The sequence below is a fragment of the Chryseobacterium pyrolae genome (genome assembly GCF_025153485.1).
Taxonomy (GTDB): Bacteria; Bacteroidota; Bacteroidia; order Flavobacteriales; family Weeksellaceae; genus Chryseobacterium; species Chryseobacterium antibioticum.
This window is the reverse complement of the sequence record NZ_JANZQH010000004.1, coordinates 288,003-345,673: the sequence shown is the minus strand read 5'-3', so window position 1 is coordinate 345,673 and position 57,671 is coordinate 288,003. Positions and strand designations below refer to the sequence as shown.

Here is a 57,671-nt window from a genome sequence, read left to right as displayed (position 1 = left end):
TTTAAATCCTTCTACATTAATACCAATTCCTATAAGGTTAAAACCCTGATTATTATTGATTGACACTACACTTACGTCGCCATGAATTTTGATTCCATATCTTAAATTATACATTTTATTATTTGAAATCTCAATGTTTTCTGCTGCACAAAAAGGAGAAAGCCCTAGCACTGCAATACCATGACTTAATTCTGTTGCTGCATCCAGAATATTGTTATGAATACTTATATTCTTAAATTTCGTTTGATTATATTTTGCTTCTTCCCTTGAAGCAGCCATAATCATTCCGTCCTGATCAGCAATCAACTGATGGATAATGTTATTACATATAATTCCATTTTCTCTGGTTCCATCAAATCTAATAGCTCCCCATGTCAAGTTTTTAAATATATTATTAGAAACAATAAAATTATTCACATTATCATAAAAATCTATTGCATAGAGTCTGTGTACTCCAGTATGGTTTCTTCCACAATATTCAAAGAAGTTATTGTTTATGAGTACGGATCCTTTTTCTCCCAGCTCAAAAGCAAAAATAGCAACTACCCCATGATCCGGATTATGATTTTCTGCATTTTTGAACGCATTATTTTCCAAAATTACCTTTGCGAAAGGACATTGTGCAACAACTAAATGTTCCATCACATAGATTTGCTCTTGAACATTACTTTCGAAAAGATTATTATTAACATTTATATTTCCATAACAGGAGAAAATACGTACAGCTCGATTATATAAATCAAAAAAATGACAATTTATAATTTCTATATTACTTGATTTGGTAAAAAAGACACCTCCATTGTATTCTTTTTGAGCAGCATCATCTGCGGCACTATAAGTAATTAAATTACTCTTATTCTGATCGAATCTAAGTCCTTCTATGATAACGTTATCACAATTAGTAAAGCTAAAATAAAATCCTTCAAGGCGATCTTGCTCCTTTTTATCTGATTTTATTAATGTATGCTGCTTATCTCCCAAAAGTTTGAAACAGGATATACCCGTAAAACTTAATTGTTCATTAACAATGTATTCTTTTGCATCAAATCTTAAAATCGCCCCTAAATATGCCGCAGTATTAACAGCAGCTAAAATAATTTCCTCATCATTAGCATATCTTTCATTACATCTATACCATTCAATATTAATGGTATTTTCATGTAAAATAGCTTTATAATACAAGCCGTTTTCCTGAATAAGCACTACGCCATCTTCTGGTAAATTAGTTCCAGTGATCTTCTGATAATAAACCTCTTCTCCGGTATGAGGAAAAAATTTATTGAATCCATAATCTGCAGGATTACATGTTGATGGAAATTTCTGGCTGTTGCAATTTGTCATAATAAATGTGTTGTGTTGATTATTTTAAATAAGATCATTAAAAAATGATACTGAAGCAAAACTAAGCGCTGCTAACGACAAAACTTGTCGTATCATTTTGTTATTTACACAATGATGTCATTTATTTGGAAAATGACTTCTTACTATTTAATGACATTTAAAATAATCAAACGGCTCCAGACAATCTAAGCATTGATAAGAGGCTTTACACAAGGTAGATCCGAATCTGCTGATCTGTTTTGAATTCATAGAGCCACAACGCGGACATTTTTTCGGTTTCCCGATGTGATGTTCGTCTGCTCCTTTTTCAGGAGGTGTGATTCCGTAAATACGAAGTTTTTCTCTCGCTTCATCTGTTAACCAGTCTGTTGTCCATATGGGAAACATTTTGGTTACTACTTTGGCATCCCAGCCGTGTTCCTTCATCAATTTTATGATGTCTTCCTCAATGGTAAACATGGCAGGACAGGCAGAATAAGTTGGTGTAATCGTTACTTCACAAGTATTCTCGCCAGTCACTTTTGCCTCTCTTACAATACCTAATTCCACAACATTGATCACCGGAATTTCGGGATCGGGAACTAATTCTAATATTTCTAAGGGATTTTTCATTTTTAAAATGTAACAATTTATCAATCTAACAGTCCAGCAATTAATTGTTACATTGTTAAACTGCTAGATTGTTACATTTAGAATTACCACGTGCATCCCGGATATGCTCTCTGCATATACTGAAGTTCGCAAAGAATAAATCCGAAATATTCTGTATGATATCCTGTTCTTGATTTTGGCTGCATAAATGGATTTACCGGATATTCCAGTCCATATTCTGCAAAATCTTTTTCCGTGATGGCTACAAAGTCTTTGTACAGTTCGTCCACATTTGGAGCGATGTTTAATGCAATCAGATCATCCTCTCCTTCCACTTTGGCAAATAATCCTTTTGAATATTCCCAGATGTTATCAAGTGCTTTCACCAAACGTTCACGGCTTTCTTCTGTTCCCTGAGCGAAAATTTTCATCCAGGAAGAAGCGTGCGTATAGTGATACCTTACTTCTTTTAACGATTTCTGAGCCAAGGCAGAAAGTTCTTCGTCTGCTGAATTTGATAATGCTTCGTACATCAATTTCTGATATACGGAGAATACATATACTTTAAGAATTGTTTGTGCATAATCTTCATTGGGAAGTTCAACCCAATGTGCGTTTACATATTCGTGCTCGTATCTTAAGAAGGCTAAATCATCTTCACTTTTACCGTTATCCGCCACTTTTGATGCATACACATAAAAGTTATTGGCCTGACCAAGTTCATCCAGTGCGATGTTTGTTAATGCAATATCTTCCTCTAAATATGGACCTTCGCCACACCATGCAGACAACCTTTGTCCCATGATGAAGCTATCATCAGCAAACTTTAATAAATAATTATATAATGGGTTCATTGTTTTATTTTTTTTGTAAAACGTAAAATGTCGGTTGTACTTTGTACTTTTTACAGCCTACCTTTTACAGAAAATTACATATTTTTTACATCATTAGGAATATCGTAGAACGTCGGGTGACGGTATAATTTGTCATCTGCCGGATCAAAGAAAGCTTCTTTGTCTACTCCTTCTGAAGTCACAATATATTTACTTGGAACTACCCAAACAGAAGTTCCTTCTTTTCTTCTTGTGTAAACGTCTCTTGCATTCTGCAAAGCCATTTCTGCGGTTGGCGCCTGTACTATTCCTGCGTGTTTGTGAGATAATCCCGGTTTAGTCTGAATAAACACTTCCCACATATCTAAATTTGCCATAATTAAAATTAATTTAACAATGTATCAATCTAACAATTTACCAATGATGAGATTCTTCGTTTTGCTCAAAATGATAAATTGATTGTTACATTTTTATATTGGTATATTCTTACATTGAAATTTTTTCCTGTTTCTCTGCAAAAGCTATCGCTGCTTCTTTTACCCAAAGGTTTTCCTGCTGCGCTTTTACTTTGGTCTGTAATCTTTTCTTATTACAAGGTCCGTTTCCTTTTAAGATTTCCATGAATTCATCCCATGGAAGTTCTCCGAAATCGTAATGCTGTCTTTCCTCATTCCATTTAAGATCTTTATCCGGCATGGTTAATCCTAAAAATTCAGCCTGAGAAACGGTCACATCGATAAATCTCTGACGAAGACTGTCATTACTCTCTCTTTTTACTCTGTAATTCATAGAGATTTTAGAGTTGGGTGAGCTATCGTCATTCGGGCCAAACATCATTAAAGCAGGCCACCAGAAACGATTTAACGAAGCCTGAGCCATTTCTTTCTGTTGTTTTGTTCCACGGCAAAGCGCCATCAGAATTTCGTAGCCCTGTCTTTGGTGGAAAGATTCTTCTTTACAGATTTTCACCATCGCTCTTGAATAAGGACCGTAAGAATTCCCCATCAACATGACCTGATTCATAATCGCTGCACCATCAACCAACCAACCGATGGCACCAATATCTGCCCAACTCAATGTCGGATAGTTGAAAATACTTGAGTATTTCGCTTTTCCTTCCAACATATCATCATAGGTCGCGTCTCTGTCCGCTCTGATGGTTCCGTTTCCTAAAGTTTCGGTTGCAGAATACAGATATAAACCGTGACCTGCTTCATCCTGAACTTTAGCTAAAAGAGCCATTTTTCTTCTCAATGAGGGTGCTCTGGAAATCCAATTGGCTTCCGGCAACATTCCGACAATTTCAGAATGGGCGTGCTGTGAAATCTGGCGAACCAACAGTTTTCTGTAATCATCGGGCATTACATCCTTTGGTTCTACTTTATTTTCGTCGTGTACGTACTGTACAAATTTTTCTAAATCCATTTCTCTTGTTTTTTTGTATTAAAGTAAAATGTCGGGTGTACAATGTATTTTGATATACTTTTTACATTGTACATTTTACATTTTACAAAAAAATTAAACATCATAATTAAGCATCACCACATTCGTAGTCGGGTGACATTGACATGTCAGAACATAACCTCTGGCTACTTCGTCCTCGGTAAGCGCGAAATTTTTCTCCATGAAAACTTCTCCTTCCAAAACCTGCGCTTTACACGTACAACAAACTCCTCCTTTGCAAGCAAAAGGTACCGGAAGATTGTCTTTCAATGCTTTATCTAAGATACTCTCTTTTTTAGAATTAAGGTGGAACGAATATTCATCATCGTCAATAATGACCGTTACCATACTTTCCAAATTGGCAATGGCCTTAAATTCATCACTCATCTCCTCAGAATTTTCTTCGTCAGGAGCTGTAAAATATTCAAATAGAACCTGAATAGCAGGTACTTTTTTATCTTTCTTTAAATAATCAGAAATACCTTTAATCATTTCTGCAGGTCCGCAGATGAAATAAGTGGATTCTTTTACATCAATATCTGTATATCTTTCAAATAACTGCTCCAGTTTCTCAGCAGAAATTCTTCCTTCAAATACAGGATCTTCATGTTTTTCACGGCTCACTAAATAAATCACTTTCAATCTCCCTTTGAAATGCTCTACCAACTTATCAATCTCAGTTCTTTTCATCACATGATTCATGCTTCTGTTGCTGTAGAAAAGATAAGCGCAGCTGTTTGGCTCCTGATAAAGACTTTCCTTAATGTTTGATAAAACAGGGCTGATCCCACTTCCTGCCGCTAAACCTACGTAGGTTTTCACATTGGTAGGATGATAAGACGTATTGAATCCCCCCATTGGAGGCATTACTTCCAGCACCTCATCCATATGAAGATGCTCATTGAAGTATCCGGAAACTTTACCACCTTCTAAAAGCTTTACCAGTACTTCCAGTGTATTGCTTTTTTCGCTTGGAGCGTTGCAGATAGAATAAGAACGTCTTTCTTCATTCCCGTTGATCATCATACGGAAATTAAGATACTGCCCCTGCTTGAACCTGAATTTATCCTTCAGTTCCTCAGGAACTTCTACTGCTACGTTCACCGCATCAGGAGTGTCTTTCTGAACTCTTACCGTTTTAAGTTTATAAAATGAATTCATTATTTTTTAAGTATTCTATTAATTTTTCCGCCTTCGCACTTCGGCAGGCTGTCCTGGGCATGAATTTTCACTTTCGTGGTAATTCCTACCCTCTTTTTTATTTCGTTTTCTATGTTTTTTCCAAAGTTGCCGACAAAATTAAAATAATCATCGGTATCTGTATCTATTTTTTGATCTTTCACCAATTCGTCATCAATTTCTACATCAATATCCAGCGCTACACACATCTGCTCTTTTTCAATGGGAGTCAGGTAATAGTTGGGAACCACTCCTTTTACATGAGAAAATGCTTCTTCGATCTGGCTTGGATACACGTTCACTCCTCTTACGATCAGCATATCATCTGCTCTTCCTTTGATCGGTCTCATCTTCACCATGCTTCGTTTGGCGTTGTCATCATAATAGAGACTTGTGATATCATTGGTCCAGTAACGTAAAAGCGGCATTGCTTTTTTCGTTAAAGTGGTAATCACCAAAACACCTTCTTCCCCGAAAAGAACCGGCTTTTTAGTAATCGGATCCAATATTTCGGGATAAAAATGATCTTCCCAGATATAAGATCCCCCTTTTTCTTCAAAATCCTCCATGGAAACTCCCGGGCCAATAATCTCGCTTAATCCGTAGATATTCGTTGCATGGAGACCCAGTCTTTCTTCAATGTGACTTCTGATAATTTCCGTCCATGGTTCTGAACCTAAAACGGCATATTTCAAACTGATTTCTTCAGCAGTAACACCTCTTTTGGCAAATTCATCGGCGATCGTCAATGCATAAGATGGAGAACAGCAGATCACTTCAGGCTTAAAATCAATAATCAGGTCTACCTGTCTGGCGGTCATTCCTCCTGAAATAGGAAGAACGCTCATCCCTAATTTTTCTGCTCCATAATGAAGTCCCAATCCGCCTGTAAATATCCCATATCCATAGGCATTGTGTAACTGCATTCCCGGTCTTGCTCCCGCTGCATATAATGATCTGGCCACTACTTCACTGAAAAGATCAACATCTTCTTTCGTGTAGCCCACCACGGTAGGCTTTCCCGTTGTTCCGCTTGAACAATGGATTCTCTGCAGTTCATCCTTCGGAACGGTAAACAATCCGAACGGATAATTATCCCTTAAATCCTGTTTGTAAGTAATCGGAAGTTTCGTGATATCTTCAATCGACCTAATATCCTGTGGAGATATTCCTGATTCATTAAATTTTCCTCTATAAAAATCTGATCTCTCTTCAAGATAGCCGACCAAATCTGTCAACCGGTCGGACTGAAGTAGCCTCAACTGGTCAAGCTTTACATATTCAACTGAAAAATCCATATCCTTACTAACTAACATTTGTTAGGTGTAAATTTAAAAAGAATTTCAATCCTGACCAAATATTTATGACTTTTGTCACATTTTGAATGATTCTAAATAACTAAATAGGGATACGATGAGTTATTTTACCTGTAAAAAGTACCAAATATTAGGGTTACATGAGAAGGTTTCTTTATTTGAAACATTAAGGTTTTTTAAAGAGTTAAGAGTAATTAAGGAAATATCAAAGATATTTTTCTGCCGAAAGATTATTTTTTCATGATTAAAATCGTAATGCTAAAATGTTTATCTCGCAGATTAAATAGATTGAGCAGATTCTTCCATGATGGTGTAGAAAATCAAAGATTTTGAAGAAACTTATGTGAACTTCTAAGCATTAAGATCTTTAACTTAACATGTAAACTTTGTGTACAAGAACTTTTGTTCCTTTTGTGGTAAAAAATTATTGCTTTTGATTTCCTAGTAGGCCATACAGAAGCTTAGCCCTTATTTCATCAGTAATTTCGGTGGTAGATTCCGTATTTCTTTTGAACCAGAAATAGGAATTATTAAGGGTATGAAGGATGAATCTTGTGGTAAAAGTTGGTGATTGCAATTCCCAGTTTTCTGCTTTGTAGATCTCGGAGATGAGTTGTTCTACTTCATTCTGATAATTTTTCCTCAGTTCTATGAATTCGGGAAGTCTTTCTTCAAGATGTCTCCATTCATTAGAATAGATGTGGGTAACGTCCCGGTTTTGAAGAACGACGGATAAATGTTTATCGAGGAATAAATTCAGTTTATCCCTTGGGGCAATGTCGGTGTTTTTTACTTCCTGAAGTTCATCAAAAAATTCCCGGGCAATTCCAAAGCAGATCCATTCCAGGATTTCTTCCTTAGAGCGGATATGAGCATACAGCGACGCAGCTTTGATATTAAGCTTTGTGGCCAGATCTCTTACTGAGCTGCCCATATAGCCTTTCTCCTTGAAAAGCTCTACTGCTACGTCTAAAATTTTCCTTTGTTTTTCTTTAAGCTCCATCTGGTAAAATGCAAAAGTAATTATTCTGAGGTTAATACGTCTATTTAACACTATGATTTTAAACACAGAAGCGAGAGTTTTGTTTAACCACCCTGTCAAATCTTCGATTTGCCACCCCTCCACTGGAGGAGAATTTCCCGTTAAGTTGACGTAAAGAAGCGATGAAAGACCTCAATCTTCCCTTCTTTCGATTCTGTATTTTTTCTTACACTGACGGTTTTTCCATTATTTCAAAGCAAATATCAAACAATCGGAAATTTTGTCAAGTTAATTTACCGTTAAAAATAGATATTTCGGAAATTTTGTCTTCTTTTTTTGTAAATTTAATAATTGAACAATTTTTGCGGTAAGGTAATCGATTAAATGATTAAATAATGATGGCATTAAGAAACTGGGCCTTACAATTTAGTTTCTTGATGTCTTTTTAAAAACTGAACCAAAAACAAATTATTACAAAAAACATAAAAAATATGAACTTAAACCAATATACTGTAAAATCACAAGAAGCCATTCAGGCAGCTCAGCAGACTGCTATGGAATTTGGTAATCAGAGTATCGAACCACAACATATACTTGAAGGTATTTTTCAGGTAGATGAAAATATTTCGCCTTTCTTATTAAAAAAATCTGAAGCAGATGCCAATTTGGTAAGAGAGCGCAACCGTGAAAATATTGAAAAACTCCCAAAAGTTGAAGGAGGCAATATTTACTTATCACAATCAGCTAACAAAGTTTTACTGGACGCACCCAACGTCGCCAAAAAAATGGGAGATGAATATGTAACAATCGAGCATTTATGGCTGTCGTTACTGGAAACCAGTTCTGAGGCATCTAAAATGCTTAAAGATATGGGGGTCACCAAAAGTCTTTTGGAAGGGGCTATTAAAGAATTAAGAAAAGGAAGCAAGGCTACTTCTGCCAGTTCGGAAGAGACCTATCAATCCTTAAATAAATATGCTAAAAACTTCAATGAATTAGCAGCGGAAGGAAAACTGGACCCGGTAATCGGGCGAGATGAGGAGATCAGAAGAGTGCTTCAGATCCTTTCCAGAAGAACTAAAAACAATCCGATCCTTATCGGGGAGCCCGGTGTTGGTAAAACAGCAATCGCTGAGGGAATTGCCCACCGTATTATTTCGGGAGACATTCCTGAAAACCTGATGGACAAAACTTTGTACTCATTGGATATGGGTGCTTTAATTGCCGGGGCAAAATATAAAGGTGAGTTTGAGGAGCGCCTGAAATCTGTTGTGAATGAAGTGATCAAATCAGAAGGACAGATCATCCTATTCATCGATGAGATCCATACTCTGGTAGGAGCCGGAGGCGGTGAAGGAGCAATGGATGCAGCGAATATTCTTAAACCTGCTTTAGCAAGAGGTGAATTAAGAGCGATTGGTGCTACTACTTTGAATGAATACCAAAAGTATTTTGAAAAAGACAAAGCATTGGAAAGACGTTTCCAGAAGGTAATGGTGGAAGAACCGGATACGGAGTCTGCGATTTCAATTCTTCGTGGTATTAAGGATAAATATGAAGCTCACCACAAAGTAAGAATCAAAGATGAGGCGATCATTGCTGCGGTAGAAATGTCTCAACGATATATTTCAGATCGATTTTTACCGGATAAAGCGATTGACCTTATCGATGAAGCTTCGGCTAAGCTGAGAATGGAGATCAATTCAAAACCTGAGGAACTTGATGTTCTGGACAGAAGACTGATGCAGCTGGAAATTGAATTGGCTGCTATTTCGAGAGAAGGCAACCAGACTAAGATTGATCACTTGAAAGAAGATATTTCAAAAATTTCTGAGGAAAGAAATGAGATCAATGCTAAATGGTTAAAAGAAAAACAAAAATCTGAGGATTTAACGCAGATTAAAAAAGATATTGAATCTTTGAAACTGGAAGCAGAAAAAGCTTCAAGAGCAGGAGATTATGCGAAAGTAGCAGAAATTCAGTACGGGAAAATAAAGGAGAAAGAAGATGCTTTGCAAAAACTGGAACTGGAGATGCAAAATCATCAGAATGAATTGATTAAGGAGGAAGTTACTTCTGAAAATATTTCTGAAGTGATTGCCAAATGGACGGGAATTCCTGTTACGAAGCTTATTCAGTCTGAAAGAGAAAAGTTACTGAATCTTGAGGGAGAACTTCACCATCGTGTCGTAGGACAGGATGAAGCAATCGGAGCCGTGGCAGATGCTATCAGAAGAAACAGGGCCGGATTAAGTGATGATAAAAAACCCATCGGATCTTTCTTATTCCTGGGAACCACCGGTGTCGGTAAAACTGAGCTGGCAAAAGCTCTAGCAGAATACTTATTCGATGATGAGAATAATATGACGAGGATCGATATGAGTGAGTATCAGGAAAGACACAGCGTTTCAAGATTGGTAGGAGCTCCTCCGGGATATGTAGGATATGATGAAGGCGGGCAACTTACGGAAGCGGTACGAAGAAGACCGTATTCTGTAATTCTTCTTGACGAAATTGAAAAAGCACATCCTGATGTTTTCAACACTTTGCTACAAGTTTTGGATGACGGACGTCTGACAGATAATAAGGGACGTGTGGTGAATTTTAAAAATTCGATCATCATTATGACTTCCAATTTAGGTTCACACCTTATTCAGGAGAATTTTGAAAATATTACAGAGGAAAATCAAGACGAAATCGTCAGCAAAACCAAGGATGAGGTTTTTGATCTTCTGAAACAGACCTTGCGTCCTGAATTCCTGAACAGAATTGATGAGGTAGTGCTGTTCCAACCTCTAAACAAAAAAGAGATCGGAAAAATTGTTCAGTATCAGTTGAGAGGGTATAATGATATGCTAGGCAAACGTAATATCATTATGACCGCTACTCAGGATGCTGTAGATTATCTGATGAATAAAGGATATGACCCTTCTTTCGGAGCAAGACCTCTGAAAAGAGTAATCCAGCAGGAAGTTTTAAATAAATTATCAAGAGAGATTCTTGCGGGAACCGTTAATGACGGAGACAGAATCACTTTGGATTATTTCGAAGAAACCGGTTTGGTTTTCAGACCAACCGATCAATAAGTAGTTTTTTTCATATATATTATTTTTGTAAGTAAGTGATGCAGCCCAATCTGCATCACTTATTTTTTTTACATCAAATTTTATCTATATACAGTGATATATTTGTATATTTAGAGAACCAAACAAATTAATAACTAAATAAAATCAGTATGAAAAAGCTAAAAAGAAGCTCATTAAAAACCATTTTAGGAGGGAAAATTGACTGCCGCTGCAATATATTAACTTACCCTGATGGCTCCACCAGCGGAACTTGTGCCACAGAATATTGTTCAGAGATAAACATCAATTGCGGACAGCTTGAATGTCGCCCTTAACCCTATTCACTAAACCATAAAATCATAGCATGAAAAAGTTAAAAAGAAATGATTTAAAGAAAATCAACGGTGGAATTAATCCACTTTCAGAAATTGACTGCTCTGTTGATATGTCCTGCCCTACCGGGCTTTGCTGCTCAACAGGATATATCTGCAGGGATTGGAAAAGGTATCCTTGCATCTAACCTATCAACCGGAGAAAAGTTTTCTCCGGTTTTTTTTTGCTTTTACCCTCATGAAGTTCATAGGATTGCTTCCGATATTTAGTCTTTAAAAAAAAATTAAATTAATACCTGGTTAAATCCAAAACAGTAAAGTGTAGGTTTCTACTTTAACTAATCCCAGTGATAGAACCCAATTGAGGCTATTATAAAATACAACGATCACAAAACATAGAGTTCTCAAGTTACTTGGGAACTTTACTTTTTCTCAAGATTTTATGCAATCCGTAAAAACACGGAAAATTAAGGGGAAAAAACACATGCCAATTCACATAAAAAAACACGAAATTTGCGCTACTAACTAACATTTTTTTATAAAACTAAGATTATGAAACCAAAACCAACTTTAGAAGCCGGGAGCCTTGAAGCTGTTTCAAGTACAAATACGATTGACTCAGGGCTTGTTCAGAAGTTAATAGCCAATTACAGAGACAACCAGATGCAGGCAGTCAATAAAGAATTGGGAATTACTGACTCACACGCGATCTGGTTTGATCTTCCTAAACTGAAAAAATTCATTGCATGTATTGAGGATGAAGCTGCAAAAGTAAACCCTGACGTTTCTGAACAAGACCTGGGTATCAGATTCTATTATGCAGCCTATCCGAAAGCTGAAGACTGGAGTATTATGGACAATCACCCCGTAGAAAGAGAATATGCAGAGAGACACACCCTGGTTATGATCCCTACTTTAAAGAAAGAAGATGAAACAGGTGAAATGCTGCACTATGACTTCTGTCCTTTCACTTCAGAATCCTCACTGGCCATGGCAGGAAAAAGAGTCGGAGAAACTCCTCCCGAAACCATTGCAGAAAATCACGGATCGTTATCACCTCCAGACAATACAATAGGTGAAATATTTCCTTAACACAATCACTAATTTATTTTTTATCACACAATTCGCATGACTGATTTTCAGAAGATACTTCAGGAATCCATGATCTGGACAGAAGGACTCGCCGCCGTTCTATCGGTTGTTTACTATAATCGTTATAATAAGGAAGGGTATTGGAGGTATTTCTCCATTTATCTTATTATTATGTTTGTATCTGAAGTTATTGGGAAATGGGGAGGCTTAATCATAGACTATAATAAACAGAACTTTTATAACTATTTTGTCATCCCTATTGAATTCCTTTTCTTTTACTGGCTATATGCGGCAAAGTCACTGGGCAAACCAAAGCTGTTCTACATCATGTCCGTGTTGTATCTTTTGTCATTTTTATGCACTGAATTTTTCTTCACTACGAAAAAGATCATTCTATCCTTTAATTATACAGTTGGATGCTTGCTCTTAATGATACTAGTGATCATGGAATATTATAAACAAATCAATTCTTCTGAAATCCTGAACTTTAGCAGAAACAAGATGTTTTATATCAACCTTGGAGTGACATTATTTTATATAGGAACGCTGCCATTTTGGACATTCTTTAATTTTATTAAGGAATATAGAGAAATACATTATATTTATTTTTCTTATTTTCTTATGTCAGGAATCATAATGTATCTATTATTTTCAATTTCATTCATATGGGGAAAACAGAGCTCATCTTAGTATTAATTTTATTTAATATATTCTTTGTTCTATTTGTATCCGCAATAATAGTTTACATCAGAAAATACAAGCAGCGCAAAAAAGAATATCTGAATGAAATTGAAATAAAAAATGAAATTCATAAACGGGAGCTTCTGGCTACCCAGCTTGAAATTCAGCAGGCAACGATGCAGCAGATTGGACGCGAACTTCATGATAATATTGGTCAGAAACTGACATTGGTAAGCCTCTATACCCAACAGCTTCTCTATGAAAACCGAGTTCCCGAGGTAAGTGAAAGAATTGATCAGGTTTCCCAAATCATTAACCAGTCGCTGCAGGACCTCAGAAGCCTTTCAAAAACACTGACAGACGATAATATAACCCAAAAGGAAATTGTAACTTTGATTCAGGAAGAGGTAGACAACACCAATACTTTCAAAAGATGCAAAGTCACTTTTAACCACAATTTTAATCAGCTTGATTTGGGATTTGCCCATAAAAACGTATTGCTCAGGATCACGCAGGAATTTATACAGAACAGCATTAAACATGCGCACTGCAAAAATATTTTCATCAATCTCAGTACTTCAGAAGACGTATTATGGGAACTTGATCTCAGGGATGACGGCATCGGATTCGACAGTACTCAAATAAAATCCACCGGCATTGGCCTGACTAATATGAAAAACAGAGCGGCCATTATAGGAGCTGATTTCACTTTTGAAAGCCAGAAAAATAACGGAACTACCCTCAATATTATTTTAAAAAAACAGCCATGAAAAAAACAATAGTAATCGTAGACGACCACGTTCTTATTGCTAAAGCACTAGAAGGAATCATTGGTAATTTTAATGAATTTGAAGTAATCTACGTATGTGAAAACGGCAAAGACCTGATCGATAAGTTTGAAAATAACAGTCAAATTCCTGATATCGTTTTGTTAGACATCAGCATGCCAATAATGGACGGCTTTGAAACAGCTGCATGGCTTACACAAAACCATCCAGGCATTCAGGTGATGGCGCTCAGTATGCAGGGTGATGACAACAGCGTCATTAAAATGATCAAAAACGGAGCGAAAGGCTATTTACTGAAAAACACCCACCCAAAAGACCTGGAAATTGCATTGACGAAATTAAATTCGGAAGGTTTCTTTTATCCGGAATGGGCCTCCAAAATCATCTTCTCCAATCTGAACAAAGACAAGGAAATGGAAAGCGCCGTAAGAATTTCAGACCGCGAAAGAGAATTTCTTAAATATACCGTCACTGAACTGAGCTATAAGGAAATTGCAGACAGAATGTGCTGCAGTCCGAGAACTGTAGAAAGCTACCGGGATCAGTTGTGTGATAAATTGGACCTGAAAACCCGTGTAGGACTGGCTGTTTTTGCTATTAAAAACGGTTTTGCAGGCTAGCCAAAAAAGAGAAATTAAACTTAAAAATATCAACCGATTTAAACAGTTTGTTTAATTATTTTCAACCAATACAAATTAAAAAAGTAAATAATTAAACACAGATTAGTGATATGATTAAAATTCAACAAAAACAACAAAAACATAAACAATACTCAAAAAGAAAGCGTATTAAATGATAAATATTTAAATATTTGCATAAATATTTTGTTTTTTAATTTTTTATAATATAAATTTGGAGACCAAACCATTAACGATATATTATGAAAAAACTATTTTTAGGAGCTCTTATACTGAGCTTTATGTCTGCCTGTAACAATGATAGTCTTTCCAATCAGGAAGATGCATCACAGGACCCAGGTACAACTCCCGGCATGCTGGCATCAAAAAGATCCTGTCCTTCTGACCTTATTAGAGAAAAGGCCCTTAAAAATGATCCTGCATTAAGAGCCAGATTTGAAGCTAACGAATTACAGTCTGACAACTTTTTAAGAGACCTATCGATGGGTAAGGTTCTTGCAGACGGAACCGTTGAAATTCCGGTGGTCTTTAATGTGATCTACAACACCACTTCCCAAAATATTTCTGACGCAAGAATTGCAGAACAAATCGCAGTATTGAATGCTGACTACGGTGCTACGAATTCTGATATTAATAAAATACCTGCAGCATTTCAACCTTCTGCAGCCGGTAATGTAAAAATCAGTTTCAAACTGGTAGCAACCAACCGTAAGCAAAGCACAAAAACAGGCTGGAGATCTGATCTGGAAGAAATGAAAAAATCAACTACCGGAGGTATTAATGCTACTGACCCAACCAAAAACATGAATATCTGGGTAGTTAATTCTATCCTTGATGAGAATAGTCAACCAGGAACATTAGGATACGCCTACTATCCTGAATCTGCCGGATTATGGTATGACGGTCTTGTAATAGGCTATCAGTATATAGGAAAAACAGGTGCTTCTGCTCCATTTAATTTAGGAAGAACAGTTACACATGAAGTAGGTCACTATTTAAATCTGCCTCACCTTTGGGGATCATCTGATACAGGATGTCAAACAGATTATTCTAATGACACCCCTACTTCTCCTGGTCCTAATTACGGAACACCATCATATCCTCTAAACAGAGTTTGTGGAGGAGTAAGCCGTTCTCAAATGTTTATGAACTACATGGATTATGTAGACGATAAAGCCATGTTTATGTTCTCTGCCAATCAAAAAACCAGAATGCAGGCCGTAGTGGCTGCTGCTGGCCCAAGAGCAGGACTAAGATAATACACATCAAATTAATTTTACATAAAAGAGCCTGAATTTTTTATTCAGGCTTTTTGTTTTATAATGATATGATACTGTTTTACAAGTAGAGTCTATAAAGATAATCTTGGTTCAAATAATAGAAAACCTATAAATAAATTACAGATAAAAAATACGGCATTAGAATAAAAAAACGATTAATTATTCCCAGATGACCAGATAGGACAATATATGAACGAAGTATTTTTAGTCATCTTGCTTTACAGAATCAAATTACAACAATAAATATTTTACTAACAATCCAACAATAACTAGAAAAATTTAATTTGAAATTTCAATAAATCAAAATTACATTAAAATAAAAAGGAAAATTAAGTATTATTTTCCACAATTTTTAAATTAACTAAAAACCAACATTTAATCAAAAATAATACGAAACACATAACGATTGAACGGTAACATTGAAATATTTACACTAAAAAATCAAAAATACCTTGCATAATAATTTTTAATAATATAAATTCACCATCGGAAATTATATAAATAGAAGCTTATGAAAAAATTATTATTTGGAGCCATTGTACTAGGTTTCATGTCAGCTTGTAACAGCGACAACATGACCAATCAAAATGAAAATCCAACAAACGGAGATATTTCTTCAGCCGACATGTCAAAGAGAGGCTGCGCATCTGAAGAAGTAAGACAGGAAGCATTAAAAAACAACGCGGAACTCAGACAAAGATTTGTTAAACTGGAAGCGAATACCGAAAAATTTGCCAATGATTTAAAAATGGGAAAAGTTCTGGCAGATGGCACTGTAGAAATCCCGGTTGTTGTTAACGTATTATATAAAACAGCTGCAGAAAATATTTCTGACGCAAGAATTGCAGAACAAATCGAAGTACTGAATGCAGACTTTACAGGAACGAACACGGATGCAAATAAGATCCCCGCTGAATTCCAAACGGTAAGCGCAGGTGATACAAAAGTAAAATTCAAAGTAATAAATACCATTAGAAAAGCTACAAGCAAGACAAGCTGGGCTACCAATGATGATATGAAAAAGGCTTCCAAAGGCGGAATTGATGCTACCACTCCAGCAAATTATTTAAATATCTGGATTGTAGGTAAAATGACAAGTCAGGGAAGAACTATTCTCGGATACGCTACATTTCCTGAATCTGCAGGATTGTGGAATGACGGTGTAGCAATTGCCGCTCCCTATTTTGGAAAAACAGGAGCAGCCTCACCTTATAACCTAGGAAGAACGGCAACACATGAGATAGGACATTATTTAAATCTTAGACACATCTGGGGAGATGCAAGCTGTGGTAATGATCAGGTTACAGACACTCCTACACAAACTACTGCCAATTATGGAAAACCAACGTATCCATTATATAACACATGTAGTGGTGTTCAAAGATCTGTTATGTTCATGAATTATATGGATTATGTGGACGATGCAGCCATGTTCATGTTCTCAGCAGGACAGAAAGCAAGAGTTCAATCAGTAGTTGCTTCTACAGGAGCAAGATCCGGATTAAGACTTTACTAAAATTTAAATTGATTTCAATAAAAAGCCTGAATTTTCATTCAGGCTTTTTGCTTTTATAATGCTCTTGTATTATTATCAGGTGTATAATCCATAAAAATATCTCCATCCAAAGTCACCGATTTGACTTTCTTTTTGATAGGAACCGTAAGATCCGTCTGTTTCTGATTTTTCTCCCAAATCCCCGGAGAGAAGTGAAGCTTCTCAACAGATCCGTCTGCATAATTTAAAACCGCATCAAACGGAATGGCGAATCCGCCAACATTATCTACATTCACCGTAAGAAGATCATTAAGCTGTGAAGCACCGGTAATTTTTAAATCAATATAATTATTGGTATAAAACCAGTTTTGAAAGAACCAGTTCAGGTTTTTCCCTGAACCTGTATTCATTGAATTAAAATAATCCCACGGCACCGGATGCTTTCCATTCCAGTTATCCATATAGTGCAGAAGTGCTTTTTTAAACAATTCATCTCCTAAATAGTCTTTCAATGCCAGATAAGACAGGGATGCTTTCACATAAGAATTGTTCCCATACCCTGCACCACTCACCTGCGTACTCATTGTAATAACAGGTTGATCCTGCTCAGCGGAAGGGTCATTAATCCATTTTTTTACCCGGAAGTTCTTATAGAATTCTTTTGCAGCCGCTTCACCGTTTTCATCAATCCCGATCAGATATTCAAGGGTAGTTGCCCAGCCTTCATCCATAAAAGCATAACGGGTTTCGTTGATTCCCATATAAAAAGGGAAATAGGTATGAGCTATTTCATGATCTGCGGTAAGCCTTGCATCCCGAAGATCATCAGGAATACTGGTATCATTGATCATCATTGGATATTCCATATCCGCATATCCCTGAATGGCGGTCATTACATTATAAGGGTATTCCACACCCGGCCACTTTTTAGAGAACCAATCCAGATTATAACGCATCCAGTCTACATATTGCTCAAAATCTTTTGCACCCGCCTTATAAGCCGCCTGAACACTTGCTCTTTTTGTTTTCAGCTGAACACTTGCTCCATCCCAAACATAATGGCTGCTTAACGCAAAACAGAAATCTGTGATATGACTGGCTTTGAATTTCCAGATATTCCATTTATTCTGCTTCGTTACTTTTCCGGATCTCATTTCCTGCTCAGACGCAATATGCATGACTTTATCGCTTTTGAGAGATGCTTTGTATCTTTTTAAATATTCCGGTTGAAGTACGGCATCAGGATTCAGAAAATCACCGGTGGCCCATACTACAAAATTCTTCGGAGCAGAGATGGCAAAATTATAATCATTAAAGTCATTATAAAACTCCTGTCTGTCCGAATGAGGAAGCATATCCCAACCGTTGTAATCGTCATACACTGAAATTCTGGGGAAAGAATAAGCAACATAAAAAGTCTCAGGATCTATTTGTCCTTCTCTTCCGCTCTGTACGGAAAGCGGGTATTCCCATTCTATTTTCACCTCAGCTTTAGCTCCACCTTTAATAGCTTTTTTCAGTTTTACTTTTTCTACGGTTCCCCAGTCGTCACTGTTTATGGTGTACTTCTCCCCGTTGACGATAAATGATTTGATATGCAGCCCGGAAGACAGAAAGTCTTTGGATACAGAACCGGATCTTGGGGACTGTGGTTTATGAAGGTTATTCACAAATCTGATCGCCAACTCATGAAGTTCATCCGTACTGTTATTGCTGTATGTGATCATTTCTTTTCCCGAAACCGTTTTGCTTCCGGCATCTACTTTTACCTCAACATTATAAATTCCTTTATTCTGCCAATAATTTTTACCGGGAGCACCGGAAATATCCCGGGTTCCTTTTTCATAGGCTTTTTTAATATTTCTCGGCATATACAGCTCCTGTGCAGCGATTGACTGCATCGAAACAGTCACTACCAAAGCATAAAGAAATCGTTTCATATCTCTAATCTTTAAAAATAAGTATCAAAATTAGCGAAAATGTAACATCAGGCATTCATTTCTTTTATAATAATATTTTATGAATATCAGTTTTTTATTTTTCCGAAAGGAAGATGGAAGTTATTATAATCGGTTCCATCAATTGCTAAGATTAATAAGTAATCATGCACACCCTGATCCCTACAACCTATCCGACTCCTCTGTTTTCTTAATCGTTTTAGCATTTTTCACCGCCTGATTTCCGAAATTAAATTTCAAAGAAAGCGTGAATCCCTGAGTATCTCCGTAATCCAGAAAATAATTGTCCTGATTGGCATATTTTGTACTCACCTTTTGGCCCATCGTTTTGAAAATATCATTAACAATAAGTGAGGCTTCCAGTTTCTTATTAAAAAATTTGCGGTTCATTACAAAATAGGCAGACCATGCACTTGAAATCCTGAAAGTTCCCTGTATTCCCGGCGAATAGTATTTGTGACCAATTTCCATCTTCCAATCGTTGGTTTTATTTAAAGTAATGCCAGTTGAAATAGTAGAGACCCAGTTCCAGACCTTATTTTCATACAAAATCCCATCGATTCCTTTGAAATAATTCTCATTGTGTTCCAGATTCTCAGAAAGGATCAGAGTCCACCAGGGTTTGATCTGGAAATTTTTATACAAACTTGCCCCAAAAGCCTGTCCTTTTTCAATATTGGTAAAATAATAGATCAGGTTATTGGTGCTGGGTTCCTGGAATGAAATTTCCATAGACGGATAAATTTCTTTCCGGTAATAAAGGTCCAGATTCCAGCCTTCCCATGAATAGGTAAGATTCAGATTATGAATGATTGTAGCTTTCAGCTTTGGGTCTCCCTGATAATAAGAGAATAAATTGTAGTAAGATTTGGCAGGATTCAGCCATGAATACGAAGGCCTGCTGATTCTTTTTCCGTACGAGAAGCCAAATTCATGTTTGCTTTCTGTGGAATACTGCGCGTAAAAAGTAGGAAAAAAATTCCAGTACTTGTTTTTGTTCTGTTCATAAGGTTCAGAAACCACACCTTCCAAATCCGTCATTTCAGCACGGAGACCTCCTTTAAAATTCCACTTTCCAAGATTGTAGGCTAATGAAGAATAAAGACCCAAATTATGTTCCTTATAATCAAACAGGCTGCTTTTTTCAGGTCTGAGCTGCAGGTTTCCATTTTCATTATCGGAAAAATCCAGTCCGCTCATTGTTTTGACAAAACTGTATTTCACACCAGATTCAAACTCCAACTTTTTATCTTTCCATTGATAATCTGCCTGCGTGGAATACAACTGAACATCTGTTTTATTTTGAGTAAAAAAATTATCATCTCTCGGAGACTCCCCCGCAAAATTCAGATGAGTAAGCACATTCTGATATTTATCCACATTGTTTCCTGTAAAATAACTGATCCACGAAAGGCTGCTTTTCTTGTTAAGTTTTCTGTCAAGCTGAAAACTCAATGAATTATTGATCGTCCGTGACTGATGGTCATTGATGGTTGTATAATCAGATTCAGCCACATTCTGACTGTTATAAATTAATGTAGGGACAATGTAAGTTCCAAAAGATTTCGGACTGAAATACCCTGAGTAATTCAGGCTCAGATTGGTCAGGCTGTCAATTTCATATTCAGCATTGAAGTTAATCGTACTCTGAGCTTTATTTTTATCTTTCCGATTCATGGTGCTTACCCATCTGGTCTGACTTTCCTGGTAATTCACATAATCGGTTCCTTCACGGTAATAGGTACCAAAACCTCTGTAATAACTTCCCATCAATGAAAGTTTATCTTTTTTATAATATTGAGACACCCCTACAACGCCCTTTGCATATTGGGTCTGAACATATTTTGACGAAACAATTCCGCGGTAACCTTCGATCTTATTTTTCTTCATGACAATGTTCAGGACTGCGCTGCCAGATGCTTCATATTTTGCCGGTGGATTGGTGATGACTTCTACAGACTTTATTTCGTCTCCCTGGGTATTCTCAAGAAAGTTCTTAAGTTCATCTCCCGTCAGCATTACTTTTTTATCATTAATGGTTACCAGAATTCCCGTACCTCCTTTAATGGCAATCACATCATTGTTTATCGTAACACTTGGTGTTTTCTTTAAGATCTCCCAGGCATTAAGCGAAGAAATATTGCTGTTTTCTACATTGAATTCCAGACGGTCTACTTTTCTGGTGACCAGGGGTTTCTGTTTGGTCATAACGACCGCTTCAATTTCCTGGGTATTTTTCTTAAGAATAATTTTTAAAAACTCACTGTCCTTCTTTACATTCATTGTTTTTTCAAACAAAGCATAGTCTGTTTTTTTTACTGCTATTTTTATAGAATCTATTGAGAGTCCCTCTACAGTAAAGTAACCGTCATGATCTGTTTTCAGCGTTTTGATCAATTCATTTTTTAAATTATAAACCTCAATATCCGCGGAAGGAACTTTTCTATCCTCAGTGTTCGCTACCAAACCTTTAATGACCTGCGTCTGTGCAGACAACAGCATTGGAAACAGCAGTAAAAGAAAAATTTTATACATAATTGATTTTGAAAAGCATGGATGTTACTCTGCCTGACGGTTCAAAATTCAGTATTTGAAGAGACAATTTCGGTTAACGGAAGGTTAATGATGGGTTAATGCCCATAAAAAGAAAGGCTAAAGTTTTATCTTTGTTTCAATGATGCCCAAAAGCAAATATCTTATCACTCTTTTCGCTACGCTGTTCCTTCTTCTATTGGGAATACAGGGCTACTTTATGTACAAAACGTATCAGGTAAAAGAACGTGAAATCTACAGGACCGTTCACGAAAAAATCACCCATTACACCGATCAACTCGAAGATCTGGGTGGGATAAAAAACAGAACAGACGATACTATCCAGAAAATCCTGATCGATTATCATGACAAAAAAATAAGTAAAAAAGACTTTCTGGACTATTTTAATAAGAATAGAAAAGAAAATGAAGCACGTTTAAACCAATACGTGGATAATAGTTTTAAAAAAGAGGGCTATAAAATTGCTGCAAAAATTGAATATACTTCCATTGTCTACCTTCCGGACGGCTCCAACCTGATCGATCGTCCTCTTGTGCTGTACGAAACCTCCAATAAAGTAGTCAAACCAAAAATATCCAATACCGGAACCTGGGAAACAACCTCAAAATTTTCTTCTAAAGACGGTGAACCGAGTAAAAAAGAGTCTTTTTTGGTGAAAAGCAATACGGGTTTCGAGGTTTTAAATATCAAAACAATCATATTTAAAGAGCTAGCCTTGCTTACCATCTGTTGTGCTGCAATTCTTGCCAGCGTGCTCCTGATGTATATTTTCACCGTTAAAAATTTAGCCAGACAACAAAAACATGTAGAAGTTCTCCACACCGTTGTGGATAATATATCCCATGAATTCAAAACGCCGATCGCCACTTTAAAGATCGCCTCAAAAGCTTTAAAAAAGGAATGGAATCCGGAAACCCTGCCCCTCATCGACCGGCAGATCAGCCGTCTTGAAAGCCTGATGCTTCAGCTTGACAAGGATGAAACTTCTGAAGAAACCCCACCCATACAACCTAATGACTGGAACTATTTTGTACAGGATATTGCTTTTACCTATCCTGAAACTGATTTTGAATTCATCAGCCAGGTTTCGGAAGAACTTCCTTTTGACAAAAATCTCATGGAAACCATTATCAAAAACCTGTGTGGGAACAGTGTAAAATACGGAGCATCTCATGTAAAAGTTGACATCAGCGCGATTTCTCAACATCTTAAGATAGAAGTAAGTGACAATGGCTGTGGTATAGAGAAAAGTGAGCTCACTCACATTTTTGAAAAATTTTACAGGATTCAGTCAAATAATATCCATAATACCAAAGGTCTTGGACTCGGGCTTTATTTTGTCAAAAATATCGTAACGAAATACCATGGTAGTATAGACGTTTCCAGCCGTCTCAACTCCGGAACTACATTTAAAATATCGATTCCTTATGAAAACTAAGATCCTTTTGGCAGAAGACGACCCGGATTTTGGGATGATCCTGAAGCAGTATCTTGAACTGGAAGATTTTGAAGTATCATGGTTTCAGAATCCGGAAGACATTGTCGGTCTTTTACCTACAGATTTTCCATTTCACATTGGTATTCTGGATATTATGATGCCTTCAATTGATGGTTTTTCTTTAGCGAAAATGATTTTAAAAGAGAAAAATAATTTCCCACTGCTTTTCCTGACGGCCAAAAACCAGAAAATAGACCGACTGATGGGTTTAAAGATTGGAGCGGATGATTATATTGCGAAACCCTGCGACCCGGAAGAACTGGTTTTGAGGATTAAAAATATCATCAAAAGAACGCAACCTGCTTATTCTCCACAAATAAAGATTGGGGAATACTCATTGGATACCGAAAAATTACTGCTTGCGCATTCTGCAGGAAACATACGTCTTACGATTCGTGAACAGGAACTTTTACTCTATCTCCTGCAACATAATGGTACGATGATCAAAAGAGATGATATTCTGGATAGTCTCTGGGAAACGAATGATTATTTTACAGGGAGAAGCCTTGATGTATTTATCAGCAGACTCAGAAAATACTTCATCAATGACCCTGCAGTAAAAATCCAATCCCTGCGAGGAATTGGATTTGAAGTTGATTTTCCGGTAGACTAATTTCTCATTAAAAAGAAAGCTCTGCCAACACCGGAAAGTGATCTGATGGATACAGCAAGTTTTCTCTTCTGTCGTTGATATGTCTCTGAGATTTTATTTTGAACCCTTTCACGAAAATATAATCGATTCTGTCTTTAGGGATTTCATTAACGTTGAATGCTGTGAATGTTCCTTTCGGTCCGTAAGGTTTTGTTTCAGAATGATAAAAACTGTCATTTAAATTCTGGGAAAGGATTTTTATAGGCTCAGAATCTTCTGTTAAATTGAAGTCACCACTTAACGTTACGGGAAGATTTTTAGAATTGATCTCTTTGATCTTCTTCAAAATAAGTTCGGAAGATTTCACTCTTGCCACATTTCCGATATGGTCAAAATGAAGGTTCATGGCCAGGAATTCTTTCTTTGATTTTTTATCTTTAAAAATGGCATAAGTACAGATTCTGTTAAGTGCTGCGTCCCATCCTCTGGAAGGCTTTTCGGGTGTTTCAGAAAGCCAGAATGTCCCGGATTTTATTACCTGAAGCCTATTGGTATCATAAAAAATAGCCGAAAACTCTCCTTTTTCCTTTCCGTCATCCCTTCCTACTCCTACATAATCATAGTTCTTAAGGCCAGCTTTAATATCTTTCATCTGCTCGGGAAGTGCTTCCTGAACTCCGAAATAATCGGGATGATAATAATTTAATAAATCCACTACATCCTGTTTTCTTTCTGTCCATGCATTTTCCTTATCAGACGCTACCTGCAGCCTGATATTGAAACTCATTACTTTAAGATCCTGTGAAAACCCCAGTGCAAAAAACAGTAAGGATAATATTGAAAATCTGAAATTCATAACCATATGTTTAACTTAGAATAACAAAAATAGAATATCCTGATGAGAGGTAATGAAAGTTGAGGATATATTATTGTTAATTTATGGAGGGAAGCCCGAAGAGGGAGGATGGAAGTTCATATAGCTGAAAGAAGTAATTAAAGGTTGTTTTATACCTATTTAAATTTAATCATTCTTATCAATGAATCTAATTATCGAGTGAAGACCAATAGAACTTCCATCTTCAGACTTCCCTCTTCCTTCCAGTTCTTTTCCAAACAAAAAAACCGAAACTTCATAAATCTGAAGTTTCGGTTTTTTATAAGGTCACTATACCATTTATTCTTTGGTAAATTTGTATTCTCTTCCGGCTTGTTTAAAGACAAGATCCTTTTTGTCCTTGCTAAATGCCAATGTTATCCCGGCTTCACTAAAAGTAAACTGATTGTCTCCTGCATATTCAAGAGGAAACTCCGGCTGGTTTCCAGCTTTGAAATAAAGCTGACCGTTTTTATCGGTAAAAACCAATTTGATTGAATCACTTTTAGTCCCGTATGTTCCCGCAAAATCTTTTGTATTAACTTTTTCAACAGTTTTTGGTTGTTCTGAAGGCCAAATATTATTTTTCATATTCACATCAGGAACCATAGATTCAGGATCCAGCATGACCTCATCAATTTCTTTATTTGAATTCACTTTCACTGTCCATTCTGTATTACGTTTCCAGACTTCAACCGGGATTTTGAATACCTGTTTTGTTCCGTCTTTAAATTTCGCCTGAACAACTGTAGGCATAGGCAACTGACCTAGATTCTCAACAGTAATCTGAGCACCGTTTTTAAAGTCGCCATTCACATATTTCACATCTTTTACAGACTGATCGATCTTCCATTTATTGATGAACCACCCTCTCCAGAACCAGTTCAGTTCTTCTCCTGAAACGTTTTCCATCGTATGGAAGAAATCCCATGGTGTAGGATGTTTGAAAGCCCATCTGTCGACATAGGTTTTGAAAGCTTTGTCAAATTTCTCAGGACCTAAAATGGTCTCTCTTAAAATCTGCAGTCCCATCCCCGGCTTAAAGTAAGCCAAAGCTCCGATACTTCTTTCCTTCATATTATCAGGACCTACCATGACCGGTTCAAGATTATCCCCCATCAAAAAGCCTCCGGCTCTGGCAATATTTTTCTTGGTATAATATTCTCCGTTGTTAAAAGCCTTTGTGGATAATTCATTGATAAAGGTATTGAAACCTTCATCCATCCATGCAAACAGTCTTTCATTTGAACCTACGATCATCGGAAACCAATTGTGCCCAAATTCGTGATCTGTAACTCCCCAAAGATCTTCTCCTGCGGAATTCATATGGCAGAAAACAATTCCCGGATATTCCATTCCGCCTTCATTTCCTGCTACATTCGTCGCGGCCGGATAGGTGTATTCATACCATTTTTGAGAATAATGCTCGATTGCTGCTTTTGTATATTCTGTAGACCTGCCCCAAGCTTTTTCGCCTGCACTTTCTGCAGGATAAGCTGATATAGCTACAGATTTTTTACCGCTTGGAAGATTTATTTTTGCCGCATCCAGGATAAATGCCGGTGATGAAGCCCACGCAAAATCACGGGTCTGATCTATTTTAAATTTCCATGTTTTGGTCCCTGAAGCCTGGTTTTTCATGATTTCAGATTCCGGACGGATCATAACCGTTTTATCACTATTTCTAGCCTGCTCCCAACGGTTGTTTTCTTCCTTGCTGTATACCTCTTTATAATTTAAAAGATCTCCTGATGCTACAACGTAATGATTAGCCGGCACTGTAATATTCGCAGAAATATGCCCGTACTCCAGATAAAACTCTGATGCTCCAACATAAGGCAGCGTATTCCACCCCATTACATCATCATACACACACATTCTTGGATACCATTGGGCTACCGTAAATATTTTTCCGTTTTTCGTTTTCTGCACTCCCATTCTGTCAGATCCGTATTCGGGAGAGATAAAAGAATATTCAATTTTGATTTTGGCAATACCTCCTTTAGCTTTTAATTCTTTGGGAAGATCGATCTGCATTCTGGTATCAGTCACTGTATATTTAACGTCTTTACCGTCAAGCTTTACAGATTTAATTTTGTATCCTCCTTCCAACTCTTCCCCATGAGCTCCGTTTCTGCTACCAGATGCAGGAACTACTGCGTTACCGCGGGAATCTTTTGCAAATAAATTCTGGTCAAGCTGCAGCCATAGAAAGCCCATTTGATCAGGACTGTTATTGGTATACGTAATGTCAGCCGTTCCGGTAATTTCATTTTTAGCTTCGTTTAAGCTTACATTCAGATCATAATCTGCTGAATTCTGCCAGTAAGCATGTCCCGGCTGTCCGCTTGCAGAACGGGTTTCCGTTCCTGTCTGTGGGTAAAAGAAGGGTTTGAACGCTTCTACATAACTGTATTTTGGAGCATCCTGAGCTAAAGCAGATCCCGAAAAAAGGAAAACTGCTGCCGCTGCTATCAGGCCTGGAAGTTTATAATTCATTGGAAATAATTTATAATATTTCTATGATAAGTTACAAAAGATCCCGGAATCGTTACAAGCCCGGGATCTTTTTATCAAAATTTTAATTTAATTAGTTTTTTTCGCCTTGATCATCGCTTCAAGCGCATCCCACATTTCCTTCGGAATATCTTCAAGCATATTGAATTCTCCAGCTCCCTGAAGCCATTCGCCGCCATCTATGGTGACTACTTCCCCATTCATATACGCCGAATAATCTGAAACCAGATAAGCAGCAAGATTAGCCAGCTCCTGGTGCTCTCCTACTCTTCTTAAAGGAACTTTTTTCTTCATATCAAATTTTTCCTGAAGATCTCCCGGAAGCAATCTGTCCCATGCTCCTTTGGTTGGGAAAGGTCCCGGCGCGATCGCATTGAAACGGATCCCGTATTTTGCCCATTCCACCGCTAAAGATCTCGTCATTGCCAAAACTCCGGCTTTTGCACAGGCTGAAGGTACTACATAGGCAGATCCTGTCCACGCATACGTGGTTACAATATTCAGAACAGTTCCCGGGCTTTTAGAATCGATCCAGTGTTTACCGATAGAAAGCGTACAGTTCTTTGTTCCTTTCAAAACGATATCTAAAATAGAATCAAAAGCTGAATGCGTAAGTCTTTCTGTTGGCGAAATGAAGTTCCCAGCTGCATTATTTAAGAGAATATCAATTCTTCCGAATTCCTTCAATGTAGCTTCTTTCATCGCTTCTACTTCATCCCAATTTCTTACGTCACATGCAACGCACAGAACTTTTCCGCCCGTTTCTTCTTCTAATTCTTTGGCTGTTCCCTGTAGTTTCTCCAGATTACGGGAAGTGATCACCACTTTTGCTCCCAGTTCCAGAAAATATTTGGTCATTGCTTTTCCAAGGCCACTTCCGCCTCCTGTTACAATCGCTACTTTATCCTGTAATGCGCCTTCACGCAACATGGGCTGTGTATATAAATTCATATGATTTTATTTTTTCCTAAAAATACTAAATATTGAATGGATGCCATTTAAAATAATGAGATAAATAATAATGTTATAAATAGTTATTCTCCTTGTGATATTTACCAATCATACAGAAAAAACAGTACGTAGTGGAAAAACAGCACGCCCATTTTTCACGCAAAGTTCGATTCTAATACCGCATAGTATTAAGGAATACAAAGAAGGAATCAATATAATTGATTCAACTAAGCGAGCGTTTTACCCACATCCTTAATTAGGGGCTCTGCCATCACTTTTCCTTTTTTCAAACTAAAAAGGCATAAAAAAACAACCTTGTAACGAATGACAAGGTTGCGGTATTTTATATTGACTGTCTGGTCGTAAAAACTGATTATGAAACTACTACTCCTTTGAAAGAAAGTGTTTTAGGCGTTTTGCTTTCGCTTGTCGTTACATTCACTGTTTTCATAAATGCACCTGCAGCTGCCGCATTGTAGCTGGCTTCTACAAATCCTTTTTTCCCGGGAAGAATCGGAGTTTTAGTATAATCTGCTGTTGTACACCCACATGATGGTGCTACATTTTCAATAATAATTGGCTTTGAAGAGGTATTGGTGAACTCAAATCTGATAAGTTTTGGTTTTCCCTGAGGAATATTTCCTACATCGATAGATTCTGATTTCCATTTAATGGCATCTGCAATCATTTTCACTATTGAAGAACTTTCAGCAGTAAATACATTAGCATAAAAAGGTGAAAATGCTAAGACAGCTAAAAGTGCTGTAATTTTTAATTTTTTCATGAGTATATATTTTAATAGTTAATAAAAATCAAAGAAATTGGTCATTCTGTTTTGATGAGTCAAATATATAGCTGAAAATCGCGATATATTGTTAACCGATATCAAACATTTGTTAATAAGTTGTTAATGATAAAAATTTAATAGATATTTTTGGATAATATTGCTTCTGGAAATGGAAATTAAAAAACTCAATATTATTATCACCCTCGGATTCATTGCTATCATCGGGATTATGACCGCTCAGCTTTTATGGACCCGGCAGGCCTATAATCTTGAAGATAAAAAATTTAACCAAAAGGTCAATATCGCTTTAGCAGAAGTCGTGGAAAAACTATCCAGAGGAAAGACTTCTTTTACAGAAAATCCGGTACAGAATATTGCCAACGACTATTATGTGGTTAATATTAATAATGAATTTCATCCCGCAGTTCTGGAACATTATCTGAGAACAGAATTTACCCGTTTTCAAATCAATACAGATTATGTGTATGCCCTCTATAATTGCCATAGTGACAAAATGATTTATGGGAAATACATATCAACGCACCAGGAACCTCCAAGTGATAAGGTCATTAATTTTCCTAAACATAAAAACCTGATCTATTATTTTTCCATCCGCTTTCCAGATAAAACCACCTATTTAATAAGTTCATTAAGGTTTTGGTATTTACTCACCTTTGCGCTCATCATCATTCTGTTGGTTTACGTTTATTCTATATACACCATTATTCAGCAAAAAAAATTCTCGGAACTGCAAAGGGATTTCATCAATAATATGACCCATGAGTTTAAAACGCCTTTATCATCAATCCTCTTAGCATCAGAAGCCCTCAATAAACATAATATCATACAGGAAGATTCCAAACTACAGACCTACACATCCATCATTATCAATCAAAGCTACAAACTCAATAATCATATTGAAAAAATACTAAATATTGCTAAAAATGATGCTTCCGGACTGTCCCTGAAGCCCCAAAAGATTATGCTTCTTCCTTTCATTGAGGAAATAGCGGATATCATACAGCAAAAGAACGAAAATCTTGTACTTCATCTGGAAATTGAGGACCACATCGCTATCATTGCAGATGAATTTCACTTTACCAATATCGTGTACAACATTTTAGACAATGCAATTAAGTATTGCGAAACAAAACCCGAAATCACTATTTCATCAGGTAAAAGTTCAAAAGGCTTATATTTAAAGTTTAAAGATAACGGAATGGGTATTCCTGCTAAAAATATGCCCCATATTTTTGATAAATTTTACAGGGTTACTACCAAAAAAAGTGATGAGGTCAACGGTTTTGGATTGGGATTGTTTTATGTAAAAAAGATCGTACAGCAACACCAATGGAAAATTTCAGTTGAAAATAATACGGATCAGGGAATTACCATAACGTTGTTTTTTCCGTCTTAAATGTAATAATAGTCAGTAATGGAAAAATCTAAAATTTTATATGCAGAGGATGATAAGACGATCGCTTTCCTGATTCAGGACAGCCTCGAAAGCTATTATGAAATAGATCATTATCCCGATGGAAAATCGGCACTTGAGGCCTTCAACAGCCAAAGTTTTGACATCTGTCTGCTGGATATCATGATGCCTGAACTTAACGGATTTGAATTGGCCCAGCACATTCGGGATAAGAACTCTGAGATCCCTATTATTTTTATTTCTGCAAAAGCCCTGAAAGAAGACAGGATTAAAGGGCTAAAAATCGGTGCCGATGATTACCTCGTCAAACCATTCAGTATAGAAGAATTAATTCTAAAAATAGAAGTCTTCTTAAAACGCACCAGAAAAACAGATGCACCCCCGCTAAAATATAAGGTCGGAAAATATGATTTTGATCCCAAAAACTATACTTTGCAAGATACCGGGAATACCGTTACCCTTACCCAAAGAGAATCAGAACTGCTTTTATACTTTATCCGACACAAGAACACGGTCTTAAAAAGACAGGATATCCTGAAAGCAATCTGGGGAGATGATGATTATTTTATGGGACGAAGTCTGGATGTATTTATTTCCAGATTGCGAAAAGTATTTGCAGATGAGCAGAATATAATCATCGAAAATTTGCACGGAATTGGATTTCGTTTTTCCGAAAAATAAATACATTTCATAGGGATTACTTCTAAATTTAAGTAATAATAGTTATTCTTCAATTTTTAATTATTTTTACTGTTGAAAACCTATCCATTCATGAAAAATACGGCAAATTTTGCACTCATATTCTTTGTATTTCTCAGCCAGTATTCAAAAGCCCAGCAGTTTGAAAAGCTGATACAATATGTAAATCCCCTGATCGGAACTGAAAAAATGGGGCATACCTATCCCGGCGCTACCGTTCCATTCGGAGCTGTACAACTGAGCCCGGAAACCGATACCATCTCTTATGAACTCAATGGAAAATACAATGGCGAAGTATATAAATACTGCGCCGGATACCGTTACGAAGACAAAACGATCGTTGGTTTCAGTTCCACCCATTTCAGCGGAACAGGACATTCCGATCTTGGAGATTTTCTGATCATGCCAACAGTTGGAAAACTACAGCTTAATCCCGGAACAGCCTCCAATCCGGAAAGCGGCTACAGAAGCAGATTTTCTCACCAAAATGAAAAAGCTGAAGCCGGATATTATAAAGTAAAGCTGGATGATCATCATATTTTAGCAGAATTAACCGCTTCAACAAGAACCGGAGTTCATCGTTATACCTTCCCAAAATCTGACCAGTCGCACATCATTTTAGACCTGACTGCAGGAATTTACAATTATGACGGTAAAAATGTATGGACGTATGTCCGTGTGGAAAACGATGGTACACTGACCGGTTACCGCCAGACTAATGGTTGGGCAAGAACCAGAACGGTTTATTTTGCCCTGAAATTTTCAAAACCTTTTAAATCATACGGCCAGAAAAATTTGGACGGAGCCCAAGCATACAGGGGATTCTGGAGAAAATTCGACCAGAATAAAAACTTCCCCGAGATCGCAGGTAAAAACCTGAAAATGTATTTTGATTTCGATACTGAAGAAAATGAAGCTGTTGAAGTAAAGCTGGCCATTTCTCCGGTGAGCCAGACCAATGCATTGGAAAATCTAGAAAAAGAAACAGGAAACCTATCTTTTGATCAGATCAAGGCAAAAGCTCAGGAAAACTGGAATAAAGAACTGAATAAAATCGTCATCAAAGGTTCTGAAACAGAAAAAACCAACTTTTATACAGCGATGTACCATACTTTCATCAGCCCTACAACGTATATGGACATCAATGGGGAATATAAAGGCTTGGATCAGAATATTCACAAAGCAGAAGGTTTTACCAACTACACCACTTTTTCCATCTGGGATACGTACAGAGCTCTTCATCCTTTCTTTAATATCATCCAGCCAAAACGGAATAACGATATGGTTAAATCGATGATGGCTCATTATGATCAGTTCTCGATGAAAATGCTTCCGATATGGTCACACTACGCCAACGATAACTGGTGTATGAGCGGATACCACAGCGTAAGTGTAGCAGCCGATGCTGTGATCAAAGGAAATTACACTGGTGATCCGAAAGAAGTATTAAAAGCCTGTATCGCAACAGCTAATAAAAGAGATTATGAAGGCATTGGATATTATATCGATATGGGCTATATTCCGGCTGAAAAAAACGGAACTTCAGTTTCCAATACCCTGGAATATGCTTATGACGACTGGGCGATTGCCCAACTGGCAAAACATTTAGGCGAAACAGAAATCTACAATCAGTTTATCAAACGTTCTGAAAACTGGAAAAATAATTTTGATCCCAAAGCAGGTTTTATGCGTCCTCGACTGGCAGATGGAAGCTTTAAAAAGGATTTTGACGTACTGAGCACTCATGGACAGGGTTTTATTGAAGGGAATTCATGGAATTACAGCTTTTTTGTTCCTCAAAATCCTGACGGATTGATGCAAATGATGGGAGGAAAGAAAAAGTTCGCTTCGAAACTGGATGAATTGTTCACGATGCATCTTCCTGACGAATTTTTTGCGGACACTGAAGATATTACCCGCGAAGGAATCATCGGTGGCTATGTTCACGGAAACGAACCGGCTCATCACGTTGCCTATTTTTACAATTGGGCAGGACAGCCCTGGAAAACCCAGGCTCAGATCCGCCGTATTTTAGACATGCAATATAAAGCAACACCCGATGGCTTGGGCGGAAATGACGATGCAGGACAAATGAGTGCGTGGTATATTTTAAGCTCACTTGGATTCTATCCTGTAGCACCAGGTTCTGAAAATTATGCGATTGGAAGTCCGGCTGTGGACCATGCAGTTCTGAATTTGGAAAATGGAAAAACGTTTGAAATTGACGCTGTCAATCAAAGTCCGAAGAATGTATATGTTGAAAAAATTCTTCTGAATGGGAAGGAGATTAAGAATTTCACCCTAAAACATTCTGAGATTACAGCTGGTGGAGAACTGACGTTTTATATGAGTGCTAAAGCGAAGAAATAGATTTTAACCACAAAATTTGCAAAAGTTTTTTAAACACTTAGTAAACTTTAAGTTGAATACTTTTCGCATAATAGTTCACCTAAGTTTTAAGAAAAATCAAAGATTTTTATTCTGCGTTACTGTGATTGAGCAAAAAAAACATCTTAACTACTCCAACGACTGGAATTCCCCTCCCGTGGAGGGGTGGCGAAAATTCAGAGAATTTTTGACGGGGTGGTTCAAGCATTAGAAATTCATAAAAATAAAAAGGGCAAATATGTTATACACATTGCCCTTTTTACTATTTCGTTTTTTACCCTTCAATTATTCTCCTACTTCAAAAAGAAGTCTTTCCCCGAATTTTTCTTCAGCAATTTTTCCGTTGTCATACACAAGATGTCCATTCACAAAAGTCTGGGTTACCTTTGAATGTAAATTCATTCCTTCCAGAGGACTCCAACCACATTTGTAAAGAAGATTGTCTTTAGCTACTGTCCAGTCTGCATTCAGGTCAACCAAAACAAGATCCGCCTTATAGCCTTCTCTCACAAAACCTCTTTTTTCAACTCTGAAAAGTATGGCAGGATTATGAGCCATTTTTTCAACGATTTTTTCTAAAGAAATCTTTCCAGTCTTATAATTTTCCAACATAACAACCAAAGAATGCTGTACCAAGGGTGCCCCAGAAGGACATTTGGTATACACATTCTGCTTTTCTTCCCAGGTATGAGGCGCATGATCTGTTGCAATCACATCTATTCTGTCATCCAGCAATGCTTCCCAAAGTCCGTCTTTATCTGCCTGAGTTTTTACTGCCGGATTCCATTTGATCAATCCTCCTTTTGTATCATAATCTTCATTGGTAAACGTAAGATGGTGAACACATACCTCTGCTGTTATTTTTTTATCTTTTAAAGGAATATCATTTCTGAAAAGTTCCATTTCCTTCGCTGTTGAAAGGTGGAAGACATGAAGCCGCGCTCCTGTTTTTTTAGCTAACTCAATGGCTTTTGAGGAAGATTTGTAACAAGCTTCTTCACTTCTGATCAGATGATGGAATTTTACCGGAATATCTTCTCCATATTCATCCATATATTTTTGAGTATTGGCTTTGATCGTAGCTTCATCTTCGCAATGAACCGCGATCAGCATTTTTGTGCTGCCAAAGATATTTTCCAGTGTTTCAGGATTGTCTACCAGCATATTTCCGGTAGAAGAACCTAAGAATAATTTAATACCCGGAACATTTCTCGGGTTGGTCTTTAAAACTTCCTCGAGATTATCATTGGTTCCCCCCATCATAAAGCCATAATTAGCATATGCTTTTTGGGCTCCAATTTCATATTTATCTGCCAGTAATTCCTGAGTAACGGCATTAGGAACGGTATTCGGCTGATCGATAAAACTTGTTATTCCTCCTGCAATTGCTGCTCTTGATTCACTTTCAATATCTCCTTTATGAGTCAGTCCTGGGTCTCTGAAATGCACCTGATCATCTATTACCCCTGGCAAAAGATATTTACCGGAACCGTCAATAATCTGGTCTGCTTCTTCAGAAATAGGGGTAGCTATTTTAGAAATCAGGTCATTTTCAATTAAAATATCGCTTTCGAAGATCTTACCTTCGTTCACAATTTTTACATTTTTGATTAGGGTCTTCATTTTTACTTTTATAGAAATTAGAGGTTTAGATATTAGAAGTTAGATATCAGAAAAATTTTAAGTGATTGGTAAAACTGCAATCACTAATTTCTAACTTCTAATATCTAACCTCTAAAAAAACAAAATTAAGGTTTATGAATGAATTTTAATGTTGTCGATTACAAATCAATTTCTAAATATTTACATTTGCATAAAATTTTCGAATTTGTATAAGAAGTTATTCGGTCAAACCGCCGTATATGGGCTTAGTTCAGTATTAGTCCGTATTTTTCCGTTCATCATTGCACCTATTGTGACAAAGGCTTTCGGGCCCGCTGCTTCATCGCCCTTTGTAGACTGGTATTCCATCGCAGGAGTTATTACCGTACTCCTTACCCACGGAATGGAAACCTCTTTTTTCCGATTTGCACAGGAAGAAAGCATTGATAAAAAAATATTGATTTCAACGTGTTCGGTAAGTATCATCAGCATTGCACTCATCTATCTTGGTTTAGGCTATGTCTTCAGGAACGAATTAGCAGTAGCTTTTGAAACTCCGGATCAAGTCAATTATCTAGTCATATTTTTATTCATACTCTCTTTGGATGCCTTTTCTACAATTCCTTCGGCTATATTAAGACTGCAGGGAAAAGCTTTCAAGTATATGTTTTCCAAAGTAGCAGGATCAGTAGTTTACTTTTTGTTGGTTATATTTTTTATCCGATGGCTTCCGAAACATCCGGAAGGAATTTTTGGTTTGAAATATGATCCGCAATTAGGGGTAGGCTATGTATTTATCGCCAATCTGGTACAAAGTATCATTACATTACTGATTGTAGGAAAGGAATTTTTCAGCTTCAGCCTTTCCAAATTTGATTTTAAACTATGGAAAAGGATTATGAATTATTCATGGCCGGTGATGATTGCAGGGTTGGCCGGCATTGTTAACCAGACTCTTGACAGACAGTTCCTGAAATATCTTCTTCCTCCAGAAGAAGCGCGTCACCAAATCGGAGTGTATGGAGCGGTTTATAAAATAGCAACTTTTATAACCGTTTTTCGACAGGCTTATCAGCTGGGGATAGAACCTTATTTCTTTTCAAGTTTCAAAAACAAAGATTCACATAAAACCTATGCTGTATTGATGGATGTTTTTGTGATATGCAGCTGTGTTATTTATATGGGACTAATGGTCAATCTTCAGTGGATCTCAGAAAAATACCTGAGCAACCCGCTTTATTATGAAGGCATTGAAATCATTCCGTTTGTAATGCTCGGAGCTTTATTCTTAGGGATTTATCTTAATCTTTCCATCTGGTATAAATTATCTGACCAAACCAGAGTTGGATTATATATTTCGGTGATAGGAGCATCTATAACCATTTTCATTAACTTCTTCTTTATCCCGGAATATGGGTATTGGGCAAGTGCTATGGCTGCATTGATTACCTTTATGTCTATGATGGTCATCTCATACGTCTGGGGGCAAAAACAATACCCGATTCACTATAATACAGGAAAAATAGCGCTCTATTTAGTCTTTACCATTACATGTTCTCTAGTATCCTTTTATTTTTTCAGAACCAATTATATTGTAGGAAATTTATTTTTACTTCTTTTCATCGGCCTGGTGGCCTATAAAGAAAAGGCTATCATATCCAAAATACTGAAAAAATCTTAGGTATGGCCTCTAATTTGATACTAATGAATTCTTTAAAAAAAACTAAACAGAGGTTTATACGGATAATAAATATTACGATCAGCAATGATTTAAATTATTACCTTTAGCCTAGTCAAAATAAAAAACTAACAAATAAATACATTGTCATATAATCTATGAAAATAATTGTTCCTATGGCTGGACGCGGTTCCAGATTACGTCCACATACACTGACCGTTCCAAAACCTCTTATTCCGATTGCAGGAAAACCTATCGTACAGAGATTGGTAGAAGATATTGCTAAAGTAGCAGGTGAAAACATTGAAGAAGTAGCATTTATCATTGGAGATTTCGGACCGGAGATTGAAAAATCTTTACTTCAAATAGCCGAAAAACTGGGAGCAAAAGGCAGTATATATTACCAGACTGATCCACTTGGAACAGCACACGCTATTAAATGCGCCGAAGACTCTATGCAGGGAGATGTGGTGATTGCTTTCGCAGATACTCTATTCCGTGCAGATTTCCAGCTGGATAAAAATTCCGACGGGGTGATCTGGGTAAAAAGCGTAGAAGACCCTTCAGCTTTCGGAGTGGTGAAATTAGACGACAATGGTTTTATTACCGATTTCGTTGAAAAGCCTCAGACTTTCGTTTCAGATCTTGCCATCATCGGTATCTATTATTTCAACAGTGCTGAAAAACTGATGAGCGAGATCAATTATATTATGGATAATAATATTAAAAACGGAGGCGAATATCAGTTGACGACAGCATTGGAAAACCTTAGATCAAAAGGAGCAAAATTCACTTTAGGACAGGTCAATGACTGGATGGACTGCGGAAACAAAAATGCTACCGTAGAAACCAACAGTAAAATTCTTGAGTATGAAAGAGAAGAAATGCTTAACTACCCTGCATCAGCGGTTATTGAGAATTCATTGATCATTCAGCCGTGCTTTATTGGGGAAAATGTAAAGATTTCCAATTCCAAAATAGGCCCTGGTGTTTCACTGGGAAATAACACGGTAATTGTTAATTCCAATATTGAAAACTCCCTGATTCAGGAAAATACAAAGATCAATCACGGAAACCTTTCAAACTCCATGATCGGGAATTCGGCACAGTACTTTGGCGTTTCCAGAGAGATTTCTTTAGGAGACTACTCAGTTTTAGATTTCTTATCCCGATAAGAACAGAAATAATTAATATAAAATAAGATACATCCAGACCACACAACATTTTTTGTGTGGTTTGGCGTTAATATTGCAGCGTATTTTTTTTAATTGAAAGATAAATACATGAAAAACTGGATTCCGATACTTCTCATATTTCTTACCTTATTATCCTGTAAAACGAGAAATGCCGCCAAAAACAACAACGGCAATACACAGGACAGCACAGTCATAGCCGAAGACAACAGAAAACCCAAAGATGCCAATGAACCGGTAAAAGATAAATTTACCTTCTATGAACACGTAGTTGTCCCACTGAAATTTGATCAGGTAAAAATCAGCAGTAAAGTCAATGTGGAAACAGGAAGTTTTATCCCAACTCTGGATGCTACTATCTATATTGAAAATGATAAAAAAGTCTGGATGAATCTTCAGGCATTTTTCATAGGTGTAGCCAGAGGTATTGCGACTCCGGAAGGGATCAAGGGACAAGACAAAACAAGCAAAACCTATATCGACTCAGATTTTGATTATTTAAATAGGCTGCTCAATGTCAACTTCATCGATTACAAATCACTGGAGAAAATACTAATGGGCAGAACTTTTGTAAAGATCAGTGATTCTCAGTTTACCCTGACCCAAAATGCACAGGGCTTTAAAATGGTTTCCAATACCAACCAGAAAATTGTTACCGATGAGAAAACCAGAGAGTATAAAATTGTCCTGAACTATGATACCAATTACGATCTGCTGAGTGTGAATTTAAAGGATGTTTTATCTACCGACGAACTGGAAATCTCGTACAGTAACTGGAATCAATACGAAGGAATCCGTCTTCCAAAAAATGTTAAAATAATTATAAAAGGGTCAAAATCTAGCCAAATTTTACTGGAAAACACGAAATTTGACTTTTCGAGGATGGAAACAGCTTATTCTGTGCCATCCAGTTATAAGAAAATTGAGATTAAATGATTAAAAAATTTAGCTTTTTAATAGGTATTCTACTGTTCGGCCTGCATCAGGGACAGCAGAACAAGGAACAGCTTCAGAAACAGAATGCCGATCTTAAAAAACAAATTGTACAGATAAATACAGATCTTGCCAAAACAAGAACTGAATCCAAGCTTTCAGTTGCCTATCTTACCAACGTCAATAAAAAACTGTCTTTAAGAGAAAAGGTATATACCAACACTCAGAAAGAAAAAAGATTTATTGAAGATGAGATCTATCTGCGTCAGCTGGAAATTAACCGCCAGAACAAAGAGCTGGTAGTTCTCAGAAAGAACTACGCTGAAGTACTGGTAAATGCTTACAAAAACAAAGGGGTACAGAACAAAGTAACCTTCATTCTTTCGTCCAAAAATTTAGGGGAGGCCATAAGAAGGGTACAATACCTGAAGCAGTATGCTGACTATCAGGATAAAAAAGCTGCCGAAATCAGTGATGCAGCCGCTCAAATCAAAAAATCAATCGCACAAAAACAAAATTCTGCAAGAGAAAAAGATAATCTTCTGGTCAACCAGCAGAAAGATCTGGCCACCATCAATGCAGAAAGAGCTCAGAAAGAACAGCTGTTAGCAGATTTCAAGAAAAATGAATCCAAGCTTACGGTAGAGCTGAAGCAGAAACAAGTTCAATCCAAAGCTTTAGAAGGACAGATCAGAGCGATTATCGCTGAAGAGATCAGAATAGCAAAAGCTGAAGAAGAAGCAAGAAGAAAAGCTGAGGCAGAAAAAATCCGTATGGCAAAGCTGATTGCAGAAAGAGAAAAAGCAAGAATCGAAGCTGAAGCGAAAGCGAGAACTGAAGCCCTGGAAAGAGAAAGAAAACTGGCAGAAATTGAAGCCAAAAAAGCAGCCGATTTTGCAGCCAAAAGAGCTGAAGAAGAGAGAAAACGTAATGAAGAGGCAGCAAGAGCAGAAGCCAGCGCAAAAGACGAGGCCAGAAGAGTTGCTGCGAAAAAAGCATCTGAAGAAGCCAACATCAAAGCAAAAGAAGCCACCGATAAACTCGTTGCCGCAAGAGCAGCAGAAGCCGCACTGAATAAGAAAAAAGAAGAAGAGAAAAAGGCCGCTGAAACTAAAGCAATGACCAGCTATGGAGTTACAACATCGCCCGGAAGCAGTTTTGCAGACAGCAGAGGAAAACTTGGATATCCAGCAGACAGAGCCGGACAGGTTACCCACCGATTTGGAAGACAGCCGCACCCGGTTTTCAAAAATATTGTTGAGGACAATACAGGTATTAAAATAGCAGTACCTTCCGGTACCCGTGCAAAATCTGTATATCCAGGATCAGTCTCTTCTGTATTAGCAAATAGTGACGGAACAAAAACCGTTATGGTGAAACACGGAAATTATTTTACGATCTATTCTAACCTGGGAAGCGTAAGCGTTTCCAAAGGACAGCAGGTTTCTTCCGGAACTCCGGTAGGTACCGTGGCTCAGGATTTTGATGGTTCTTATACCCTTGATTTCCAAGTATGGAACGGAAATACACCAGTTGACCCATTAGGTTGGATTTCATATTAAAAAAAGCTTAACTTTGTAAAAATCTTAAGAGATGAATACACTAACAATACTTGCCTTATCTTGGCAGCACATCCTTATCGTAGCCATACTTTTAGTATTGCTTTTTGGAGGAAAGAAAATTCCGGAACTCATGAGAGGAGTTGGTTCAGGAATCAAAGAATTTAAAGATGCGGTGAAGGAAGAAGACAAACCAGGTTCTGAAAGCAAAACCTCTTCTACCAACAATAATAATACTACCAGCAACTAAAATTCCTTAGAATTAATGAATTTCACTGAAACTGCATGGAAAGTCTTCAATCAATCTATTGAAGACTATCACGTGTTCGATGACGTTAACGCTCTAATTAATAACCCTTTCGAAAAAGACAGTTTGGAACGGATTTTGTATGCAAAGAACTGGATTGATACCGTTCAATGGCATTTGGAAGATATTATTAGAGATGAAAATATTGATCCCGCTGAAGCTCTTCAACTGAAGAGAACGATAGATGCATCTAACCAGAAAAGAACAGATCTGGTAGAGTTTATCGACAGCTGGTTCCTTACAAAGTTTGAAAATATAACTCCTAAACCCGATGCAAAAATCAATACTGAAACTCCCGCTTGGGCAGTAGATAGATTATCAATTCTTGCATTAAAGGTTTATCATATGTCGTTAGAGGCCAATAGAGAATCCGCTTCTGAAGAGCACCGTACAAATTGCCAGGCAAAACTGGATGTACTGCTTAGTCAGAAAGAAGACCTATCTACCTCTATAGATCAGTTGCTTACTGATATTGAATACGGTAATGTTAAGACAAAAGTATACAAACAAATGAAAATGTATAACGATGATAGTCTTAACCCGATCCTTTATCAAAAGGGGCAACAGAAATGAGAAAACTATTTTTTTTTGGAGTACTATTAATTATCACTTCCTGCGCAACGGAAAAGCTTAATCTTTCTCCGCTGTCCAATAATTTTTATAGCGAAACTAAAGGTTCTGATTCTGACAGAGGGGCAAAAAAAGGCTTTGATATCAATATCAAGGAAAATGTAAATGCTTCTGAAATTTCAAATCTGATTTCTACTTTTCCAAAATTTAAGAATAATAATTTGAATGAGGAAGTAACCAGTTTGAAATATAGCCTTCAGAATTATTTATATGCCATTGATGCCAATAACTTGGCAGGGAAAAACAGAGCAGTTAAAAGCTTCGAAAAATCATATAAGAAAATTCAAAAACTCAGACAACAGCTGGATAAAGATGATGATGAAGTTTTAAACAGATATCTGGTACGTCTAAAAACCAATATCTCTGTTATAGAAGATTCTTTAAAAGGAAATTAAAAACGAACCACTATTAATGATTAAAATTCAGGCAGAAGCTAATGTTCCCACAGAACACGGCTCTTTCCGAATGATCGCTTTCTCCGAAAACGAAAACGACTGGATGCCACATATGGCCATCGTAGCAGAAAATACAGATTTCTCGAAACCGGTGAACGTACGTTTCCATTCAGAATGCATTACCGGAGAAGTTTTCCATTCAAAAAAATGTGAATGCGGGCAGCAATTGGATGCCGCAATGAAATACACCCACGAACACGGAGGAATTATTGTCTACCTTCGTCAGGAAGGAAGGAATATCGGGATCATCAATAAACTGAAAGCATATTCGTTACAGGAAAAAGGTCTTGACACCGTACAGGCTAATCTTGAACTGGGACTTCCTGCTGATGATAGAAAATTCGGAGTTGCTATCGATATCCTGAACCTATTGGACGTAAAAGATATTAACCTTCTAACGAATAATCCTGAAAAGGTAAAATATGTTGTAGAAAGCAACATTAACCTCAATTCAAGGGTTCCTTTACAGATTCCGGCCAACGAGATGAGCAAAGGGTATCTGAAAACAAAAAAAGATTTCTTCGGTCATTTACTAGATGATAATGACAACTAGATAAAAATTAAAGCTCCAGAATTTCTTCTGGAGCTTTTTATTTGATTATTAATGTCTGGTTATAAAGGAGTAGGCATCTTTTTCACTGACCAGCTTCCACTCCAATACTGCTGTTTCCATGTCCCCGACTTGGTTTCTAAACTTCCGGTTAGAACAAAACCTTTTGGAGAAGCAGAAGCGCTTATAGCAGCGCTTCCTGCGCCCTGAAGGCTTGCATAATATACTTCCTCCACATTCGTATTTACAATTCGTGTTACCTCAATACTTCCGCTTTTCGAAACGTTAAGGATTAAATCTCCACTCACTTCTCCTGTAAAAGTACCGACCCATTTTCCCATATAGGGAGAAACATAGTTTTCCTGTTCTTTTTGACGATCAATATTGTCTATAATCTCACTGCATGAGGCAAGAAAAAGCAATGGAACTATTATTAAAAATTTTAGCCAGTAGTTTTTTATCATTGGTTTGACTTTTATTATGTATTTCAGTTGAGTAAAAATACTTCTTTTTTGTCTGTATTAAAAAGAGAATTTTAAGATATTATATTCAAAAGCTCCGAGATTTCTCCCGGAGCTTTTTTAATTATAAAAAACTGAAAAGATATTTCTTAATTAATTAACGTTGGTAGTCTTTACCTTAGTTTCATCAAGATTAAAGTATTTCACTACAGCATTATAGTCACTGTAATCTACTCCTGCGTTTTTGCTTGCGTTTTTACTTTGTGATGCAGGAACCAGTACAATTCTAAAAGTCTGGTTAGATAAATAATTGGCAATTTCCTGTGTAGACAATCCTGTCCCAAGATTAAAATTCTGATCATCAATTCTTATTTGCACATTTTGAGAGTCAAATACGAAATTATAATCAAACTTTCTCGCTGCTGGAGAAGTAGCAGTATCTAAATATACAGTCTTAGGAATCTGCTGCCAAGCATTTCCTGCCTTTCTGTAGACTAAAACAACATCAGTCTGCTCAATGGCAATTGCCTGTGTAAATGCATAAGTATTACCGCTGGTAAATGACCCGGTAACATCTCTCATCTGTGAGTATGTATCATTATCCACTGGATTTTGTACAACAGTATCATCATCATTATCACAACTGTAAGCAGTAAAACCTACAAATGCCAGAAATAAAAGTGGAAGAATTTTTTTCATTTTTAGAAAAGTTTAGTTATTATTTATAAATCGTATTCAAATCATATACCAAAAGTTGCAAAAACTTTGTTTTCATCATTTTTTTAATTGTATTTTTGTTCTTATTCAAAAGATCATGAAGAAATTGTTATATACTTCCCTCTTTATTTTTTCATTAATAAGCTTTACAGCTAAAGCTCAATACCAGCCCAAAAACATTTCCAAAGAAGACTTGAAAAAGGCTCATCACTGGGTAGACAAAACATACAGGTCACTTTCTCAGGATGAAAAGCTGGGTCAGCTGTTTATTGTAGCACTTTACACCAATAAAGGTGAAGACTATATTAATCAGATCAGAAACATTGTGGTTAATGATAAGATTGGAGGGCTGATTTTAATGCAGGACGATGCCGCCAGAGAAATTAATCTGGTTAATGAATTCCAGCAAAAATCAAGAGTTCCGATGATGATCGGGATGGATGCCGAATGGGGACTGTTTCAAAGAATTGCCACAGCACACAAATTTCCTTGGGCAATGACCCTTGGAGCGATACAGGATAAAAGCCTCATTTACCAGATGTCTGCCAAGGTTGCAGAAGACTGCCACAGAATGGGGATCAACTGGGATTTTGCACCGGTTGTGGATGTGAATACCAATCCGAACAATCCGATTATCGGAAACAGAAGTTTTGGTTCAGAAGTCGATAATGTGATCAGCTCTGCTTTGTCTTATTCTACCGGGCTTCAGGACAATACGATTCTTGCTGCCATCAAACATTTTCCGGGACATGGTGATACAAGTACAGATTCCCATCTGGATCTGCCCGTGGTTTCACATAGTTTAGAAAGACTAAATAGCGTTGAACTCGCTCCTTTTAAAGCTTTAATGGATAAAGGAATCGGTGGTGTGATGGTTGCTCACCTGTATGTTCCAAGCCTGGAATCAGGAAAAGGAATTCCTGCGTCAGTTTCAAAGAATATCATTACAGGATTACTAAAAGATAAATTAGGATACAAAGGCTTAATTATCACCGATGCTTTAAACATGGGTGCCGTAGCCAACAAATACAAACCGGGCGAACTGGATGCACTTGCATTTAAAGCCGGAAATGATATTATGCTATTTTCTCAAGGCGTTTCAGAAGGAAAAAAATTAATTCAGAAAAGCATTGAAAATGGTGAAATTTCTCAATCAAGAGTTGAGGAAAGTGTGAAGAAAATTTTATTAACCAAATATTATCTTGGTCTAGACAAATACAGCCCGAAAAATCCAGAAAACATCAATAACGATATCAATAATGATTCTCACAAAACACTGGTACAGAATCTTTACGCCAATGCTTTGACTTTATTAAAGGATGACAAAAACCTGCTTCCTATCGTTGGAAAACAAACCTATTATGTTCCTCTGGAAGAAGCTCCTTATCAAACTTTTGCCAACCAGTTAGGATCTAATGTGATCATCAAAAAAGCCAATGAGATCACTACAATTCCTTCAGGTTCTACCGTAATCGTAGGGTTCCACAAGGATAATTCAACGGCATACAAACCTTATAAAATTTCGGCAGAATCTAAGAAAATTCTTGCTGATCTCACCAAAAATCAAAACGTTATTTTAAATGTTTTCGGAAGTGCTTACGCTTTAAAAGATATTGATATTTCAAAAGTATCTACAGTTCTTGTATCTTATGAAAATAATGATGATTCAATGGCCGCTGCAGCAAATGCTCTGAACGGAAAAACAAAGATATGGGGCAGGCTGCCCGTTCTGGTTAATGACCAGCTGAAAGCAGGAATGGGAATCGATAAGGTTCCGGCTTCTGCTTCCAATGCAAACACAACAGTTTTTACAACATCAAAACAACAATAATCTAATGAAAATAGGCATACTTTGCTATCCAACATATGGAGGAAGCGGAATCGTAGCAACAGAACTGGGAATGTCTCTGGCCAACAAAGGCTATGAAGTTCACTTTATAAGTTCTGCGCTCCCTGCAAGACTAGACATTACCAACCCGAATATTTTCTTTCACCGGGTGAATGTACAGACCTATCCGCTTTTCCAGTATCAGCCTTATGATATTGCGCTAAGTTCGATGATTTACCGTGTTGTCAATCTATATAAGCTGGATCTGTTACACGCCCACTACGCCATTCCATACGCGTACGCTGCGTTTACAGCTAAACAGATGCTGAAAGAGGATAATAACGACGTTCCACTGGTTACTACTCTTCACGGAACCGATATTACCCTTGTAGGACAGCACCCAAGTTATAAGCACGCTGTTGAATTTTCAATCAACCAGTCTGATGCGATCACTTCAGTTTCCCAAAGTCTGAAAAAAGATACACTGCAGTTTTTCAATATTAAAAAAGAAATCCAGGTGATTACCAATTTTATTGATAATTCTGAATTTGATGACTGTACGGAATGTCAGAGAACACAGTTTGCGAATCCGGACGAGAAAATTTTGATTCACGTATCTAACCTTCGTCCCGTAAAACGTGTGGATGAAGTTTTGCAAATCTTCAAAAGCGTTGAGAAAAAAGTAAAATCAAAACTGATCATCATTGGTGAAGGACCGGATATGGAAAAAGTGAACCAGTTTCTGGAGGAAAATCCTGAACTTATTTCAAAAATCCGTCTGTTAGGAAAAGTAAATGATCTGTATAAGATCTTACAGCTGTCTGATGTCTTTTTACTTCCTTCCGAACAGGAAAGTTTCGGACTGGCAGCTCTTGAAGCTATGGCGGCTTACACTCCGGTAATCAGCTCCAATGCAGGTGGAATTCCCGAAGTGAATATCCAGGGAGAAACAGGATTCTTGGCTGAGATCGGAAATGTAGAAGCAATGAGTAATTATACAATCAAGCTATTGAGCAATGACGAACTTTTAGCGACTATGAAAAAGAACGCGAAAGAACAGGCTATCAAATTTGACCTGAAAAACATTCTTCCTATCTACGAGGAAATGTACAGAACAACGATAGAAAACTTCAATAAGCAACTGACGAAAGCGTAACGAATATCTTTTAGGAAATCAATGATTTAACTGCTTTAATAAGCAAACACATATACTCTAATGCCTTCCACATATTGATGGAGGGTATTTTATTTTTTAAAGCAAAAAAGCAATAAAAGAGAAAGAACAGAAGGTAAATTTCTATTGTATAAACTACGTTTCTATCTATATACGATTGTGTAGTACAGAGCTGGAAAATCTTAGTATGGAGGTGGTAGAAGTATAGAATTTCTACTATATTTATCTTCACACTTATGACAGAAAAATTGCTTCAATATCTTTGGAATTATAAAGTTTTCAAACATTTTGACTTCAGGGATATTGAAGGCAACGCTGTTGAAATTCTAAACTTCGGAAAATGGAATACAAATGCAGGACCTGATTTTCTGGATGCAAAAATCAAAACCAAAGATCTGGTCATTGCCGGAAATATTGAACTGCACGTTCGCACCTCCGACTGGATTTTCCACAACCATTCTCAGGACCCCAATTACCAAAACATTATTCTGCACGTTGTCTATCAAAATGATGCAGAGATTGATGACCTCATCCGCAAAAATGTTCCTACTCTGGAGCTGAAGGATCATATTGATCAAAATATCCTGTGGAAATACGAAAAATTAATTAACGGGACCCAATTCATTCCCTGCGAGAATATTTTTGCACCTGATAAAATTCCTGTTAATTTTCATGAAGCTACGATCATTAAAAAGCTGGATGAAAAGTCTCAGGAATTCGAAAAAGACCTAGAATTTCACAAGAATGATTTCGAGGCCGTTCTTTTTCACAGCCTCTCCTATTCTTTCGGATTAAAAGTAAATGCCTCTATTTTCAGGCTTATCGCAGAATCTGTGGATTTCAGAGTCATCAACAGAATCCGTCAGAACGAATCGCAGCTGGAAGCGCTTCTTTTTGGCATTTCAGGATGGCTGGAAGATCCCAGAGACGGGCAGATGATGATCTGGAAAAGAGAGTTTGATTTTCTCCGAAAAAAGTTCAGCATTCCGGATCTGAAATTTCATCCGAAGTTTCTGAGACTGCGGCCTCCTAATTTCCCAACGGTTCGTCTTTCTCAGCTGGCAGATCTTTATCACAGACATCAGAATTTATTTTCAAAGATCATCAAAGCGGATCATATCAATGAATTGTATGACGTTTTTGCCCCCGTAAAAGCTTCGGACTATTGGGATTTTCACTTTAATTTCGGAACCCTTTCAAAATTTCAGCCTAAAACATTAAGTAGGGATTTTATTGAACTGGTCATCCTGAATACGGTGCTTCCTCTAAAATATACCTATCATAAATATCATCGTGAAGAAATTACTGATGAAATTCTGGAATTCTACAGAAATACCCCCGCTGAAAAAAATTCTATTATTTCCGGATGGAAAAAAATGGGTTTGAATGTTAAGAATGCATTGGAAAGTCAGAGTCTGATTTATCACTATAAAACCTCGTGTGAAGAAAAAAATTGCTTAAATTGCGGTATTGGATTTAAACTTTTAAAAGAATCTTCAAATGTTTGATAATATCCGCCATAAGATGGAAAGAGAATGGTTCGGTGTTCTTACGAGAACCGGAGCCAAACTGGGGATCCCTGTATCTAAATTAAGGGTCTTCTTTATCTATTCTACTTTTGCAACAGCAGGTTTCTTCTTTTTGATCTATCTGGGACTGGCTTTCACACTCTGGATCAAAGATATTTTCATTACAAGAAGACCCAGTGTTTTTGATTTATAATTATGGAATTTTTACCGATTACGTCTCCCGAAGATTATAGAGTACAGGAAATCTATAAGTCTTACTCCAGCACTTTCCCCGAAGATGAGCAAAGGGACTGGAAACAATTTACCGCTCTATTTTCAAAACCTCATGTGAAGGTAATATCTGTATTGCATGAATCTCAGAGTATAGGATATCTTATCATCTGGGAATTGAGTTCTTATGTTTTTGTAGAGCATTTTGAAGTTTTTGAGGCATTCAGAAGTCAAAAACTGGGATCGCATATTACAGGATACCTGTTTGAAAATTACCCGAGAATTATCCTGGAAATAGAACCGGATCATTTGGGTGATGATGCCAAAAGACGGTACTCTTTCTATCAAAAAAATGGATTCACCCTGATTGACGAAATGTATGTACAGCCGAGTTATGGTGAAGGAAAAAAGTCTTTGGATCTTTGGCTGCTGGCCAATTACACGCCTGAAAATCTAAAGAGTGTCAAAGAGGAAATTTATGATATCGTATATCACTAAAATATAAAAACCGCCGGAAGATTCCAGCGGTTTTATTTTTTTCTGCCCCGTAAGATTTTTGATCTGCAATTATCAATGGATAATAACTATTTATTGTTTTTTAAATCTGTATAATCTGCGGGAAAATAATATTTATTCCCACTAATTTCACGGACTTCAAAGATCAACTTTTAATTAACTTCGTATTCCAGTTTTATGGTAATATTTGCTTCTTTTTCTTTGGAAGAAGTATTGAATGTTCCGCCATAGGAATAGTCTTCATTGGAATTAGGTTCCGTGATCTGAATCACCCCCATTGTCGCTTTTTTAAGACTTCCCAGACTGCTTCCTGAATTCTCAGCAATTTTCTCAGCTCTTTCTTTAGCATCCTTTGTTGCACCGGCAATCATTTCCTGTTTTACCGTTGCTAATTTAGTATAAAAATAAGATGGCGCTGAAGAGGTGAACTCGATACCACGGTTGATGATTTCTGTAATATTTCTGGAAAGATTCTCGATCTTTACCACTTCCTTACTTTCAATGGACACTTTTTGAGTAAGGTTGTATCCCGAAAATTCTCCCTGTACATAATTTCCATTGGAGTCGTTATAGCTTCTAAACTGCTTCTGGATATCTACCGAAGAAAATACAATCTCACTCTGTTTGATCCCTTTTGACACAAGATAATCATTGATGACCTTTCTGTCTATCGCTAACTCATCATAAGCTGCTTTTAAATCGGAATTATTTTTGGAAAAACTTCCTGACCAGGTGATCAGGTCGGAAGTAAACTGTTTCGTGCCCAATCCGGTGACAGAAATCGTATTTTCAGATTTATTTCTGTTTTTAATGGCATTTCCTAAAAAGCCGAGGCCAAGGACGAATCCCAGTGCTCCGACTGCTACTGCAATAATATTTTTATTCATAAAAAATGTGATCTGATTGATTCTGTCTAGCAGTACATCAATTTCTATTCCGATTTTTAAGAATTCTTTAACATTATTCCTGCTTTTTCTGTTGTTTTAATCTTTCGAGATAAACAGGCATCGTTTCTTCCATTCTGAGTAAGACTCCTGACAGGTTTTTGGCCTTCACATAAGTTCTCACCTGAGGTTTAACCTCAAAAGAATATTGTATAAATTCGGAAATACGCTCTTCGGGAATTCCTGCTTTTACAAAGTATTCGTTATCTACTCTGTTTCGCACCCACATGATATGTTCTTGGAGATCATCATACCTGTATTGCCGTTTCTGTCTCCTTGCTTTTCCACTGATCAGATCATAGGCGCCCTGCACATCCAGCCTTCCCAGAAGTATCGGAAGAAGGACCTGCTTCACTTCGGCAGGTTTTTCCCGCATCTTTCCAACAGGTTGCGGCAAACCTACGGCCTGTTGTACAATTTCCCCTTTTTCTACTTTTGCTGCCAACCGTGAATCGGTTTCCAGATCACCAGTTGGTTTTTTTACAATTTTCACTTCTCCAACGTCTGTGGGTATTGGGACCAGGGTGACCATCAGCTGAGCATTGAATCCACCGGCAGGAACCCTTGCAGAAACTCTTCTGAAATAGGCCTTCACAAATCTCAGCTCATCATTGGGAGAAGCATTAATGGAAAACATCCCCATAAAATCGGACGATACTTTCTGGTCGGTAGACATATTGATGATAACGACAGAACTTAAGTTTTCACCGCTGTCATCTACGATACGCCCGGTTACAGTTTGTTGAGCAAAGGCATTCATGAACGGAAAAACAAGAAAAAATAAAATTTTCGTCCAGTGAGCCTTCCTGATATTTCCGCATACAAAATTCATTTCTATTCGTTAAAAAATTAAAGATTATCGAGCTTACGGGTTTTCTTATACTCTGCGAAAGCTACTCTTAATTCGTATTCCACCACATCAATCTTAAAGTTCTTTCTGAATTTTTTCGCCATGGTTCGGGTATCATTGGCGTAGAGAAGAAACTGATCAATCTGTTCTTCATCCATTCCATATTTTGTAAGGAACGTCAAATCAGCTTCCTGCTTGACTCTTTTGATAAAATCCTGTGTTTCTGTAAAATTAGCTTTGGTAATTTTAAGTTCTGTCGCTTTTTTGAACAGGCCTACAGCCGCATCTAAAACCCCTAAGATACTTACCTGACCGGCCCCATAATCCTGTTTAAAAGTTTTTGAAATCGTATTATCCGGTAAAGCCTCATTCATCGGACTTTTCATATACTCATCCAATTCTGACCTTAAAGAGACCACTTTTCTAGATTCATTAAGATGTTTATTATCTCTTTCCAGGTTTCCTGTCGGCTTATAGGTGATTTTTACTTCAGGAATCTCTATTTCTACTTTTTCGAGGCTTACCATTAAAGGAGAACTAAAATTTTCCTTCCCCATTTTCTTGTCCAGACGGTAATACCCCTCTTTTACAAATCTGAGTTCATCATTTTCTGATGCTTCAATACTAAACTTTCCCGAGGCATCACTCAGTGTACTTTTTTGGTTGGAAACATTAATGATTAAAACCGGGTTGATATTAGACTTGCTGTTATCTGTAACGATTCCTGTTGCCTGCTGCTGGGAAAAAAATTCTGCAGATACAAAAAGCGGAACTGTATAAAGACTTTGTTTTATGTAAGTTCTCATTGGTGTTTATCTTTGAGTTTGTGGAGCACGGTAAGAGGAAATTCTTGTTAGTACAAACCTTTGAAATCTACTCAGATCTGCATCGCTGCAAAAGCCATACTTCAGAATTCTTTGTCTCTCGAAACCTCCAGCCAAGACATAACCGATAAAATGTTCGATCTGAGGTTTTCCTATTTTTAAATAAATAAAATATTCATCACCAAGTGCCGTATGCAGATAATTGATGAGATCAATATCATCCCACTTGTTTTTTACTTTCCCAATATAGAACCCCTGCCCTTTCGGCTGTACAAATTCTCCCGGTTTTGCTGCAAGAATCCTAGGATCTGATTTCTGGGCGATATACCTATCGATATCTTTGATCAGCTTATCCACTTTTTTAGGTCGGTTAAGGTTTTTTGTATCAATTTTAAGATCACCGGTAAGTCCCTGCTTGATTTCTATTTCAGGGATTAATATAGTAGCTCTTGCCAGGGTAACATTTAAGGGAGATTCTATATTTTCTTTGGAAACTTTTTTAACGATGCGTTCATAGCCGGCCTTTACAAAACGGAGCTCATCGCCCGCCCTTCCGGACACCATAAAGTGCCCGTCTCTGTTCGTGACTACTCTTTCATCCGTTCTGATATTGATTACTGTTACATCTGGAATTTCCGCATTGTCTTCAGAAATTATTTTTCCGAAAATATAATTCTGGGCGTTGGTATGAATGAAAAAAAAGGTGGTTAAAAAAAAGAGTAGTTTAAGTTTCACGGACAGTTTTTTATAAAGCAAATCTAAAATTATTTTTAAAGAAAATGGTAAGTTTAACCACAGTTAACGCGTTTTGGGATTTCTTTTTGATTTTTGCTCACGAAACTGTTAAATCACCGCCCGGAATTGTTAAAATTTCACTTAAAATTTAGCTAACTTGCAGTCTCAATTCTAAATTCAGCAATGCAAAATTCTTATACAGTAATCAATGCTTCAGCAGGCTCGGGGAAAACATATGCCCTTGTCCAGAGGCTTTTGATGATCTGTCTCCGCTACCCTAATCAGCAACAGTCGATCAGGAATATTCTCGCGCTTACTTTTACAAACAAAGCAGCCAATGAGATGAAGGAAAGAATTTTGACGTGGCTTGGAAATTTTTCCGCGGATAATTTCGCTGAAAATGGAGATCTGAAAAATATTCAGAAAGCATTTGAAGCTGACGGCTTAAGAATTACGATTGACGAACTTCATATCCGTTCTAAAAAACTTCTGGACTATGTCCTTCACAATTATTCAACCCTGAATATCGGAACGATTGACCGTTTCAACTCAAGGTTGGTGAGAAGCTTTTCCTATGAGCTTGGTTTAGCTAAAAATTTCAATCTTGAAATCGATGCTGAACCGTTTCTGATCGAAGCGGTAGATAAAATGCTTGACCAGATTGGCGAAAATGACAACATCTCCAATTCTTTCATGGATTATGTGGATTACAGTCTGGAAAACAATGAGAGAATTAACCTCAACAAGAACCTTTACGATTCTGCAAAAGAGTTTGTAAAAGATATTCATTATGAACATCTGAAAAGCAACAAGAGCTTTGACGATACGAATTATGAGAACATAAAAAACACACTCAGAAAAGAAATCGTACAGAATAAAAAACAGTCTGCAGATATTGCTGCCCAATCTGTTGAGCTCTTCCTATCCAGAAATATTGAGATCGAAGATTTTGCTCAGGGCAAAAATGGAATTGGTGGATTTTTCACGAAAGTTCAGGATTTTTACAGTCAGAAGAGACCCGGATTTCCGTTTCCTACCACACAGGAAGAATCTGTCGTCAATAATTACAGAAAGGGAGCTTCTTCAAAATCAAAAAACAAGGAACCTGAAATCTTTGAAATCCTTGACCAGCTTCTTGACAACAGGATGCAGCTGATCCTTTTATATATTGAAACCCAAAAGAAAGAGAAAATTCTATCTGCACTTCTCCCTTTAAAGGTGAACAAAGATATTCAGGATGAATTAAAAAAAATTGAGGAAGAAAATGATCTGGTTCTGCTTTCAAAATTTAATATCCTGATCAATGAGAATCTTAAAAATGAACCGTCCGCTTTTATTTATGAGAAGGTAGGTTCACAGTTTCAGCATTTTTTCTTTGATGAATTTCAGGATACTTCGGAATTGCAGTGGCAAAATTTTGTTCCGCTGAGAGACCACAGTGTTTCTTCGGAGAATACTTCCTTTACTTTGGTAGGTGACCCTAAACAGAGTATTTACAGATTCCGTGGCGGGGAAAGTAAACTGATGCTGGATATCATTAATAAAAAAGAATTTTCTCCCAAGCAAGCTACTCTATTTGTTTTGAAAGACAACTGGAGAAGTGCGAAAAATATCGTCCAGTTCAATAATGAGCTGTACCGCTATCATTCGCAGGATCTGGAGGAAGAACATAGGAATATTTTTGGTGAGGATGCTGAACAGAACCCAAGATCCCAGATTGAAGGACGTGTGAAAGTGAATCTTATTGAAAATCTCACCAATGATGATTTTTATAATGATACTTCTGAAAAAATGCGGAATGATATCCAGGAAAGCCTTGATAATGGTTTTAAATTTTCTGACATTACGATTTTATGCCGTGGTAATTTTGACATTTTCAGCTATTCTCAAAAGCTAGGAAATCTGAAGGTGAAGTACCGTGGAGAAGAAACGAATATCAAAACAATTTCCGATAAAGGTCTGACCCTTGAACTCTCCAATACATTAAAAGCGGTCATTGAATTTCTACGCTTGGAAATCAATCCCAAAAACAGACCGAATCTGATCATGATGATGTATTATCTGAATACCCTAGGCAGAATCAAAATGACAGATTTTACGTTGGAAATGAAAGAAATTCTCGAGATAGAAACACACGAGGAAATTCTCCAGTTTCTCCAAAATACCTATTCCCTGAAACTGAAACAGGAAAATTTCCCGAGATTCAATCTGTATAATTTTGTGGAATATTATATCAATGAATTTGCAGTAGAGAACAAGGAAACAGATTTCCTTTTGAACTTTCTGGAAATGCTTTTCAACTTCACCCAGAACGCAGGAGCCAGCACAAAAGAATTCTTAAAATACTGGGACGAGGAAGCTTCCGGCTATACGATTCAGGCCTCAGAAAATATTGATGCTGTCCAGATTATGACGATTCACAAATCGAAAGGACTGGAATTCCCCATCGTATTTATTCCCATGATGAATAAAAACAGGGACAGTGAGTTTACCAATTGGTTTGACACCAATAACGATGATGCTTTAAAATCAGTCAACATCAATCAGTTCAATAAAAACCTTGAGGTATATGATGAAGAAATCGAGGCATTTAATAAAAAGAATTCGTATAAAAATCTGATCGACAGATTGTGTCTTCAATACGTGGCTACGACACGCCCTGTAGAACAGTTATTTTTCTATCTTCAGAAAGCTAATAAGACCTCCAATAATCTTGAGCTACTTGAATTTTTTAACGGAAAAAATAACGAAGGGGCTGATGAATTTGATCTGTATGAAGTACGTCCTGAGATGCTGAAAAAGCATTCAAAGGATAAAACATCATTATTTAAAACGAAGGATATTCAAAACCTTAAAAATAGTAATGAAAACAGATCTTCGATTAAAATTGCCACTCCATCCAAAAACTATCAGGTCCGGAATGAGAAGGTAAGAATTGGGCTTTTCGTCCATGAGTTATTATCAAAAATCAATACAGAAAAAGATATTGCCCGAGTTCTGGAAAGTTATGTTCTGGAGGGCCAGATCACCTGGGAAGAAAAAAATGAAATTCAGGAAACTCTGGTTCAGATCATTCAGAAACATGTGGAGTTCTTTGATGAAAAATGGGAAGTGATCAATGAAAAAGATATCATGATCTCTGAAAGAGGACAGAGCCATATTTTCAGACCGGACCGTATTCTGAAAGGAGAAGAAGGATATATTATCGTTGATTTTAAAACCGGTGAACAGACAGAAAAAAACGAACTTCAGATTGAAAGGTATAAAAATATCCTTGAAGGTTTGGGAAGAAAGGTTTTGAAGACACAGCTTATCTATTTATAATTACTTTTTTCAAAAAAATACCGCAGAAAGCATCTGCTTTGATGATTTCCAATACTCTCTGAGCTCATTTTGACGGTTAAAAATTTACAAATATCATTCTTAGTTATAGGGATGATATTTACATTTCAGTCACAAACCACTCAAAAACGCGGAATTATTTTCTATTATACTCCCAATAATTCATAAAGTTATCAAGTGATCTCCTTTAGCTAATTGATCAAATTTTTCCTGTACCCATGTCGTACTTCTACTACAATTTTTAAATTTTAACAATCTATTTAGCAAATTAATCTAAAACATTTCTAATTTTAGTGACATAATCACAAAAAAACTAACGATGAAAAAGAAGGCTACCAATGCAGATAAAATTGCTGAGAATCATATCGCTGGTGTACAGCGTGTGGTAAAGCTGGATATTGTTATTGAGGGTAAGATCATCAGACATTTCAAGCATTTCCGCTTACAGCAAAGCATACGAAAACACCATCATTTCGAACTTACACTCGCTCATGACACTCTGGGAGACAATCAGGATTACAATCTGGAAGAAGCTCAACAGTTTTTAGGAAAACGTTTAACTGTTGTTTTTAAATATAAAGATGCGGAAAATGAGAGCCCTGAAAGAACTTTCGTGGGACTCATCACTCAGGTAGCATTCAGCCAGGAAGAAATGAGTCTGGGAAATATTGTTCTGAAAGGTAAAAGTCCGACCATTCTGATGGATTCTGCTCCCCATACACAAAGTTTTGGAGGGGATCAGTCAGTCAATACATCGATTATTGCTGACAGAGTAATCAAGGAAGCTTTAGGGTCCGGTAAATATGATTTCAAAGTAGACTCAAAAAATCAAAGCTATATCAATTACAGCGCTCAGTATAAGGAAACGCATTACAACTATCTGGCAAGACTGGCAGAAACTTATGGAGAACAGTTCTATTATGACGGTGAAGTTCTGCACTTTGGGAAACTGCCACCAGGTGAGCAACCCATCAAGCTTATTTACGGAAGTAATGTAAGTGATATCTGCATTGAACTAAAAGCGGTGCATACAAAACCTGAGTTTTACGGATACAACAGCAGCAAACATGAAAAACTGCTTAGTTCAAAAGCCAATATCAAACATTTGGGACAGCTTGCATCAAAGGCCTATGAAATTAATGACAATATTTATAAAACCAGATCACTGAATCCTTCTCCTGTGAATGCAAATATGTCTTTAAATGTAGATGATGCCCAGCAAAGTGCAGCAGGAAGTGCTGCTGTAGAAGTTTTTACGGTTTCTGGAAATACGACGGTTCCTTTTCTGCATCCCGGTTGTATTGCAGACATCGAAATGAGAAAACCGAACACCAACCAGACGTCTTATTTTACTAAACTTATGATCACCGAAGTTTCCCATGAAGTAAATACGCGGGGTTACTACACCGGATCATTTGAAGCAATCGCAGAAGGAACAGGATATATTCCCACTCCGGAATTTCAGCATCCGCAAGCAGAACCTCAAATCGCCACTGTGATTTCCAATACCGACCCTCTGAACCAAGGGCGGATACAGGTACAATTTGACTGGCAGCTACATGACACCACCCACTTCATCCGAATGATGAGCCCTGACGCAGGAGGAACTGATGCTATTACCCAAAACAGAGGTTTTGTAGCCGTTCCGGAAGTCGGAGATCAGGTTATGGTAGGTTTTGAATACCATCATCCGGATTTTCCTTTTGCTATGGGAGGAATGTTCCACGGAGCGGTAGGCTTAGGCGGGGGTGTCAATAACCATATCAAATCGATACAAACCCGTAGCGGAAATAAAATTATTTTTAATGATGCTGAAGGCAGTATTTTTATTGAGGACCCGAGTGGAAACACTTACTTTATGGACGGAAAAGGAAATATTGCTGTAAACGCACCAAAAGATATGACTTTTACTGCCGGTAACAATATCAAGATGACTGCGGGCCACGATATCACCTCTATTGCAGGAAACAGTATGTTCTCCACAGCTAACGTAAATATTGTTTCCAATGCAGGAGTGAACATGATTGATACTGCAGGGAAAGATCTTATGCAGACTGCCACCGGAAATATCCACGAATCTTCTGATATGAGAACGGAAATTTCCGAAAACGAAAGAAATATTCAGGCTAAGAAAAGTGATTCTTATGCTGAAAAGGTAACTGTTGTAAGCACGAAAGAAAATATGATTTTACAAAGTGAAAAAACAGTAAAATCACAAAGCGGCGAACAGGGCAACACCCACTAAAAGTCTTGATATGGCCATTGTAAAAAAAGCAAACAATATCAACGTACAGGTTACAAATAATTACACCTCTCTAAGCAAGGT

The 57,671-nt window shown here is 37.1% G+C and carries 50 protein-coding genes (2 of these 50 cut by a window edge); 29 read left to right on the top strand and 21 right to left on the bottom strand.

From position 1 onward, the window contains the following. The 8 genes from NZD88_RS11280 to NZD88_RS11245 form a co-directional block, all read right to left on the bottom strand. Positions 1 to 1,341: the 5' portion of a hypothetical protein gene (locus NZD88_RS11280; RefSeq protein WP_259829229.1), read on the bottom strand. Its footprint begins 408 nt before the window's first position; 1,341 of the gene's 1,749 nt are visible here — the first part of the coding sequence; its start codon is at positions 1,339 to 1,341; the stop codon falls past the left edge of the window. Positions 1,342 to 1,488: 147 nt separating this feature from the next. Further along, complete coding sequence (gene paaD / locus NZD88_RS11275) at positions 1,489 to 1,953, bottom strand: 1,2-phenylacetyl-CoA epoxidase subunit PaaD (protein ID WP_259829228.1); 465 nt, start codon at positions 1,951 to 1,953, stop codon at positions 1,489 to 1,491. A gap of 83 nt (positions 1,954 to 2,036) precedes the next feature. Then, positions 2,037 to 2,786 (bottom strand): 1,2-phenylacetyl-CoA epoxidase subunit PaaC, encoded by a 750-nt coding sequence (paaC, locus tag NZD88_RS11270; protein WP_259829227.1) that lies wholly within the window; start codon positions 2,784 to 2,786, stop codon positions 2,037 to 2,039. Between the two features lie 74 nt (positions 2,787 to 2,860). Next, positions 2,861 to 3,142, bottom strand: coding sequence for a 1,2-phenylacetyl-CoA epoxidase subunit PaaB (paaB, locus tag NZD88_RS11265; protein WP_034725794.1), 282 nt, complete (start codon positions 3,140 to 3,142; stop codon positions 2,861 to 2,863). Positions 3,143 to 3,251: 109 nt separating this feature from the next. Further along, entirely contained in the window at positions 3,252 to 4,190 is a 939-nt protein-coding gene (paaA, locus tag NZD88_RS11260; RefSeq protein WP_169234811.1) for a 1,2-phenylacetyl-CoA epoxidase subunit PaaA, read from the bottom strand. Between the two features lie 93 nt (positions 4,191 to 4,283). Beyond that, entirely contained in the window at positions 4,284 to 5,369 is a 1,086-nt protein-coding gene (locus NZD88_RS11255) for a 2Fe-2S iron-sulfur cluster-binding protein (RefSeq protein ID WP_259829226.1), read from the bottom strand. Further along, positions 5,369 to 6,685 carry a phenylacetate--CoA ligase family protein gene (locus NZD88_RS11250; protein WP_259829281.1) on the bottom strand — a complete coding sequence of 439 codons (1,317 nt, stop codon included), beginning with the start codon at positions 6,683 to 6,685 and terminating at the stop codon, positions 5,369 to 5,371. Before NZD88_RS11250 ends, NZD88_RS11255 begins: the two co-directional genes overlap by 1 nt. Before the next feature lie 442 nt (positions 6,686 to 7,127). Then, a complete protein-coding gene (locus tag NZD88_RS11245; RefSeq protein ID WP_259829225.1) occupies positions 7,128 to 7,706 on the bottom strand; it encodes a TetR/AcrR family transcriptional regulator in 579 nt (192 codons plus the stop codon). Positions 7,707 to 8,176: 470 nt separating this feature from the next. Between NZD88_RS11245 and clpB the strand changes: the two genes are divergently transcribed. From clpB to NZD88_RS11205, 8 genes are all read left to right on the top strand, one after another. Next, on the top strand, positions 8,177 to 10,771 hold the full coding sequence (gene clpB, locus NZD88_RS11240; RefSeq protein ID WP_259829224.1) for an ATP-dependent chaperone ClpB: 2,595 nt from the start codon (positions 8,177 to 8,179) through the stop codon (positions 10,769 to 10,771). Positions 10,772 to 11,114: 343 nt separating this feature from the next. Continuing rightward, entirely contained in the window at positions 11,115 to 11,270 is a 156-nt protein-coding gene (locus NZD88_RS11235; protein ID WP_259829223.1) for a hypothetical protein, read from the top strand. Positions 11,271 to 11,634: 364 nt separating this feature from the next. Continuing rightward, on the top strand, positions 11,635 to 12,174 hold the full coding sequence (locus NZD88_RS11230) for a hypothetical protein (RefSeq protein WP_259829222.1): 540 nt from the start codon (positions 11,635 to 11,637) through the stop codon (positions 12,172 to 12,174). Positions 12,175 to 12,210: 36 nt separating this feature from the next. Next, a complete protein-coding gene (locus tag NZD88_RS11225; RefSeq protein WP_259829221.1) occupies positions 12,211 to 12,864 on the top strand; it encodes a hypothetical protein in 654 nt (217 codons plus the stop codon). After that, positions 12,840 to 13,625 (top strand): sensor histidine kinase, encoded by a 786-nt coding sequence (locus NZD88_RS11220; protein ID WP_259829220.1) that lies wholly within the window; start codon positions 12,840 to 12,842, stop codon positions 13,623 to 13,625. The genes NZD88_RS11225 and NZD88_RS11220 overlap by 25 nt, the downstream gene beginning before the upstream one ends. Beyond that, positions 13,622 to 14,263 carry a response regulator transcription factor gene (locus tag NZD88_RS11215; RefSeq protein ID WP_259829219.1) on the top strand — a complete coding sequence of 214 codons (642 nt, stop codon included), beginning with the start codon at positions 13,622 to 13,624 and terminating at the stop codon, positions 14,261 to 14,263. Before NZD88_RS11220 ends, NZD88_RS11215 begins: the two co-directional genes overlap by 4 nt. A gap of 260 nt (positions 14,264 to 14,523) precedes the next feature. Then, positions 14,524 to 15,540 (top strand): zinc metalloprotease, encoded by a 1,017-nt coding sequence (locus NZD88_RS11210; RefSeq protein ID WP_259829218.1) that lies wholly within the window; start codon positions 14,524 to 14,526, stop codon positions 15,538 to 15,540. 532 nt (positions 15,541 to 16,072) lie between these two features. Beyond that, complete coding sequence (locus NZD88_RS11205) at positions 16,073 to 17,077, top strand: zinc metalloprotease (RefSeq protein ID WP_259829217.1); 1,005 nt, start codon at positions 16,073 to 16,075, stop codon at positions 17,075 to 17,077. Positions 17,078 to 17,130: 53 nt separating this feature from the next. Here the strand turns inward: NZD88_RS11205 and NZD88_RS11200 are convergent, their stop codons facing one another. Together NZD88_RS11200 and NZD88_RS11195 are read right to left on the bottom strand one after the other, a co-directional pair. After that, complete coding sequence (locus NZD88_RS11200) at positions 17,131 to 18,996, bottom strand: M1 family metallopeptidase (protein ID WP_259829216.1); 1,866 nt, start codon at positions 18,994 to 18,996, stop codon at positions 17,131 to 17,133. Between the two features lie 180 nt (positions 18,997 to 19,176). Beyond that, entirely contained in the window at positions 19,177 to 21,549 is a 2,373-nt protein-coding gene (locus tag NZD88_RS11195) for an outer membrane beta-barrel family protein (protein WP_259829215.1), read from the bottom strand. Between the two features lie 139 nt (positions 21,550 to 21,688). Between NZD88_RS11195 and NZD88_RS11190 the strand changes: the two genes are divergently transcribed. Further along, positions 21,689 to 23,005, top strand: a complete 1,317-nt coding sequence (locus NZD88_RS11190; RefSeq protein WP_259829214.1) for a sensor histidine kinase — start codon at positions 21,689 to 21,691, stop codon at positions 23,003 to 23,005. Continuing rightward, positions 22,995 to 23,678 carry a response regulator transcription factor gene (locus tag NZD88_RS11185; protein WP_259829213.1) on the top strand — a complete coding sequence of 228 codons (684 nt, stop codon included), beginning with the start codon at positions 22,995 to 22,997 and terminating at the stop codon, positions 23,676 to 23,678. The genes NZD88_RS11190 and NZD88_RS11185 overlap by 11 nt, the downstream gene beginning before the upstream one ends. Positions 23,679 to 23,685: 7 nt before the next feature. Here the strand turns inward: NZD88_RS11185 and NZD88_RS11180 are convergent, their stop codons facing one another. The 4 genes from NZD88_RS11180 to NZD88_RS11165 all read right to left on the bottom strand — a co-directional run bounded on the left by NZD88_RS11180 (position 23,686) and on the right by NZD88_RS11165 (position 28,783). Then, positions 23,686 to 24,513 carry an endonuclease/exonuclease/phosphatase family protein gene (locus tag NZD88_RS11180; protein WP_259829212.1) on the bottom strand — a complete coding sequence of 276 codons (828 nt, stop codon included), beginning with the start codon at positions 24,511 to 24,513 and terminating at the stop codon, positions 23,686 to 23,688. Between the two features lie 318 nt (positions 24,514 to 24,831). Continuing rightward, positions 24,832 to 27,030, bottom strand: a complete 2,199-nt coding sequence (locus NZD88_RS11175; RefSeq protein ID WP_259829211.1) for a M1 family metallopeptidase — start codon at positions 27,028 to 27,030, stop codon at positions 24,832 to 24,834. An 87-nt stretch (positions 27,031 to 27,117) separates the two neighbouring features. Further along, the gene (locus tag NZD88_RS11170; protein WP_073335501.1) at positions 27,118 to 27,999 is read right to left on the bottom strand and encodes an SDR family oxidoreductase; all 882 of its coding nucleotides are present in this window, start codon (positions 27,997 to 27,999) and stop codon (positions 27,118 to 27,120) included. Positions 28,000 to 28,372: 373 nt separating this feature from the next. Then, positions 28,373 to 28,783, bottom strand: a complete 411-nt coding sequence (locus NZD88_RS11165; protein WP_259829210.1) for a DUF1573 domain-containing protein — start codon at positions 28,781 to 28,783, stop codon at positions 28,373 to 28,375. 172 nt (positions 28,784 to 28,955) lie between these two features. On the opposite strand from NZD88_RS11165, the gene NZD88_RS11160 reads away from it, so the two are divergent. The 3 genes from NZD88_RS11160 (at position 28,956) to NZD88_RS11150 (ending at position 33,290) form a co-directional block, all read left to right on the top strand. Continuing rightward, a complete protein-coding gene (locus tag NZD88_RS11160; protein ID WP_259829209.1) occupies positions 28,956 to 30,203 on the top strand; it encodes a sensor histidine kinase in 1,248 nt (415 codons plus the stop codon). 18 nt (positions 30,204 to 30,221) lie between these two features. Next, on the top strand, positions 30,222 to 30,902 hold the full coding sequence (locus tag NZD88_RS11155) for a response regulator transcription factor (RefSeq protein ID WP_259829208.1): 681 nt from the start codon (positions 30,222 to 30,224) through the stop codon (positions 30,900 to 30,902). A gap of 90 nt (positions 30,903 to 30,992) precedes the next feature. Then, positions 30,993 to 33,290: a GH92 family glycosyl hydrolase gene (locus tag NZD88_RS11150; RefSeq protein WP_259829207.1), complete on the top strand. Its 2,298-nt coding sequence runs from the start codon at positions 30,993 to 30,995 to the stop codon at positions 33,288 to 33,290. Between the two features lie 303 nt (positions 33,291 to 33,593). Here NZD88_RS11150 and NZD88_RS11145 read toward each other — a convergent pair whose 3' ends face one another. Further along, complete coding sequence (locus NZD88_RS11145; protein WP_259829206.1) at positions 33,594 to 34,931, bottom strand: dihydroorotase; 1,338 nt, start codon at positions 34,929 to 34,931, stop codon at positions 33,594 to 33,596. A gap of 205 nt (positions 34,932 to 35,136) precedes the next feature. On the opposite strand from NZD88_RS11145, the gene NZD88_RS11140 reads away from it, so the two are divergent. The 8 genes from NZD88_RS11140 to ribA all read left to right on the top strand — a co-directional run bounded on the left by NZD88_RS11140 (position 35,137) and on the right by ribA (position 42,218). Beyond that, complete coding sequence (locus NZD88_RS11140; RefSeq protein ID WP_259829205.1) at positions 35,137 to 36,591, top strand: lipopolysaccharide biosynthesis protein; 1,455 nt, start codon at positions 35,137 to 35,139, stop codon at positions 36,589 to 36,591. A 155-nt stretch (positions 36,592 to 36,746) separates the two neighbouring features. Next, a complete protein-coding gene (locus tag NZD88_RS11135; RefSeq protein WP_259829204.1) occupies positions 36,747 to 37,763 on the top strand; it encodes a sugar phosphate nucleotidyltransferase in 1,017 nt (338 codons plus the stop codon). Positions 37,764 to 37,871: 108 nt separating this feature from the next. Beyond that, on the top strand, positions 37,872 to 38,717 hold the full coding sequence (lolB1, locus tag NZD88_RS11130; RefSeq protein WP_259829203.1) for a lipoprotein insertase outer membrane protein LolB1: 846 nt from the start codon (positions 37,872 to 37,874) through the stop codon (positions 38,715 to 38,717). Further along, positions 38,714 to 40,276, top strand: a complete 1,563-nt coding sequence (locus NZD88_RS11125) for a peptidoglycan DD-metalloendopeptidase family protein (RefSeq protein ID WP_259829202.1) — start codon at positions 38,714 to 38,716, stop codon at positions 40,274 to 40,276. The genes lolB1 and NZD88_RS11125 overlap by 4 nt, the downstream gene beginning before the upstream one ends. 31 nt (positions 40,277 to 40,307) lie before the next feature. Next, the gene (locus NZD88_RS11120) at positions 40,308 to 40,523 is read left to right on the top strand and encodes a twin-arginine translocase TatA/TatE family subunit (RefSeq protein ID WP_169234834.1); all 216 of its coding nucleotides are present in this window, start codon (positions 40,308 to 40,310) and stop codon (positions 40,521 to 40,523) included. A gap of 15 nt (positions 40,524 to 40,538) precedes the next feature. After that, complete coding sequence (locus tag NZD88_RS11115; protein WP_259829201.1) at positions 40,539 to 41,153, top strand: DUF4254 domain-containing protein; 615 nt, start codon at positions 40,539 to 40,541, stop codon at positions 41,151 to 41,153. Beyond that, positions 41,150 to 41,605: a hypothetical protein gene (locus NZD88_RS11110; RefSeq protein ID WP_169234836.1), complete on the top strand. Its 456-nt coding sequence runs from the start codon at positions 41,150 to 41,152 to the stop codon at positions 41,603 to 41,605. Before NZD88_RS11115 ends, NZD88_RS11110 begins: the two co-directional genes overlap by 4 nt. 16 nt (positions 41,606 to 41,621) lie before the next feature. Next, positions 41,622 to 42,218 carry a GTP cyclohydrolase II gene (ribA, locus tag NZD88_RS11105; RefSeq protein ID WP_259829200.1) on the top strand — a complete coding sequence of 199 codons (597 nt, stop codon included), beginning with the start codon at positions 41,622 to 41,624 and terminating at the stop codon, positions 42,216 to 42,218. Between the two features lie 59 nt (positions 42,219 to 42,277). Here the strand turns inward: ribA and NZD88_RS11100 are convergent, their stop codons facing one another. Beyond that, positions 42,278 to 42,679, bottom strand: coding sequence for a hypothetical protein (locus tag NZD88_RS11100; RefSeq protein ID WP_259829199.1), 402 nt, complete (start codon positions 42,677 to 42,679; stop codon positions 42,278 to 42,280). A gap of 150 nt (positions 42,680 to 42,829) precedes the next feature. Then, positions 42,830 to 43,375 (bottom strand): hypothetical protein, encoded by a 546-nt coding sequence (locus NZD88_RS11095; RefSeq protein WP_259829198.1) that lies wholly within the window; start codon positions 43,373 to 43,375, stop codon positions 42,830 to 42,832. Positions 43,376 to 43,490: 115 nt separating this feature from the next. Between NZD88_RS11095 and NZD88_RS11090 the strand changes: the two genes are divergently transcribed. The 5 genes from NZD88_RS11090 to NZD88_RS11070 all read left to right on the top strand — a co-directional run bounded on the left by NZD88_RS11090 (position 43,491) and on the right by NZD88_RS11070 (position 48,632). Continuing rightward, a complete protein-coding gene (locus tag NZD88_RS11090; RefSeq protein WP_259829197.1) occupies positions 43,491 to 45,224 on the top strand; it encodes a glycoside hydrolase family 3 protein in 1,734 nt (577 codons plus the stop codon). 4 nt (positions 45,225 to 45,228) lie between these two features. Beyond that, the gene (gene bshA, locus NZD88_RS11085) at positions 45,229 to 46,377 is read left to right on the top strand and encodes an N-acetyl-alpha-D-glucosaminyl L-malate synthase BshA (RefSeq protein WP_169234841.1); all 1,149 of its coding nucleotides are present in this window, start codon (positions 45,229 to 45,231) and stop codon (positions 46,375 to 46,377) included. 254 nt (positions 46,378 to 46,631) lie between these two features. Then, positions 46,632 to 47,903 (top strand): DUF2851 family protein, encoded by a 1,272-nt coding sequence (locus NZD88_RS11080; RefSeq protein ID WP_259829196.1) that lies wholly within the window; start codon positions 46,632 to 46,634, stop codon positions 47,901 to 47,903. Next, positions 47,896 to 48,117 carry a PspC family transcriptional regulator gene (locus tag NZD88_RS11075; RefSeq protein ID WP_169234843.1) on the top strand — a complete coding sequence of 74 codons (222 nt, stop codon included), beginning with the start codon at positions 47,896 to 47,898 and terminating at the stop codon, positions 48,115 to 48,117. The genes NZD88_RS11080 and NZD88_RS11075 overlap by 8 nt, the downstream gene beginning before the upstream one ends. A gap of 2 nt (positions 48,118 to 48,119) precedes the next feature. Continuing rightward, positions 48,120 to 48,632: a GNAT family N-acetyltransferase gene (locus NZD88_RS11070; RefSeq protein ID WP_259829195.1), complete on the top strand. Its 513-nt coding sequence runs from the start codon at positions 48,120 to 48,122 to the stop codon at positions 48,630 to 48,632. 170 nt (positions 48,633 to 48,802) lie between these two features. Here the strand turns inward: NZD88_RS11070 and NZD88_RS11065 are convergent, their stop codons facing one another. The 4 genes from NZD88_RS11065 to NZD88_RS11050 all read right to left on the bottom strand — a co-directional run bounded on the left by NZD88_RS11065 (position 48,803) and on the right by NZD88_RS11050 (position 52,003). Next, positions 48,803 to 49,537: an SIMPL domain-containing protein gene (locus NZD88_RS11065; RefSeq protein WP_169234844.1), complete on the bottom strand. Its 735-nt coding sequence runs from the start codon at positions 49,535 to 49,537 to the stop codon at positions 48,803 to 48,805. 73 nt (positions 49,538 to 49,610) lie between these two features. Beyond that, on the bottom strand, positions 49,611 to 50,426 hold the full coding sequence (locus NZD88_RS11060; protein ID WP_259829194.1) for a carboxypeptidase regulatory-like domain-containing protein: 816 nt from the start codon (positions 50,424 to 50,426) through the stop codon (positions 49,611 to 49,613). A gap of 17 nt (positions 50,427 to 50,443) precedes the next feature. Continuing rightward, complete coding sequence (locus tag NZD88_RS11055) at positions 50,444 to 51,250, bottom strand: hypothetical protein (protein WP_259829193.1); 807 nt, start codon at positions 51,248 to 51,250, stop codon at positions 50,444 to 50,446. A gap of 6 nt (positions 51,251 to 51,256) precedes the next feature. Next, on the bottom strand, positions 51,257 to 52,003 hold the full coding sequence (locus tag NZD88_RS11050; RefSeq protein ID WP_259829192.1) for a carboxypeptidase-like regulatory domain-containing protein: 747 nt from the start codon (positions 52,001 to 52,003) through the stop codon (positions 51,257 to 51,259). Positions 52,004 to 52,171: 168 nt separating this feature from the next. Between NZD88_RS11050 and NZD88_RS11045 the strand changes: the two genes are divergently transcribed. From NZD88_RS11045 to NZD88_RS11035, 3 genes are all read left to right on the top strand, one after another. Then, positions 52,172 to 55,327 (top strand): UvrD-helicase domain-containing protein, encoded by a 3,156-nt coding sequence (locus NZD88_RS11045; RefSeq protein ID WP_341483015.1) that lies wholly within the window; start codon positions 52,172 to 52,174, stop codon positions 55,325 to 55,327. Positions 55,328 to 55,664: 337 nt separating this feature from the next. Next, a complete protein-coding gene (locus NZD88_RS11040; RefSeq protein ID WP_259829190.1) occupies positions 55,665 to 57,590 on the top strand; it encodes a type VI secretion system Vgr family protein in 1,926 nt (641 codons plus the stop codon). Between the two features lie 10 nt (positions 57,591 to 57,600). Beyond that, positions 57,601 to 57,671, top strand: the beginning of a protein-coding gene (locus tag NZD88_RS11035) for a hypothetical protein (RefSeq protein WP_259829189.1). The gene runs 1,135 nt beyond the window's last position; only the first 71 of its 1,206 coding nucleotides appear in the window; its start codon is at positions 57,601 to 57,603; the stop codon falls past the right edge of the window.

What these genes read in the sequence shown, in the direction of transcription:
- paaD (WP_259829228.1), bottom strand. Translation starts at nt 1,953, where the DNA reads ATGAAAAATCCCTTAGAAATATTAGAATTAGTTCCCGATCCCGAAATT.
- paaC (WP_259829227.1), bottom strand. Translation starts at nt 2,786, where the DNA reads ATGAACCCATTATATAATTATTTATTAAAGTTTGCTGATGATAGCTTC.
- paaB (WP_034725794.1), bottom strand. Translation starts at nt 3,142, where the DNA reads ATGGCAAATTTAGATATGTGGGAAGTGTTTATTCAGACTAAACCGGGA.
- paaA (WP_169234811.1), bottom strand. Translation starts at nt 4,190, where the DNA reads ATGGATTTAGAAAAATTTGTACAGTACGTACACGACGAAAATAAAGTA.
- NZD88_RS11255 (WP_259829226.1), bottom strand. Translation starts at nt 5,369, where the DNA reads ATGAATTCATTTTATAAACTTAAAACGGTAAGAGTTCAGAAAGACACT.
- NZD88_RS11250 (WP_259829281.1), bottom strand. Translation starts at nt 6,685, where the DNA reads ATGGATTTTTCAGTTGAATATGTAAAGCTTGACCAGTTGAGGCTACTT.
- NZD88_RS11245 (WP_259829225.1), bottom strand. Translation starts at nt 7,706, where the DNA reads ATGGAGCTTAAAGAAAAACAAAGGAAAATTTTAGACGTAGCAGTAGAG.
- clpB (WP_259829224.1), top strand. Translation starts at nt 8,177, where the DNA reads ATGAACTTAAACCAATATACTGTAAAATCACAAGAAGCCATTCAGGCA.
- NZD88_RS11235 (WP_259829223.1), top strand. Translation starts at nt 11,115, where the DNA reads ATGAAAAAGTTAAAAAGAAATGATTTAAAGAAAATCAACGGTGGAATT.
- NZD88_RS11230 (WP_259829222.1), top strand. Translation starts at nt 11,635, where the DNA reads ATGAAACCAAAACCAACTTTAGAAGCCGGGAGCCTTGAAGCTGTTTCA.
- NZD88_RS11225 (WP_259829221.1), top strand. Translation starts at nt 12,211, where the DNA reads ATGACTGATTTTCAGAAGATACTTCAGGAATCCATGATCTGGACAGAA.
- NZD88_RS11220 (WP_259829220.1), top strand. Translation starts at nt 12,840, where the DNA reads ATGGGGAAAACAGAGCTCATCTTAGTATTAATTTTATTTAATATATTC.
- NZD88_RS11215 (WP_259829219.1), top strand. Translation starts at nt 13,622, where the DNA reads ATGAAAAAAACAATAGTAATCGTAGACGACCACGTTCTTATTGCTAAA.
- NZD88_RS11210 (WP_259829218.1), top strand. Translation starts at nt 14,524, where the DNA reads ATGAAAAAACTATTTTTAGGAGCTCTTATACTGAGCTTTATGTCTGCC.
- NZD88_RS11205 (WP_259829217.1), top strand. Translation starts at nt 16,073, where the DNA reads ATGAAAAAATTATTATTTGGAGCCATTGTACTAGGTTTCATGTCAGCT.
- NZD88_RS11200 (WP_259829216.1), bottom strand. Translation starts at nt 18,996, where the DNA reads ATGAAACGATTTCTTTATGCTTTGGTAGTGACTGTTTCGATGCAGTCA.
- NZD88_RS11195 (WP_259829215.1), bottom strand. Translation starts at nt 21,549, where the DNA reads ATGTATAAAATTTTTCTTTTACTGCTGTTTCCAATGCTGTTGTCTGCA.
- NZD88_RS11190 (WP_259829214.1), top strand. Translation starts at nt 21,689, where the DNA reads ATGATGCCCAAAAGCAAATATCTTATCACTCTTTTCGCTACGCTGTTC.
- NZD88_RS11185 (WP_259829213.1), top strand. Translation starts at nt 22,995, where the DNA reads ATGAAAACTAAGATCCTTTTGGCAGAAGACGACCCGGATTTTGGGATG.
- NZD88_RS11180 (WP_259829212.1), bottom strand. Translation starts at nt 24,513, where the DNA reads ATGAATTTCAGATTTTCAATATTATCCTTACTGTTTTTTGCACTGGGG.
- NZD88_RS11175 (WP_259829211.1), bottom strand. Translation starts at nt 27,030, where the DNA reads ATGAATTATAAACTTCCAGGCCTGATAGCAGCGGCAGCAGTTTTCCTT.
- NZD88_RS11170 (WP_073335501.1), bottom strand. Translation starts at nt 27,999, where the DNA reads ATGAATTTATATACACAGCCCATGTTGCGTGAAGGCGCATTACAGGAT.
- NZD88_RS11165 (WP_259829210.1), bottom strand. Translation starts at nt 28,783, where the DNA reads ATGAAAAAATTAAAAATTACAGCACTTTTAGCTGTCTTAGCATTTTCA.
- NZD88_RS11160 (WP_259829209.1), top strand. Translation starts at nt 28,956, where the DNA reads ATGGAAATTAAAAAACTCAATATTATTATCACCCTCGGATTCATTGCT.
- NZD88_RS11155 (WP_259829208.1), top strand. Translation starts at nt 30,222, where the DNA reads ATGGAAAAATCTAAAATTTTATATGCAGAGGATGATAAGACGATCGCT.
- NZD88_RS11150 (WP_259829207.1), top strand. Translation starts at nt 30,993, where the DNA reads ATGAAAAATACGGCAAATTTTGCACTCATATTCTTTGTATTTCTCAGC.
- NZD88_RS11145 (WP_259829206.1), bottom strand. Translation starts at nt 34,931, where the DNA reads ATGAAGACCCTAATCAAAAATGTAAAAATTGTGAACGAAGGTAAGATC.
- NZD88_RS11135 (WP_259829204.1), top strand. Translation starts at nt 36,747, where the DNA reads ATGAAAATAATTGTTCCTATGGCTGGACGCGGTTCCAGATTACGTCCA.
- lolB1 (WP_259829203.1), top strand. Translation starts at nt 37,872, where the DNA reads ATGAAAAACTGGATTCCGATACTTCTCATATTTCTTACCTTATTATCC.
- NZD88_RS11125 (WP_259829202.1), top strand. Translation starts at nt 38,714, where the DNA reads ATGATTAAAAAATTTAGCTTTTTAATAGGTATTCTACTGTTCGGCCTG.
- NZD88_RS11120 (WP_169234834.1), top strand. Translation starts at nt 40,308, where the DNA reads ATGAATACACTAACAATACTTGCCTTATCTTGGCAGCACATCCTTATC.
- NZD88_RS11115 (WP_259829201.1), top strand. Translation starts at nt 40,539, where the DNA reads ATGAATTTCACTGAAACTGCATGGAAAGTCTTCAATCAATCTATTGAA.
- NZD88_RS11110 (WP_169234836.1), top strand. Translation starts at nt 41,150, where the DNA reads ATGAGAAAACTATTTTTTTTTGGAGTACTATTAATTATCACTTCCTGC.
- ribA (WP_259829200.1), top strand. Translation starts at nt 41,622, where the DNA reads ATGATTAAAATTCAGGCAGAAGCTAATGTTCCCACAGAACACGGCTCT.
- NZD88_RS11100 (WP_259829199.1), bottom strand. Translation starts at nt 42,679, where the DNA reads ATGATAAAAAACTACTGGCTAAAATTTTTAATAATAGTTCCATTGCTT.
- NZD88_RS11095 (WP_259829198.1), bottom strand. Translation starts at nt 43,375, where the DNA reads ATGAAAAAAATTCTTCCACTTTTATTTCTGGCATTTGTAGGTTTTACT.
- NZD88_RS11090 (WP_259829197.1), top strand. Translation starts at nt 43,491, where the DNA reads ATGAAGAAATTGTTATATACTTCCCTCTTTATTTTTTCATTAATAAGC.
- bshA (WP_169234841.1), top strand. Translation starts at nt 45,229, where the DNA reads ATGAAAATAGGCATACTTTGCTATCCAACATATGGAGGAAGCGGAATC.
- NZD88_RS11080 (WP_259829196.1), top strand. Translation starts at nt 46,632, where the DNA reads ATGACAGAAAAATTGCTTCAATATCTTTGGAATTATAAAGTTTTCAAA.
- NZD88_RS11075 (WP_169234843.1), top strand. Translation starts at nt 47,896, where the DNA reads ATGTTTGATAATATCCGCCATAAGATGGAAAGAGAATGGTTCGGTGTT.
- NZD88_RS11070 (WP_259829195.1), top strand. Translation starts at nt 48,120, where the DNA reads ATGGAATTTTTACCGATTACGTCTCCCGAAGATTATAGAGTACAGGAA.
- NZD88_RS11065 (WP_169234844.1), bottom strand. Translation starts at nt 49,537, where the DNA reads ATGAATAAAAATATTATTGCAGTAGCAGTCGGAGCACTGGGATTCGTC.
- NZD88_RS11060 (WP_259829194.1), bottom strand. Translation starts at nt 50,426, where the DNA reads ATGAATTTTGTATGCGGAAATATCAGGAAGGCTCACTGGACGAAAATT.
- NZD88_RS11055 (WP_259829193.1), bottom strand. Translation starts at nt 51,250, where the DNA reads ATGAGAACTTACATAAAACAAAGTCTTTATACAGTTCCGCTTTTTGTA.
- NZD88_RS11040 (WP_259829190.1), top strand. Translation starts at nt 55,665, where the DNA reads ATGAAAAAGAAGGCTACCAATGCAGATAAAATTGCTGAGAATCATATC.